56 protein-coding genes and 1 pseudogene (1 of these 57 only partly in view) are annotated in these 55056 nt (G+C 69.7%); 33 read left to right on the forward strand and 24 right to left on the reverse strand.

The window, feature by feature from the left end:
* Nucleotides 1-60 precede the first annotated feature (60 nt).
* Nucleotides 61-2079, reverse strand: a complete 2019-nt coding sequence (locus tag AB0D57_RS28745) for an alpha-1,4-glucan--maltose-1-phosphate maltosyltransferase (protein ID WP_362079080.1) — start codon at nt 2077-2079, stop codon at nt 61-63.
* Between the two features lie 76 nt (nt 2080-2155).
* Nucleotides 2156-2401, reverse strand: a complete 246-nt coding sequence (locus AB0D57_RS28750; RefSeq protein ID WP_362079083.1) for a DUF5133 domain-containing protein — start codon at nt 2399-2401, stop codon at nt 2156-2158.
* 305 nt (nt 2402-2706) lie between these two features.
* Here AB0D57_RS28750 and AB0D57_RS28755 point away from each other — a divergent pair, with 305 nt between their 5' ends.
* On the forward strand, nt 2707-3222 hold the full coding sequence (locus tag AB0D57_RS28755) for a pep a2 (protein ID WP_362079086.1): 516 nt from the start codon (nt 2707-2709) through the stop codon (nt 3220-3222).
* A gap of 126 nt (nt 3223-3348) precedes the next feature.
* Here the strand turns inward: AB0D57_RS28755 and AB0D57_RS28760 are convergent, their stop codons facing one another.
* Nucleotides 3349-4158, reverse strand: a complete 810-nt coding sequence (locus AB0D57_RS28760; RefSeq protein WP_362079089.1) for an SAM-dependent methyltransferase — start codon at nt 4156-4158, stop codon at nt 3349-3351.
* Between the two features lie 61 nt (nt 4159-4219).
* Nucleotides 4220-4690: a hypothetical protein gene (locus AB0D57_RS28765; RefSeq protein WP_362079092.1), complete on the reverse strand. Its 471-nt coding sequence runs from the start codon at nt 4688-4690 to the stop codon at nt 4220-4222.
* Between the two features lie 185 nt (nt 4691-4875).
* On the opposite strand from AB0D57_RS28765, the pseudogene AB0D57_RS28770 reads away from it, so the two are divergent.
* Nucleotides 4876-4953 (forward strand): annotated as a pseudogene (locus tag AB0D57_RS28770) (hypothetical protein); the annotation flags it as partial.
* On the opposite strand, the gene AB0D57_RS28775 reads toward AB0D57_RS28770, so the two are convergent.
* Both AB0D57_RS28775 and AB0D57_RS28780 read right to left on the reverse strand, forming a co-directional pair.
* Nucleotides 4916-5161, reverse strand: a complete 246-nt coding sequence (locus tag AB0D57_RS28775; protein WP_362079095.1) for a DUF397 domain-containing protein — start codon at nt 5159-5161, stop codon at nt 4916-4918. The pseudogene AB0D57_RS28770 and the gene AB0D57_RS28775 sit on opposite strands and share 38 nt — an antisense overlap.
* Before the next feature lie 3 nt (nt 5162-5164).
* The gene (locus AB0D57_RS28780; RefSeq protein ID WP_362079098.1) at nt 5165-6031 is read right to left on the reverse strand and encodes a helix-turn-helix transcriptional regulator; all 867 of its coding nucleotides are present in this window, start codon (nt 6029-6031) and stop codon (nt 5165-5167) included.
* A 257-nt stretch (nt 6032-6288) separates the two neighbouring features.
* Here AB0D57_RS28780 and AB0D57_RS28785 point away from each other — a divergent pair, with 257 nt between their 5' ends.
* Nucleotides 6289-7692 carry a hypothetical protein gene (locus tag AB0D57_RS28785; protein ID WP_362079101.1) on the forward strand — a complete coding sequence of 468 codons (1404 nt, stop codon included), beginning with the start codon at nt 6289-6291 and terminating at the stop codon, nt 7690-7692.
* An 83-nt stretch (nt 7693-7775) separates the two neighbouring features.
* Here the strand turns inward: AB0D57_RS28785 and AB0D57_RS28790 are convergent, their stop codons facing one another.
* A complete protein-coding gene (locus AB0D57_RS28790; protein ID WP_362079104.1) occupies nt 7776-8597 on the reverse strand; it encodes an SDR family oxidoreductase in 822 nt (273 codons plus the stop codon).
* Nucleotides 8598-8740: 143 nt separating this feature from the next.
* Here AB0D57_RS28790 and AB0D57_RS28795 point away from each other — a divergent pair, with 143 nt between their 5' ends.
* The 3 genes from AB0D57_RS28795 to AB0D57_RS28805 all read left to right on the forward strand — a co-directional run bounded on the left by AB0D57_RS28795 (nt 8741) and on the right by AB0D57_RS28805 (nt 10564).
* On the forward strand, nt 8741-9274 hold the full coding sequence (locus AB0D57_RS28795; RefSeq protein WP_362079107.1) for an ATP-binding protein: 534 nt from the start codon (nt 8741-8743) through the stop codon (nt 9272-9274).
* Nucleotides 9271-9864 (forward strand): DUF6624 domain-containing protein, encoded by a 594-nt coding sequence (locus AB0D57_RS28800; protein WP_362079110.1) that lies wholly within the window; start codon nt 9271-9273, stop codon nt 9862-9864. Before AB0D57_RS28795 ends, AB0D57_RS28800 begins: the two co-directional genes overlap by 4 nt.
* Before the next feature lie 181 nt (nt 9865-10045).
* The gene (locus tag AB0D57_RS28805) at nt 10046-10564 is read left to right on the forward strand and encodes a hypothetical protein (protein ID WP_362079113.1); all 519 of its coding nucleotides are present in this window, start codon (nt 10046-10048) and stop codon (nt 10562-10564) included.
* Between the two features lie 325 nt (nt 10565-10889).
* Here AB0D57_RS28805 and AB0D57_RS28810 read toward each other — a convergent pair whose 3' ends face one another.
* Nucleotides 10890-11570, reverse strand: coding sequence for a TetR/AcrR family transcriptional regulator (locus tag AB0D57_RS28810; protein WP_362079116.1), 681 nt, complete (start codon nt 11568-11570; stop codon nt 10890-10892).
* A gap of 217 nt (nt 11571-11787) precedes the next feature.
* Here AB0D57_RS28810 and AB0D57_RS28815 point away from each other — a divergent pair, with 217 nt between their 5' ends.
* From AB0D57_RS28815 to AB0D57_RS28840, 6 genes are read left to right on the forward strand one after another with little or no spacing between them, the layout of a single operon-like run.
* Entirely contained in the window at nt 11788-13065 is a 1278-nt protein-coding gene (locus AB0D57_RS28815) for an acyl-CoA dehydrogenase family protein (RefSeq protein ID WP_362079119.1), read from the forward strand.
* Nucleotides 13062-14078 carry a phosphotransferase family protein gene (locus AB0D57_RS28820; protein WP_362079122.1) on the forward strand — a complete coding sequence of 339 codons (1017 nt, stop codon included), beginning with the start codon at nt 13062-13064 and terminating at the stop codon, nt 14076-14078. Before AB0D57_RS28815 ends, AB0D57_RS28820 begins: the two co-directional genes overlap by 4 nt.
* Nucleotides 14075-15016 (forward strand): NADPH:quinone oxidoreductase family protein, encoded by a 942-nt coding sequence (locus tag AB0D57_RS28825; RefSeq protein WP_362079125.1) that lies wholly within the window; start codon nt 14075-14077, stop codon nt 15014-15016. Before AB0D57_RS28820 ends, AB0D57_RS28825 begins: the two co-directional genes overlap by 4 nt.
* Complete coding sequence (locus AB0D57_RS28830; RefSeq protein WP_362079128.1) at nt 15006-15857, forward strand: acyl-CoA dehydrogenase family protein; 852 nt, start codon at nt 15006-15008, stop codon at nt 15855-15857. Before AB0D57_RS28825 ends, AB0D57_RS28830 begins: the two co-directional genes overlap by 11 nt.
* The gene (locus AB0D57_RS28835; protein ID WP_362079131.1) at nt 15854-17002 is read left to right on the forward strand and encodes an acyl-CoA dehydrogenase family protein; all 1149 of its coding nucleotides are present in this window, start codon (nt 15854-15856) and stop codon (nt 17000-17002) included. Before AB0D57_RS28830 ends, AB0D57_RS28835 begins: the two co-directional genes overlap by 4 nt.
* A gap of 28 nt (nt 17003-17030) precedes the next feature.
* Complete coding sequence (locus AB0D57_RS28840) at nt 17031-17822, forward strand: enoyl-CoA hydratase (protein WP_362079134.1); 792 nt, start codon at nt 17031-17033, stop codon at nt 17820-17822.
* Nucleotides 17823-17878: 56 nt separating this feature from the next.
* Here the strand turns inward: AB0D57_RS28840 and AB0D57_RS28845 are convergent, their stop codons facing one another.
* Genes AB0D57_RS28845 through AB0D57_RS28870 form a run of 6 tightly spaced genes read right to left on the reverse strand, consistent with a single transcriptional unit; the run spans nt 17879 to nt 22728 of the window.
* On the reverse strand, nt 17879-19087 hold the full coding sequence (locus AB0D57_RS28845) for an amidohydrolase family protein (RefSeq protein WP_362079137.1): 1209 nt from the start codon (nt 19085-19087) through the stop codon (nt 17879-17881).
* A 2-nt stretch (nt 19088-19089) separates the two neighbouring features.
* Nucleotides 19090-19410 (reverse strand): hypothetical protein, encoded by a 321-nt coding sequence (locus tag AB0D57_RS28850; RefSeq protein ID WP_362079140.1) that lies wholly within the window; start codon nt 19408-19410, stop codon nt 19090-19092.
* Nucleotides 19397-20659 (reverse strand): aromatic ring-hydroxylating dioxygenase subunit alpha, encoded by a 1263-nt coding sequence (locus AB0D57_RS28855; protein WP_362079143.1) that lies wholly within the window; start codon nt 20657-20659, stop codon nt 19397-19399. Before AB0D57_RS28855 ends, AB0D57_RS28850 begins: the two co-directional genes overlap by 14 nt.
* A gap of 34 nt (nt 20660-20693) precedes the next feature.
* Entirely contained in the window at nt 20694-21224 is a 531-nt protein-coding gene (locus AB0D57_RS28860) for a carboxymuconolactone decarboxylase family protein (RefSeq protein WP_362079146.1), read from the reverse strand.
* The gene (locus AB0D57_RS28865) at nt 21221-21925 is read right to left on the reverse strand and encodes an SDR family NAD(P)-dependent oxidoreductase (protein WP_362079149.1); all 705 of its coding nucleotides are present in this window, start codon (nt 21923-21925) and stop codon (nt 21221-21223) included. The genes AB0D57_RS28860 and AB0D57_RS28865 overlap by 4 nt, the downstream gene beginning before the upstream one ends.
* Nucleotides 21922-22728 carry a TauD/TfdA family dioxygenase gene (locus AB0D57_RS28870; protein WP_362079152.1) on the reverse strand — a complete coding sequence of 269 codons (807 nt, stop codon included), beginning with the start codon at nt 22726-22728 and terminating at the stop codon, nt 21922-21924. Before AB0D57_RS28870 ends, AB0D57_RS28865 begins: the two co-directional genes overlap by 4 nt.
* A 228-nt stretch (nt 22729-22956) precedes the next feature.
* Here AB0D57_RS28870 and AB0D57_RS28875 point away from each other — a divergent pair, with 228 nt between their 5' ends.
* The 11 genes from AB0D57_RS28875 (at nt 22957) to AB0D57_RS28925 (ending at nt 33971) form a co-directional block, all read left to right on the forward strand.
* Nucleotides 22957-23691, forward strand: coding sequence for an SDR family oxidoreductase (locus AB0D57_RS28875; protein ID WP_362079155.1), 735 nt, complete (start codon nt 22957-22959; stop codon nt 23689-23691).
* Nucleotides 23688-25124: an aldehyde dehydrogenase family protein gene (locus AB0D57_RS28880; protein WP_362079158.1), complete on the forward strand. Its 1437-nt coding sequence runs from the start codon at nt 23688-23690 to the stop codon at nt 25122-25124. The genes AB0D57_RS28875 and AB0D57_RS28880 overlap by 4 nt, the downstream gene beginning before the upstream one ends.
* Nucleotides 25121-26326 (forward strand): CoA transferase, encoded by a 1206-nt coding sequence (locus tag AB0D57_RS28885; RefSeq protein WP_362079161.1) that lies wholly within the window; start codon nt 25121-25123, stop codon nt 26324-26326. The genes AB0D57_RS28880 and AB0D57_RS28885 overlap by 4 nt, the downstream gene beginning before the upstream one ends.
* A gap of 36 nt (nt 26327-26362) precedes the next feature.
* A complete protein-coding gene (locus tag AB0D57_RS28890; protein ID WP_362079164.1) occupies nt 26363-27724 on the forward strand; it encodes an ABC transporter substrate-binding protein in 1362 nt (453 codons plus the stop codon).
* A 41-nt stretch (nt 27725-27765) separates the two neighbouring features.
* Nucleotides 27766-27957, forward strand: a complete 192-nt coding sequence (locus tag AB0D57_RS28895; protein ID WP_362079167.1) for a ferredoxin — start codon at nt 27766-27768, stop codon at nt 27955-27957.
* A 15-nt stretch (nt 27958-27972) separates the two neighbouring features.
* Nucleotides 27973-29343, forward strand: coding sequence for a cytochrome P450 (locus AB0D57_RS28900; RefSeq protein ID WP_362079170.1), 1371 nt, complete (start codon nt 27973-27975; stop codon nt 29341-29343).
* A 32-nt stretch (nt 29344-29375) separates the two neighbouring features.
* Entirely contained in the window at nt 29376-31037 is a 1662-nt protein-coding gene (locus tag AB0D57_RS28905) for an OB-fold domain-containing protein (protein ID WP_362079173.1), read from the forward strand.
* Nucleotides 31034-31933 (forward strand): alpha/beta hydrolase, encoded by a 900-nt coding sequence (locus tag AB0D57_RS28910; protein ID WP_362079176.1) that lies wholly within the window; start codon nt 31034-31036, stop codon nt 31931-31933. Before AB0D57_RS28905 ends, AB0D57_RS28910 begins: the two co-directional genes overlap by 4 nt.
* Nucleotides 31930-32472 carry a DoxX family protein gene (locus AB0D57_RS28915; RefSeq protein WP_362079179.1) on the forward strand — a complete coding sequence of 181 codons (543 nt, stop codon included), beginning with the start codon at nt 31930-31932 and terminating at the stop codon, nt 32470-32472. The genes AB0D57_RS28910 and AB0D57_RS28915 overlap by 4 nt, the downstream gene beginning before the upstream one ends.
* Nucleotides 32472-33290: an NAD(P)-dependent oxidoreductase gene (locus AB0D57_RS28920; RefSeq protein WP_362079182.1), complete on the forward strand. Its 819-nt coding sequence runs from the start codon at nt 32472-32474 to the stop codon at nt 33288-33290. Before AB0D57_RS28915 ends, AB0D57_RS28920 begins: the two co-directional genes overlap by 1 nt.
* 114 nt (nt 33291-33404) lie before the next feature.
* Nucleotides 33405-33971, forward strand: a complete 567-nt coding sequence (locus AB0D57_RS28925; protein WP_362079185.1) for a TetR/AcrR family transcriptional regulator — start codon at nt 33405-33407, stop codon at nt 33969-33971.
* On the opposite strand, the gene AB0D57_RS28930 is transcribed toward AB0D57_RS28925, so the two are convergent.
* From AB0D57_RS28930 to AB0D57_RS28940, 3 genes are all read right to left on the reverse strand, one after another.
* Entirely contained in the window at nt 33925-34653 is a 729-nt protein-coding gene (locus AB0D57_RS28930) for an alpha/beta hydrolase fold domain-containing protein (RefSeq protein ID WP_362079188.1), read from the reverse strand. The genes AB0D57_RS28925 and AB0D57_RS28930 overlap by 47 nt on opposite strands.
* Complete coding sequence (locus AB0D57_RS28935) at nt 34643-35368, reverse strand: enoyl-CoA hydratase/isomerase family protein (protein WP_362079191.1); 726 nt, start codon at nt 35366-35368, stop codon at nt 34643-34645. Before AB0D57_RS28935 ends, AB0D57_RS28930 begins: the two co-directional genes overlap by 11 nt.
* A gap of 101 nt (nt 35369-35469) precedes the next feature.
* Nucleotides 35470-36468, reverse strand: a complete 999-nt coding sequence (locus AB0D57_RS28940; protein WP_362079194.1) for a ferredoxin--NADP reductase — start codon at nt 36466-36468, stop codon at nt 35470-35472.
* 85 nt (nt 36469-36553) lie between these two features.
* Between AB0D57_RS28940 and AB0D57_RS28945 the strand changes: the two genes are divergently transcribed.
* The 7 genes from AB0D57_RS28945 to AB0D57_RS28975 all read left to right on the forward strand — a co-directional run bounded on the left by AB0D57_RS28945 (nt 36554) and on the right by AB0D57_RS28975 (nt 44845).
* Nucleotides 36554-38092, forward strand: coding sequence for an AMP-binding protein (locus AB0D57_RS28945; protein WP_362079197.1), 1539 nt, complete (start codon nt 36554-36556; stop codon nt 38090-38092).
* Between the two features lie 35 nt (nt 38093-38127).
* Nucleotides 38128-39306, forward strand: coding sequence for an amidohydrolase family protein (locus AB0D57_RS28950; protein ID WP_362079200.1), 1179 nt, complete (start codon nt 38128-38130; stop codon nt 39304-39306).
* A 40-nt stretch (nt 39307-39346) separates the two neighbouring features.
* A complete protein-coding gene (locus AB0D57_RS28955) occupies nt 39347-40750 on the forward strand; it encodes a FadD3 family acyl-CoA ligase (RefSeq protein ID WP_362079202.1) in 1404 nt (467 codons plus the stop codon).
* A complete protein-coding gene (locus AB0D57_RS28960; RefSeq protein WP_362079205.1) occupies nt 40747-42351 on the forward strand; it encodes a methylmalonyl-CoA mutase family protein in 1605 nt (534 codons plus the stop codon). Before AB0D57_RS28955 ends, AB0D57_RS28960 begins: the two co-directional genes overlap by 4 nt.
* A complete protein-coding gene (locus tag AB0D57_RS28965) occupies nt 42351-42755 on the forward strand; it encodes a cobalamin B12-binding domain-containing protein (RefSeq protein ID WP_362079208.1) in 405 nt (134 codons plus the stop codon). The genes AB0D57_RS28960 and AB0D57_RS28965 overlap by 1 nt, the downstream gene beginning before the upstream one ends.
* Nucleotides 42756-42833: 78 nt before the next feature.
* Nucleotides 42834-43790, forward strand: a complete 957-nt coding sequence (locus AB0D57_RS28970; protein ID WP_362079212.1) for a TIGR03564 family F420-dependent LLM class oxidoreductase — start codon at nt 42834-42836, stop codon at nt 43788-43790.
* Nucleotides 43787-44845, forward strand: a complete 1059-nt coding sequence (locus AB0D57_RS28975) for a CoA transferase (RefSeq protein ID WP_362079215.1) — start codon at nt 43787-43789, stop codon at nt 44843-44845. The genes AB0D57_RS28970 and AB0D57_RS28975 overlap by 4 nt, the downstream gene beginning before the upstream one ends.
* Before the next feature lie 97 nt (nt 44846-44942).
* Here AB0D57_RS28975 and AB0D57_RS28980 read toward each other — a convergent pair whose 3' ends face one another.
* Nucleotides 44943-45665, reverse strand: coding sequence for an SDR family NAD(P)-dependent oxidoreductase (locus AB0D57_RS28980; protein WP_362079218.1), 723 nt, complete (start codon nt 45663-45665; stop codon nt 44943-44945).
* A gap of 38 nt (nt 45666-45703) precedes the next feature.
* The gene (locus AB0D57_RS28985) at nt 45704-46465 is read right to left on the reverse strand and encodes an SDR family NAD(P)-dependent oxidoreductase (RefSeq protein ID WP_362079221.1); all 762 of its coding nucleotides are present in this window, start codon (nt 46463-46465) and stop codon (nt 45704-45706) included.
* Between the two features lie 54 nt (nt 46466-46519).
* Between AB0D57_RS28985 and AB0D57_RS28990 the strand changes: the two genes are divergently transcribed.
* Together AB0D57_RS28990 and AB0D57_RS28995 are read left to right on the forward strand one after the other, a co-directional pair.
* Nucleotides 46520-47947 (forward strand): AMP-binding protein, encoded by a 1428-nt coding sequence (locus AB0D57_RS28990; RefSeq protein ID WP_362079224.1) that lies wholly within the window; start codon nt 46520-46522, stop codon nt 47945-47947.
* A complete protein-coding gene (locus tag AB0D57_RS28995) occupies nt 47940-49091 on the forward strand; it encodes a thiolase family protein (RefSeq protein ID WP_362079227.1) in 1152 nt (383 codons plus the stop codon). Before AB0D57_RS28990 ends, AB0D57_RS28995 begins: the two co-directional genes overlap by 8 nt.
* Before the next feature lie 166 nt (nt 49092-49257).
* Here the strand turns inward: AB0D57_RS28995 and AB0D57_RS29000 are convergent, their stop codons facing one another.
* From AB0D57_RS29000 to AB0D57_RS29020, 5 genes are all read right to left on the reverse strand, one after another.
* Nucleotides 49258-50082, reverse strand: coding sequence for an acyl-CoA thioesterase domain-containing protein (locus tag AB0D57_RS29000; protein ID WP_362079230.1), 825 nt, complete (start codon nt 50080-50082; stop codon nt 49258-49260).
* A 33-nt stretch (nt 50083-50115) separates the two neighbouring features.
* The gene (locus AB0D57_RS29005; RefSeq protein ID WP_362079233.1) at nt 50116-50898 is read right to left on the reverse strand and encodes an acyl-CoA dehydrogenase family protein; all 783 of its coding nucleotides are present in this window, start codon (nt 50896-50898) and stop codon (nt 50116-50118) included.
* 4 nt (nt 50899-50902) lie between these two features.
* Nucleotides 50903-51991: an acyl-CoA dehydrogenase family protein gene (locus AB0D57_RS29010; protein ID WP_362079236.1), complete on the reverse strand. Its 1089-nt coding sequence runs from the start codon at nt 51989-51991 to the stop codon at nt 50903-50905.
* Nucleotides 51988-52407: a nuclear transport factor 2 family protein gene (locus AB0D57_RS29015; protein WP_362079239.1), complete on the reverse strand. Its 420-nt coding sequence runs from the start codon at nt 52405-52407 to the stop codon at nt 51988-51990. Before AB0D57_RS29015 ends, AB0D57_RS29010 begins: the two co-directional genes overlap by 4 nt.
* Before the next feature lie 104 nt (nt 52408-52511).
* Nucleotides 52512-52982, reverse strand: coding sequence for a pyridoxamine 5'-phosphate oxidase family protein (locus tag AB0D57_RS29020; RefSeq protein WP_362079242.1), 471 nt, complete (start codon nt 52980-52982; stop codon nt 52512-52514).
* 94 nt (nt 52983-53076) lie between these two features.
* Between AB0D57_RS29020 and AB0D57_RS29025 the strand changes: the two genes are divergently transcribed.
* Nucleotides 53077-55056, forward strand: partial view of an ABC transporter permease gene (locus tag AB0D57_RS29025; RefSeq protein WP_362079245.1) — the 5' portion only. It continues 135 nt past the right edge of the window; 1980 of the gene's 2115 nt are visible here — the first part of the coding sequence; its start codon is at nt 53077-53079; its stop codon lies beyond the right edge, outside the window.

Here is a 55056-nt window from a genome sequence, read left to right on the forward strand (position 1 = left end):
CGGGGTCGCGGTCCCTGGCCGGGGTGTCCTCGAACGTGTCCGGGACGGGCTCGTTGACGATCATGTGGTGGGTGACCCTCCGATCTGCGGTGAGGGGCCGACGGCGAGCACATGCGCACTGCCCGGTCCCAGTCGCACGAAGTTGGCCTTGCCCCAGTGGTAGGTCTCGCCGGTGAGCTCGTCGCGCACCGGCACGCACTCATGCCGGTCCAGGCCGAGTCGCGGCATGTCCAACGAGACCGTGGCCTCCTGGGTGTGGTGGGGATCGAGGTTGGCCACCACCACGACCGTGTCGTCACCCGTGCGTTTGCTGTAGGCGATCAGGGCGTCGTTGTCGATGGGGTGGAAGTGGAGGTTCCGCAGTGCGTGGAGGGCCTTGTGGTGCTGTCTGATCCGGTTCAGCCGGGTGATCAGCGGTGCGATCGTGCTGCCCTCGTGTGCGGCCGACTCCCAGTCACGCGGACGCAGTTGGTACTTCTCCGAGTGGAGGTATTCCTCGCTGCCCGCCCGGAGCGGAGTGTTCTCACAGAGCTCGTACCCCGCGTAGATTCCCCAGGCCGGTGAGAGGGTGGCGGCAAGGACGGCGCGCACCTCGAAGGCGGGCCGTCCACCCTGCTGGAGATAGTCGGACAGGATGTCCGGCGTGTTCACGAAGAAGTTGGGGCGCATGAAGGCCGCCGTCTCGCCCGACAGCTCGGTGAGGTACTCGGTCAGCTCCTCCTTGGTGTTGCGCCAGGTGAAGTACGTGTACGACTGCTGGAAGCCGATCGCGGCGAGCCTTTGCATGATCGCGGGCCGGGTGAACGCCTCGGCCAGGAAGATCACGTCCGGGTCGGCGCGGTTGATGTCCGCGATGACCTGCTCCCAGAAGGCGACCGGCTTGGTGTGCGGGTTGTCGACGCGGAAGATCCGGACGCCGTGGCTCATCCAGAAACGCAGCAGCCGCACGCACTCGGCGACCAGTCCGGGCATGTCCTCGTCGAAGGCGATCGGGTAGATGTCCTGGTATTTCTTCGGCGGGTTCTCGGCGTACGCGATCGTCCCGTCCGCCCGGTGATGGAACCAGTCGGGATGCTTCTGCACCCACGGATGGTCGGGGGAGCACTGGAGCGCGAAGTCGAGGGCTACTTCCAGGCGCAGATCCGCTGCCCGGCGTACGAACGCGTCGAAGTCGTCGATCGTGCCGAGATCCGGGTGGATCGCGTCGTGCCCGCCCTGCGGGGAGCCGATCGCCCAGGGCACACCGACGTCGTACGGGCCCGCGGAGAGCGTGTTGTCGCGGCCCTTGCGGTAGGTGGTGCCGATGGGGTGGATCGGTGGCAGATAGACGACGTCGAAGCCCATCGCGGCGATGGCGGGCAGGCGTTCGGCGGCGGTACGGAACGTGCCGTGGACCGGCGGGTCGAGCCGTCCGCTCTCCGAGCGCGGGAAGAACTCGTACCACGCGCCGTACAGCGCCCGTTCCCGTTCCACGAGCAGGGGCATCGGCAGCGAACGGGAGACCTGTTCACGCAGCGGGTGTTCCGCGAGAACGGCGTCCGCTTCCGGGGTCAGCGCGGCCGCGAGTCGGGCGGCCCGCGGCAGGGAGTCGTCGCGCAGGGCGTTCGCCGCGGCCCTCAGCGTCGCTTGGCCGGCCGGGTCCGGTACGCCGGCCGCGGCGCGCTCGTACAGCGAGGCGCCCTCCTCCAGCACCAGCCCTGCGTCGATGTCGGCCGGGACCTTGATTTCGGCGGAGTGGCGCCAGGCGGCCAAGGGGTTTTTCCACGCCTCGACCAGGTACGTCCAGTGGCCCTCGGCTCCCGGTGTGACCTCGGCGCCCCAGCGGTCGCTGCCCGGGGCCAGTTCGCGCATCGGGGTCCAGGGGCCGGGGAGGCCGCCCGGGCCGCACAGCACGACATTGGCGCCGACCGTGTCCTGACCCTCGCCGAAAACGGTGGCGGTGACCTGGAAGGTCTCACCACTGACCGCTTTCGCGGGGCGCCGGCCACATTCGACGACCGGCCGGACATCCACGATCGGGACGCGACCGATCGCACCGCAGTTGATCGGGTCACGGCCGTCGGCCGGGTGTGCGTGCATGGATTTCGCCTCCGACGTCCTCGAGCTCCCGACTACGGTTCAGAGCTGCGCTGGCATGTCCCGACAAACGTCCGACTCATGGGTGCCTGTCGGCCGAACGGTCCGTTCCTCGAACGGGTGAACCGCCGCCTCGCAGATAGCGCTCGGCGGCGTCCACGGCCTCCCGCGCGCACCGCTTCCCCATCAGCACGCACAGGGTGTAACCCGTGCTCTCGAAGTTGCCCCGCACCGCGTGATCGGCGGGGGCCACGAGCAGCAGGCGTTCCCAGGCCCGGTATTGCTCCAGATGCCTGGCGACCTCGGCTTTGTCAGGCAGCAGCATGGCGCTGGTCACCTTCCCACTCTCTCGGCTGCGCACGGCTCCCCCGGCCGGTGCCGGACGACTGTGCACGGAGGGAAACCGGCCCGTTACGACGCACGGCACCCTCACTCATGGTGCCCGCGTCGCAACCGAGCGTCTTGTTGGGTCTTCAACTACATCTGGGGCCGCTCTCGTGTTGCACGAATGGAGTAGCACTCTCACTCTGGGAATGACTCAGGAGCGATCTGATCTCACGCTTCGTGTTCGGGTCCCGGTTCGAAGAGGGCGAGCAAGCGGGGAGCTTCGCCGGTGAGGAGCCAACGACAATGAAAGCTGCAGTCCCCTGCTACTACCACCTCGACGTGGAGGTCAGCCCGGAACGGGTAGGACAGGTCAGGCGCATCCTGGCCGCCCATCTCCGTTACTGGAACCTGGAGACCCTGGTCGAGTCCGTCTGTCACTGTGCCGAAGCGCTGCTTCATACGATCGACGAGCACGCGGCGGACAAGAACACGACCGTCGAGATGTGGTGGAACGGCTCGCATCTCATCACCGCCGTGTCCGACAACGACCAGGACCTTCGCCCGCACAACGCACCGCAGGGCTGTCTGGCCCAGATCGCCGCGCTCAGCGACGGCTGGGGCTGCTGCGCCACGGGCGCCGGTGGCAAGATCATCTGGTTCTCGTGGCGGGCCCGCTCGGCCGAGCGGGCTCCGCTGGTCCCGACCGGGCCCATGCCCAGCCTGCGGGAGGCGCGCAGGGCGCCTCGCCGGGTGACTCTGCCGGCGGCGGTGCTCGCCGCTCCCCTCGGTGACCGCGAGGCCGCCGTCGCCGTACGTTGATCGCGTAGGCGCCCGGAACGGGCTTTCCCTTCCACCGGGCGCGGCAGTCGCGGCCTGCGACGGCACACCTCGACCTCGGTCACCCTGGCCGAGGTCGGTGGCGTCCTGCGAGTCAGCCGCGTGGCGTCACGGTTTGAGGGCCACGCCGCCGTGGACGTCCGTGGGTTCGGGCGAGGTGCCTGGCTCGGGGCGCCACAGGGGGCAGGACACGATGCCGGGGTCGATCAGTTCGAGGCCCTCGTAGTACGCGGTGAGCTGCTCGGGGCTGCGCAGCACGTACGGGATGGCGCCGGTGTCGTCGTAGCCCTGCTGGGCCTCCTTGAGTGCGGCGTCGGTGTCGGTGCTGTCGTAGTGCACGAAGTAGCTTCCGGAGGGCAGGGCGGCCTGGAGGCTGCGGACGATCGACTTGGCCTCCTCGTAGTCCTGGATGTGGCCGAGAATGCCCATGAGCATCAGGGCGACGGGCCGGTCGAAGTCCAGGATGCGGCTTGCCGCTTCGATGATCTTCTCGGGCTCGTGCAGGTCCGCGTCGATGTAGTTGGTGACGCCCTCGGGGGTGCTGGTGAGCAGAGCCTGGGCGTGGCGGAGCACCAGGGGATCGTTGTCGACGTAGACGATCCGTGACTCGGGTGCCACTCGCTGGGCGACCTGGTGGGTGTTGTCGTACGAGGGCAGGCCGGTGCCGATGTCCAGGAACTGGCGGATGCCGAGCTCGCCGGCCACGAAGGTCACGGTCCGGATCAGATAGTCGCGGGAGGCCCGTGCCATCGTCTCGATGTTCGGCGCGACCTCGCGGTAGGCGTCGCCCGCGACCCGGTCGACCTCGTAGTTGTCCTTGCCGCCCATCCAGTAGTTCCAGATGCGGGCGGAGTGCGGCACCGTAGTGTCGATCTTGGACAGCGCCTCTTGGTCGGGGGTGGGCCGGCCGTCTGCCATGGAATGTCTCCTGCCTGCGTCACGTGGTTGGTTCATAACCTACCGTCAACTTCTTTTCGAATTATGTGAGTTGATGGTGAGGGTGGGCAGGCCCGCGGATCGGGTGGCCGAGGTCTTTCGCGTCGAGGGTGACGACGGGGACGTGCTGGGCCAGCGTGCGCAGCGCCCGCTCGTACGCGCGGACGGCCTCGGTGTCGTCCGTCTCGCCCGTCACCTGGAGGAGTGCGCCGTCGCGTTCCGCCACCGCTTCCGCGAAGTCGAGCGCCTGGATCCATGTGACCCGGGAGCGTCCGCGGCGCAGCGGTCCGTAGACCAGCTCGTGCAGGAGACTGCCGTCGACGGCCAACCGCCCTGGTGCGGCGAGGAGTTCGCGGTACGGCTGAGTGGGGTCCAGATGGTGAAGAGGCCCGTGCGAACGCCGGATCGTGAATCCGTGGCGGACCAGTTCGGCGATCAGGCCGCTTCTGCTGATGCCGTCGGGTCCCTCGACGACCAGTGTCCGGCACTGGGTGAGGGCGTGGTGGAGGATCATACCCGCACCACGGGACCCCGCACCCCGGAACCCAGCGCCTCGGAACCCCGGCGGCCTGGCGGCGTCACCTCGGAACGCGGACCGGTGCGCATACCGCTCCCTCCACGACGACCGACTTCCCCAGTGTGGGGGGACAACCCGCACGGTGGGAGTGGGCGTGCGGGTTGTCCGGTTGTGCGGCCGTAGTGGCGGGGCCGCACGCCGTTGTTTCGCGCGGTGGTGGGGTCAGGCGATCAGGAAGTCGGCCTGGCCGGCCTTGGCTCCTTCGAGGAACGAGATCATCTCGTCCCGGGTGTAGACCAGCGCGGGTCCGTCCGGGTCCGTGGACTGGCGGAAGGCCACGTGGCCGTCGGGCAGCAGCTTGGCCTCGACGCAACTCCCGCCGTTGGTACCGCTCCAGGGCTTCTCCCAGCCCTCGGTACCCAGGTCGACGGCCGACATACCGCTGTAGATGGGGCCCTTGGATCCCATGGATCACAACTCCTTACGCAGTTCACCCAGGATGGACCTGGTCCGAGCGACCGGCTCCGCCTGCACGGACATCCGGTCCAGCACTTCGAGATAGGTGACGACGTCGGCGGGCCGGTCGACATAGACCGCGCCGGCGAGGCTTTCGGTGTAGATGACGTCGGGCAGTTCGGAGAAGCCGAAGCGGAAGTGGTGGAACGGGCCGAAGGCGCCGGGGTGTGCCCCCACTCCGAAGCGCATGATCTGGATCGTGACCTTCGGCATGTCCAGGACCTCGTGCAGCCGGTCGATCTGGGCCCGCATCACTTCGGCTCCGCCCACCGGCCGACGCAGCACGGTCTCGTCCAGGATGGCCCAGATGGCGGGCGCGTCCGGCTTGGCGAGCAGGTCCTGGCGCTTGATCCGCAGGGCGACGCGGCGGGCGATGTCCTCCTTCGACTCGTTGGGGAAGCCGACGCGCATCAGCGCGGTGACGTAGTCGTCGGTCTGCAACAGGCCGGGGACGTAGTGGGGTTCGTAGAGACGGATGACGCTGGCTTCGCTCTCCAGGCTGACGTAGGCGCTGAACCACTCGGGCAGTACGTCGCGGTACTTGTACCACCACCCGGGCTGGTTGGCCTCCCTGGCCAGGGCGAGGAAGCCGTCGATCTCCGCCGCCGGGACCCCGTAGGTGTGCAGCAACTCCCTTACGTAGGGGATACGAAGGCCGACCTCGGCCTTTTCGATCCGGCGGACCGTCAGAGGGGTGACCTCGATCGCCCGTGCCGCCTCCTCGAACGACACCCCGGCCTGTTCCCGCAGCTGTCGCAACCGCTTGCCGAGAACGATCCGCAGGACCGTGGGCGCGCTGCCGCCAGAGCGGTTGTCGCTCACGTCCTACCTCCCGGAACGGCCGTCACAGCGTGCAGTGTGCCACGTGGTGGGTGACAGAGACAGGGCGATGCGGATCGTTCTGAAATTATCAGAACGCTGGTTGCGTGTTGAGCCTGTCGGCGAGGATAGTGATCGAGTGACCTGTCGCACAGTCAGTGGCGACGAAGCTCAACTGTGCTCGGACATCAAGGAATTGATGTCGCGGCAGGTGCGGGCACAGCCGTACGCGACCGTGATGCGAAATCTGGGTGGCCACCGTGACCGACGGACAATCAAGGAGCACGGGCAGGGTTCCCGCCGGGGCCAACGCGGCGCTGGCGGCCGCCCTCAAGGACGCCGGCTGCTCATACGCCTCCCTCGCGCTGCGGGTCAATGAGCTGGGCCGCCGTCAGGGCGCGGACTCCAACTACGACAAGGCGTCGGTCACCCGCTGGCTCCAGGGCCAGCAACCACGGGGAACCACACCGGAGTTGATCGCCGCCGTACTGTCCGAGCGGCTCGGCCGCGCCGTGTCACCCGCGGATCTCGGCTTCCACTCCGATCAGCAGCGCCCGGTCGCGGGCAGGGCGCTCGTCTATGGCGAAGATGTGGCAGAAACCCTTCACACCCTGGCCGAGCTGGGGTCCACCGATATTTCCCGCCGCAGCCTCCTCGGCTCGGTCCCGTTCGTCGCCGCCGCGCTGACGAATCCGCAACGCGAGTGGCTGCTCTGGTTGTTGGAGCACCAGGACGGCTTTCGTCCGACACCGGTGGTGAGCGGCGGACCGGTCGAGCAGGTGCACGCGATGATCGCCATGTTCGACCAGATGGACAACCACTACGGCGGCGGTGGGGTGCGCACCAGCATCGTGCACTATCTCGCCACCGAGGTCGTGCCCATGCTGCAACGCCGCGGCACGCAGCCGCAGTTGCAACGCCAGCTCTACGCCGCCGCGGCACGCCTGGCCGCGATGGCCGGCTGGAGCTCGTACGACGCAGGGGAGTACGGACTGGCGCAGCGCTACATGACGCAGGGGCTGCGCCTGTGCGCGGAGGGCCGCGATCGGGTACTGGGCGGACAGATCCTGGCCGGGCTTTCCCATCTGGCCACCAATCTCGGCCGTCCCGACGAGGGAGTGGCCCTCGCCCGGGCCGGTGTCGCCACCGCGAAGGGGGCGGGCAGCCCGCTCGGGCTGATGCGCCTGCACGCCATGTCGGCGCGGGGCCATGCCGCTCAGGGGCGCGCGGGGGAGGCCTCCGAGGCGCTGAGCCGGGCGGAACAGCAGCTGGACGTGAGCCGCGGGGCCGCCCAGGAATCCGTCTGGGTCCGCTACCTCGACCATCACTATCTGCAGGCCGAAGCCGCCCTGTGCTTCCGTGACCTCGGGCTCGCCGCGCAGGCGGAGCGCACCGCGAGCGAGTCCTTGAGCGCCAACGCCGACCGGCGCAGGCGCCAGGCCATCAGCCGCTCCGTGCTGGCGACCGCTCATCTCCAGCAGGACCGTCTGGACGAGGCGGTCGGCACCGCCACCGAGGCGCTCGACACCCTCAGCACCGTGCACAGCGAACGGTCGATCCAGGCCTTGCGCGACTTCCGCAGGCGGCTGGAGCCCCGTCGCCACGAGCCCATGGTGCAGGAGTTCGAGCGCAGGTCCCGGGCTGTGCTGGGAGCGGTGGCATGACCGGGACGGGGGCGCCGGGGGTCTTGGCAGCCGGTGGTTCGGTGGCTGACGGTTCGGCAGCTGTCGGTTTGCCGGTCGTCGGTTCAGTACCCGTCCGGCGAGGGCGCGTTCTGGGCGCGGTCGACGGGCAGATGGGCACCGGAGATACCGCTCGACCAGTCCGACAGCAGGAACGCCACCACGCGGGCGACCTCCTGCGGTGCGACCGGCTCCCCGCTCGGCAGTTCCGTCGCCACGAATCCGGCGAACGCCTCGGGTTCCTCCCTGCGCATCCGGTCCCAGCGCCTGCCCGGGATGAGCATCGACCCGGGGGAGACGGCGTTCACCCGGATCCCGTCCGGCCCGAGCTCGCGGGCGAGCGAGGCGGCCAGGTGGATTTGGGCGGACTTCGCGACCCCGTACTGGACGGGCGCACCCGGCTTCCAGCCGGAGATCGACGAGATCACCACAACGGATCCGCCGCCCGCCGCCCGCAGATGCGGCACCGCGGCCCGGACCAGCCGGGTCGCATGGCCGACGTTCACTTCCCAGGTCGCCGCCCAGTCGCCGGCGTCCGCCTCCTCGAAGCGACCACCACGAGAGCCGCCCGCGCAGGCCACCACCCCATCGAGGCCGCCGAAACGTTTCGCCGAGGCGGCGACGAAGCTTTCCAGGCACTCCGGCTCGGTGACGTCGAGTGCCTGGGTGAACAGCGGGGAGCCCAGCGACTCCGCCAGCCCCTCCAGGTCCCGTACGGTGCGCGCGCAGGTCGCCACCCGGGCCCCTTCGGCGGCGAGCAGCCGCACGATCTGTTCGCCGAGTCCGCGTGTTCCCCCCGTGACCAGCACACGCTTGCCGCGCACACCGGACCACCCGGTGAAGGGCCCCGGGGGCACCGCCGTCCGGCTCCCGCTCACGTTCCTCACGTGATCGAACATACATCGCACGCCACTACGTGCCTGCAACCGGACAACCCCGATGCCCCCTGGTCCACCCACCTCCGGAACCTGTTGGCTGCATGGGCAGCCATCGAGCACGTCCCCCACCCGCTGCACACGAAGGAGGACCGATGACGGCATCCAGGGCGCATCGCCACGGGCCGTCGTTCCCACCGTCGCACGGCGACAACGCGGCAGACGGCCAGGTGCCCAGGGGCCCGGCCCGGCCCGGTCACGCCGCCGTGCCGCACAGGAACCCCATCCGCCTGGTGCGCACCACGGTCCCCGCCCATCCGTCACGTGCGGCGGGCGTGCGGACCATGGTCGCCGAGTACCTCGCCCGGCTACGGCTGCCCACCGAGCACCTCGACAACGCAGTCCTCGCGACGGACGAACTGTTCACCAACGCGGTCAAACACGGCAGCCCCGGCCCGGGTGACACGATCACCGCCACCCTGGAGACCACGGAGGACGAGCTGCGCGTGACGGTCGCCGACCGCTCGCCCGCCCTGCCGCGACCGCGTACAGCGGACGGAACCGAGGAGTCGGGACGTGGACTGGCCATCGTGGCCACACTGACCGACGACTGGGGCATCGCCCCGCCCGACCCCGGGACCACGGGCAAGAAGGTGTGGTTCACGCTGGCCCTTCAGGGCATGCCATGACGGGTTCCTCGGGACACCTGGCGCTCGGCGCCGAGGCACCGGCGGGGCCGGTGGGGCCGGTGGGGCCTGACGGCACACCGGCGCAGGTCCTCCCGGCACTCGCGGCCGCGCTCGCCCAGGAGCTGTCGCGCAGGGCGGACGAAGAGCGGCAGCTGATGGTGCGGGCGCAGACGAACACCACTCCGCAGTGCCGGCGCGGTATCGCCGAGTGCCGCCGGGCCAACGCCGAAGCCCTCAAGAAGATCGTCCACCGGCACGGCTGGCCGACCGCCGACCTGGTCGGCGCGCCCGCCTCGACGGCGGCCCTCATGATTCTGCTGCACGCCCCGGACCTCGACTTCCAGCTCAGCTGCCGCGACCTGATCGCCCAGGCCACGGCGGACGGGCGCTGCCCCGCCCCGCACCACGCCTACATCGCCGACCACTGTGCCGTCGAACTGGGCCAGCCGCAGTTCTACGGCACCCGGGTGAACCCCGTGACCTTCCGCCCGTATCCGATCCGGCGGCCCGAGACCATCGACGAGCGGCGCCGTGACGTCGGCCTGGGCCCGCTCGACGAACAGATGCGGACGCTGCGCCGCGGCGCCTGAGAACGTGATGTGCAGCACGCAGGGAAATGTCCCCGGATCGGCGGGGAAACGGGTTCTGGCTGGGCACGGCTTGATCGCCGATCAAGAAGGGGAAAATCCCTGGCCACGGCATGTTCCACTCATTTGACACCCAGTTGAGGGCCCAGATAGGAAACACCTCTCTGAGGTGGAGAGGTGGACCGTGCACGAGCCGAACGTGGTCGGAGACTGGCAGGAGTACGACGAGCATGCCGGCCTGCGCGTCCGCGTCCACGGGGTGGAGCGGGCGGAGCCGCCGCGGGGACGCGACGACGCCGCCGACGGGCTGACCTACTTCCGGTGCCGCGTGACCGTCGAGAATCGCTCCGGCACGTACTTCGGCATTCACCTCGAAGACGGTCAGATGGACATCCGTGTGGGTCCCGACGGCGAGAGCGCCTTCCTGGACTGGCGCAACTCACAGTTCATCGAGGGCTACGACGTCTACCCGCTGCGCCGGGCCACCGCGGTCCTGTATGCCGCGGGCCAGGAAGCCTCACTGCCCCGGGTGGACATCCAGATCCAGCTGAAGGTCGACGAAGAGTGGACCGACCGGTACCTCTGGGCTGGTGGCGTCGACCTCGACGAGGGCCCTGTCGACGCGGGTACCCGCTCCGATTCGGCCCGGGACAGTCTCGCCTGTCAGGTGAGCAACTTCCTGAGGAAGGAAGCGGGGTCGTGACCCGCCGCCGGTGACGGCCGTGCGATGTCCGCCCAGCACGGCCTGGAACAGGGGGGCCGCGCTGTCGGGATCGAGGGCCTCGCGCAACTTTCCCCGTGCCGCGTTTTCCCGCAGGCGCTGCGCGACGTGGGTGCGGGCGCCGTCGACCGCGGCCACGCCCTCCTCCCATTCCTCGGTGTCGCGCGGGGCGAGCGCTTCGGCGAGCAGGCCGTCCTTGCCTGGCAACTCAGCGAACAAATAACCGGTTACCTGCCGGCGATGGTGGTGGATGCAATGCCCCGAGCGCCCGCCCTCCGGACGGACGACGGGAAGGTGACGACAGGACCTAGGCGGAGCTGGACCGGCCCGCGGTGGCCGGAACGCCCGAGATGCCGCCGAGGCAGAACTCCCAGATCTCCTCCGAGGTGACTGGGTGGGCGTGACTTTCGGCGGGCACGCCGTGGGCCTGGGCCGCGAACATGATGGTCTGCATGACGAGGGCGGCCTGCCGACGGGGTTTCCCGGTGGCGATGAGACCGGCCTCGGCGGCCTGCGCGATGAGTTCCGTGAACACGGTGAGGACGGGGATGTGCGCCATCGCCACCTGGTCGGGGTGTTTGACCAGCAGTTGCAGGGCGAAGTCGCTGAACAGCGGGCGCTGGACACCGGGGCTCGGATGCGACTGCTCGTAGAGCGTCTCGACCGCGGCTCGCAGACGCTGCAGCGGATCACTCTCGGCGGCGGCCGCCTCCCGGAGCGCGACGGCGCTTGTGGCGAGCGCGTCCTCGAACAGCGCCAACAGCAGTTCGTGCTTGCCGTCGAAGTGCTGGTAGAAGCTGCGCAGGGATTGTTTCGAGCGGTCGACGACCTCCTGGACGGTGAAGTCCGTCGTTCCCTTCTCGGCGATGAGCTCCTGTGCCGAGTCCAGGAAGCGCTGCACGCGTTGCTCGGCGCGGAGCTTCGCGGCACGGGTGGATCGCTCTACGGCGCGCTGGCGCCACGCTGGTTCTTCGGGGACTGCCGTCACTTGCAGAACGATACTCCACTTCAGCGGTAATAAGTGGCCGCGCCCTACCGAATCACGCACCGCAGGTTACGAGACTCTTACTTGCGTTCATTGAGAATGTTATTCTCCGCATGCGTCTGGGATGGCACCTGCGTGATCGAGTCCGGGAGTGTCCCCGATCCCGAGATGGGCGAACGGGTCCTCGCGGTGGAACACCACGAAACGAGGATCGTCTGACATGGCATGGGACTTTTCGACCGAGCCGGAGTTCGAGAAGAAACTGGAGTGGATCAGGTGGTTCCGCGCCGAGCGCGTGGACCCGCTCGACCTCCTTCACCCCGACCGGGCCTTCCACCCCCTCGACGAGGAGACCGGCCCGGTCGTGAGGGCGCTCAAGCAGCAGGTGCGCGACCAGGGGTTGTGGGCACCCCATCTCGGTCCGGAGCTGGGCGGGCGCGGCTTCGGACAGCTCAAGCTGGCGCTCATCAACGAGATTCTCGGAGAGTCGAGTTGGGCTCCCGTCATCTTCGGCACCGCCGCGCCGGACACCGGCAACGCGGAGATCATCGCCCGCTACGGCACCGAGGAGCAGAAGGAGCGTTATCTCCAGCCGCTGCTGGAAGGCGAGTGCTTCTCCTGCTTCTCCATGACCGAGCCGCAGGCCGGCGCCGACCCGAAGTTGTTCACCACCCGCGCGGAGCGGGAGGGCGACGACTGGGTCATCACGGGCCGCAAGTTCTTCTCCTCCAACGCGCGCACCTCCCGGTTCGTCATCGTGATGGCGGTGACCGACCCGGACGTCAGCCCGTACAAGGGCATGTCGATGTTCCTGATCCCCAGTGACACCCCGGGCATCCGGATGGAGCGGAACCTCGGGCTGATGGGCGAGGCACCCGAAGCCGGTATGCACGCGCTGATCGAGTACGACGGGGTCCGCGTCCCGGGTGACGCGCTGCTCGGCGGCGAGGGCCAGGCGTTCGCGATCGCGCAGACCCGGTTGGGCGGGGGCAGGGTCCACCACGCCATGCGGGTCGTCGGGCAGTGCCAGAAGGCGCTGGACATGATGGCCGAGCGCGCTCTCTCGCGGGAGACGCAGGGCAGCAGGCTCGCGGACAAGCAGCTCGTCCAGGCAGACCTGGCCGACTCCTACGCGCAGCTCCAGCAGTTCCGTCTCTTCGTGCTGTACACGGCCTGGCAGATCGACCAGTACCAGGACTACAAGCGGGTCCGGAAGGACATCGCCGCCATCAAGTTCCTGACGCCGAAGGTGCTGCACGACATCGTCTACCGCTCCATGCACCTGCACGGCGCCCTGGGCGTGTCGAACGAGATGCCGTTCGGTGACATGTGGAGCGGCGCGGCCGTCATGTCGGTCGTCGACGGACCCACGGAGGTGCACAAGATCACGGTGGCCAAGGACCTCCTGCGCGGCTACGAGGCCGCACCCGGGCTGTGGCCCACACAGCATCTGCCCGCCCGCCGTGAGTGGGCCCGCAAACAGCTGGAGAACATGTGAACATCGAGTCGCTCGCCCGCTGGCTGGACGCTCAGGACATCGCCCCGGGTGAACCCGTCGACGTGTCCCTCATCTCCGGGGGCACCTCCAACGACATCTTCGACATCCGGCGCGGCGAGCGGCGGATGGTGCTGCGCAAGCCCCCGGAGAAGGTCCCGCCGGGCCGTAACGAGACCATGCTGCGGGAATTCCGGGTGCTGAACGCCCTGAACGGGACGGACGTGCCCCACCCCGAGGCCATCGCCGTCTGCGACGACACCGACGTGATCGGCTCCTGTTTCTACCTCATGGGACACGTGGACGGCTGGTCGCCGATGAACACCGACGGCTGGCCCGAGCCGTTCCTGAGCGACCTGTCCCTGCGGCCGGGGCTCGCCTACGCGCTGGTGGAGGGCATCGCCCGGCTCGGCAACGTGGACTGGCGGGCCCAGGGACTCGAAGGGTTCGGCCGGCCGGACGGTTTCCACGACCGGCAGGTGGACCGCTGGCAGGCGCACTTGGCGAAGTTCAGGTTCCGTGAGATACCGGGCCTGGACCGGGCGGCCGCATGGCTGCGCGGCCATCGCCCGAGGCAGTGGGAGCCGGGGATCATCCACGGCGACTACCAGTTCGCGAACGTGATGTTCAAGCACGGCGCCCCGGCAGAGCTCGCCGCCCTGGTCGACTTCGAGATGGCCACCGTCGGCGACCCGCTGCTCGACCTCGCCTGGGTGGTCATGGGCTGGCCGGACGCAAACGAGGACCGGGCGAACCAGAGCAAGTACGTCGACTACACCGGCATGCCGGACCGGTCCGACATCATCGAGCACTACGCCAAGGTCAGCGGCCGGGACGTCAGTGAGATCGACTACTACGTGATCCTCGCCCGGTTCAAGATGGCGATCGTGCTGGAGGGCGGGTACGCCCGCCATGTGAAGGGCGAGGGCGGCAACCCGAAGATGGCGTACTACGGGGACGCGGTCCTGGCGATGGCGGCCCAGGCGGCCGAACTGGCCGCGACGACCCGGCTATGAGAGCGGCCCGGTGCAACGCCGTCGGCGGACCTGTCGTCGTCGAGGAGATCCCCGAGCCGGTCGGTGAGGTACCCGTCGACGTGCACTTCGCGGCGGTGAACTTCGCCGACGTGCTCGTGATCCGGGGCACGTATCAGGTCAGGGCGGAGCCTCCCTTCACTCCGGGCAGCGAGTTCGCGGGGGTGGTAGCCGAGTCGGCGCACGGCTTCGCGACGGGCGAGCGGGTCTTCGGATCCGTCTTCGTCGGCGCGTTCGCGGAGCGGGTCGCCGTACCGGCCACCAGCCTGCATCGCATACCTGACGCGATCCCGACCCAGCGGGCGGCGGCCTTCGGGGTCTCGCACGCCACCGCGTACAACGCGCTGCGTCTGATCGCCGACCTCCGGGAGGGGGAGCGGGTGGCGGTGCTCGGTGCGGCCGGCGGGGTCGGCCTCGCGGCCGTCGAACTGGCCGCGCTGCTGGGCGCGGAGGTGGTCGCCGTCGCCTCCACCGAGGAGAAGCGCGCGGCCTGTGTCAAAGCGGGCGCCCACGACGTGCTCCCGTACGAGGATCTCAAACGCGGGCTGCGGGATTCGGGCGGAGCGGACATCGTGATCGACCCCGTGGGCGGGCCGCACTCCGAACAGGCCCTGCGGGCCATGCGGTGGGGCGGCAGGTTCGTGAACGTGGGCTTCGCCAGTGGTGAGGTGCCGCGGCTTCCGCTCAATCTGGCGATGCTCAAGGGCGTCACGATCCACGGCTTCGACTTCGGCGGCTGGGCGCGGCACGACCGGGACAGGTTGGTCGTCACTCGCGCCGAGCTCAACGGGATGTTCGCCGACGGACTGATTCACCCCCGTGTCCACGCCGTCCATCCGCTCGATGACGTGGCCATGGCCCTGACCCTGGATCGCCGTGCCATCGGCAAGGTCCTTCTGGAGGTGGCCCGTGGAGTGTGAGTTCGACGAGGACCAGCGCCTGCTGCAACGCCTGGTCCGCGAGACGGTGGCCAAGTCGCGGTCGCTGCCCGAGGAACAGCTCTGGACGACGTACCTCGATCTGGGGTGGCTCGAGGCCCCTCCGGTGGAACTGGCGATCGTACTGGAGGAACTGGGGTACGCCGCCGATCCGACGCCCTTCCTCGCCACGGCCACCTGGTTCGCGCCTCTGGCCGGTCGGCTGCCGCGGGGCTCGGGAACCGGGGTGTTCGACGGAATCGGCCGGTACGTCCTCGACGCTGACCGCGCGGACGAGATCGCGCTGCTCACCCGCGACGGGGTGAGCGTGGTCAACGGCTCGGACGTGTGCGGGGAACGCGTCTCCACCTTCGACCCGACCCTCCACACGGCCCATGTGGACGTGCCGGACCTGGTTCCCGGGATCCCTGACCTGGCCCTGATGGGCCTGGCGATCTCCACGGTCGGCAGCTGCCGTCGCATCCTGGACCTGGCCGTCGCGCATGTGAAGGAACGCGTCCAGTTCGACGTGCCCATCGGCTCCTTCCAGGCCGTCAAGCACAAGGCGGCGGACATGTACGTCGCCATCGAACGGGCCCGAGCCCTCGCCTACTTCTCCGCGATGACCATCGCCGAGGACGACCCGCGGCGCGGCCGAGCCGCCGCGATGGCCAAGGCCGCCGCCGGGGAGTGCCAGCGGATCGTCTTCCGGGGCGGCTTCCAGCTCTTCGGAGCCATGGGCTTCACCTGGGAGAACGAACTGCAGATCCACCTCAAGCGGGCCAAGGCCGGCGATCTGCTGCTGGGGACCGCGGCCGTACACAGAAAGGCGTTGCTGGCATGAAGCTGAACTCCGGCTCCGAAGTCGAGGAGTTCCGCGCCGAGTTCGCCGCCTTCCTCGACGCCCATCTGCCCAGCCCGGCCCAGGCCCTCACCGCCTCACAGTCGAGTGCCGATGTACCGGCGTGGGCGCGGCGCTGGCAGCGGACGCTGTTCGACGCGGGCTGGCTGCTGCCCGGCAACCCGCCCGAGTACGGCGGCCGCGACGCCACCCTGCCGCAGCAGCTCGCCCACCTCGAAGAGCTGTCGCGGCGGCGGATCTACCACAGCTTCAACCCCCAAGGCCTCGGCATCATCGCGGCCTCCATCCTGACCTTCGGGACCGAGGAGCAGAAGCGGCGGTGGGCCGTTCCCCTCCTGCGGGCGGAGCTCACGGCGGCGCTCGGCATGAGCGAACCGGGCGCCGGATCCGACCTGGCCGGACTGCGGACCCGGGCGGTGCTCGAGGGCGACCACTTCGTGGTCAACGGGCAGAAGGTGTGGACCTCCGGCGCGCACGACGCCGACGTCCTGCTGACGTTCGTACGCACCGATCCGAACGCGCCCAAGCACAAGGGCATCAGCGTGCTGCTCATCCCCACCGACACCGAGGGTGTGGTGAGAAGGCCGTTCGCGTCCCTCGCCGCCCCCGACGACCTCGACTTCAACGAGGTGTTCTTCACCGACGTCCGGGTGCCGCACGAAAACCTCATCGGCCCCCTGAACAAGGGCTGGTCCGTGGCGCACGGCTCGCTGGGCCACGAACGGACCCTGCTGTGGCTGAGCTTCGCCGAGCGTCTTGACGATCTGATCAGGGACGCGCCCAGCGACCAGGAGTGGTACGCGACGCTGCTCATGGACGCCCAGGCGCTCAGGCTGCTCGGCTACCGCCAGCTCAGCGGTGAACGGGACCCGGCCGAGCTGTCCGTCCTCAAACTCCTCGGCTCCGAGGCCGTCCAGGACGCGAGTCTGCACGCACTGGAGGAACGCGGGCCCGAGGGCCTGGCTCATCCCGGGCTGACCGGCCCGCCCCATCACATGAGCATCGACAACTTCATCTCCAGCTGGTTCGAGCGCTATGCGCGCAGCTTCGGAGGCACGATCGCCGGCGGTACCTCCGAGATCCAGCGCAACATCATCGCCGAGCGCATCCTCGGCCTGCCGAGATGACCCCGCGAGACAACCGAGGAGAACGCGGATGGACCAGATTCTGTACGAGGTCGAGGACCGGGTGGCGGTCATCACGCTCAACCGGCCCGAGGTCGCCAACGCCCAGACCATGGGGCTCCTCGACGACCTGGACGCGGCCTGGACCCGGGCCGCGGCCGACGACGACGTACGCGTCATAGTGCTGCGGGGCAACGGGCGGCACTTCTCGGCCGGGCACGACCTGAAGGACCGCTGGCCGGCCCCGAAGGAGATCACCCTGGAGTGGATCTACACGGCCGAGGCGCGCCGGTATCTGGAGTACACCCTGCGCTGGCGCAATGTGCCCAAGCCGTCGATCGCCGCGGTGCAGGGCAAGTGCATCGCGGGCGGGCTCATGCTGTGCTGGCCCTGCGATCTGATCGTGGCGGCGCAGAACGCGGAGTTCTCCGACCCGGTGGTGCACATGGGGATCGGGGGAGTGGAATACCACGGCCACACCTGGGAGCTCGGTCCGCGCAAGGCGAAGGAGATCCTGTTCACCGGGCGGGCCGTCACCGCCGCGGAGGCGGAGCAGGTCGGCATGGTCAACCGTGTCGTGCCGCTCGACGAACTGGACTCCGCCGCCATGGAGTTGGCCGGGCAGATCGCCCGTATGCACCCCTTCGCGCTGCGCCAGGCCAAGCGGGCCGTGAACCAGACCCTGGACGTGCAGGGCTTCTACGCGGCCGTCCAGTCGGTGTTCGACATCCACCAGACCGGGCACGGGAACGCGCTGAGCGTGGGCGGGTATCCGATCCTCACCCGGCTGGAGGAGATGAAGGAGCGCATCAAGGCGCAGTGAACGCGGCTCACTTGAGGGGCGGGGATTGCGCCCCCGCCCCTCAAGTGAGCCCCTCCTCAACCGCGCTCGTGACGGAAGACCTTCCCTCCCTTCATCACGAAACGGACGTCGGCCATCACCGACATGTCCTCAAGTGGGTTGCCGCGCACGGCGATCAGGTCGGCGAGCAGCCCCTCGGCGATCCGCCCGCGGTCCTCCGCGTCGATCAGCTCGGCCGCGGTGACGGTCGCCGCCCGGAGCACCTCCAGTGGCGTCATCCCGCGCTCGACCAGCGCGAGGAGTTCCTGGGCGCCGCGGCCGTGCGGGATCGCCGGCGCGTCGGTGCCGACCGCGATCCGGACGCCCGCCTTGACGGCCCTGGCGACCACCGTCCGGGCCTGAGGGAAGATCTCGCCCGCTTTGGCCCGCAGTTCGGGCGGAGCCTTCGACAGGTCCATTCCGTCGATCAAGGCGGTGGTCGCGACAAGGAAGGTGCCGCGCGAGGCCATCAGCTCGATGGTCTCGTCGTCGAGGAGGAAGCCGTGCTCGATGCAGTCGATGCCGGCCTCCACGGCGGCCCGGACGGCTGCGGCGCCATGGGTGTGCGCCGCGACCTTCAGTCCGCGCCGGTGGGCCTCGTCCACGATGGCCCGCAACTCCTCGTCGGAGTAGTGCTGCGCGCCCGCGGTGCCCGTGTGCGACATCACCCCGCCCGACGCACAGACCTTGATCAGCTGTGCGCCGTACTTGATCTGGTAGCGGACGGCCTTGCGCACCTCGTCGACGCCGTTGGCGATGCCCTCCTCCAGGGAGAGGGGCATGATGCCGGGGGCGTACGCGGCGAACATCGTGGGGTCCAGATGCCCTCCGGTCGGAGTGATCGCGTGTCCGGCCGGGACGATGCGCGGGCCGTCGATCCAGCCGGCGTCGATGGCCTTGGCCAGCGCGACGTCCAGCAGATAGCCGCCGGTCTTCACGAACAGGCCGAGGTTTCTGACGGTGGTGAACCCCGCACGCAGCGTCCGGCGTGCGTTGGCCACTCCGCGGAGCATGCGCAGCGGCGGATCGTCCTGGACGGGGGAGAGATGGGCGGTCTCTCCCCGGCCCCCCATGAGGAGGTTGACCTCCATGTCCATCAGGCCCGGCAGCAGGGTGACGTCGCCCAGATCCAGGACGTCGCCTTCGGCGCCGTAGGTGATGCGGTCGCCGTCGACGCCGACCAGACCCGGTTCCTCGATCTCCCCCGTCTCGACGTGCAGGACACGGGCGGCCTTGAGGGTGAGCATCCTCAGACCTGGGGTTCGGCGATGACGTCGAGGTAGGCCGCGCCCGAGTCGGGGACGCGGGGCTGCTTCCACACCTCGACGGGGAACGACACCATGACGAGGGAGAACATGAGCAGCATCAGGTTGCGTTCCGGCTCGGGCAGGTCGTCGAGCGGGAACGTGTCGAGGTGCGCCGTGGCGCGGTCCAGGAGCGGGAACGCGGTGTCGTAGAAGGCCTGCATGTCCTCCATGGAGCTGGCGAGGCGCTTGGCGTATCGCTCTCGTTCGCTGCCCAGGACCCACGCGCTGTAGGGCTCCAGTTCGGCGAACTCAGTCGGCAGCATCGGCGTGCTCCTTGACGTAGTCCCGGACCACCTTGTGCAGATGGCGCAGGAGGATCTCCTGGTCGTTGAGCGGGAAGTCGGTGACGTAGCGGCCCTTGAGCATCGTCTGTGTCGCCTCCAGGGTGTTGGCGTCCTGGAGGGCGTACTCCTTGAAGGTCACGGCGGTGAGTTCCTGGGCGAGTCGCTCGCGGGCCGTCTTCGCGGGGACGAAGTAGAGGCCGGCCTCGAAGAGGTGGCGGTCGACAGCGGTGGGCCAGTAGTGGTACGTGAGGTACCAGCCGGGTGCCCAGATGAGCAGCATGAAGTTGGGGAACAGGACGAAGGAGTCGGTGCCCCAGGCCTTGTGGTGGGCGGGGTTGAGGCCCGGCGGGAGAGTGTCGAGGCCTTCGATGTCGGGGCGGTCCCAGGGGCCGAACAGGCCGCTGCGCAGCTCCCGTTCGATGGGTTTGACCATCGAGGGGTCCTTGGGGGGTGCCATGCCTCCCCAGGAGGAGATCATCGAGTGGGGGCTGTGGAGCTCGTAGTGCAGGGCCTCGAAGCCGTAGCCGAGGAGCTTCTCGGCTTCTTTCTTGGTGGCCTGCTTCTGGTGCAGGACGGGTGCGTGGTAGAACTCGGCGAAAGCGTCGATGAACAGCTTCCAGTTGCTGCCGACCTCGGCCTTGTAGGAGAAGACCTCGGTCATCTCGTGGAAGGGATAGCCCTGCAGGCCCTTGGCCATGTCGCCGAGGTACTCGGACAGGGTCTGCTGCGGGTCGAGGTTGACGAAGACGAACCCCTCCCAGACGTCGCAGGCGACTTCCTTGAGGCCGTAGTCGTCCTTGTCGAGGCCGAAGAACTCGCCCTCCTGCTGGACGAAGGTGAGCTTGCCGGTGAGGTCGTAGCGCCAGGCGTGGTACTTGCAGGTGAACTGGCGGCAGGTGCCCTTGACCTCCTCGCCGGGGAAGTCGTTCCACACGAGCTTGTTGCCGCGGTGGCGGCAGACGTTGTGGAAGGCGCGGACCTGCTGGTCCCGGCCGCGGACGATGATCAGTGACGTGTCGGCGGCGGCCAGTTCCCTGGTGAAGAAGCTGCCGGTCTTCGGTACCTGTTCGATCCGGCCGACGTTCAGCCAGGTCCGCTTGAAGATGGCCGCCCGCTCGGCCTCGTAGTACGCGGGATCGATCGAGTCCTCGTAGTTCACGGGACTTGTGCCCAGTTCGGGGTATTGCTCGGTCCAGCTCCCAGCCTCGGGCTTCGCGAAATGCGGCATGGATGTCCCCCTTTCGAGAATGAGAATAGCATTCTCATTCGGGGCTAGTGAAGTTCTCCGCAGGGAGGCCGGGATCGAGCTCGACCTCGAAGGTGTTCAGGGCCATGGCCACGACGCCGTACGTGCCGACCGTGAAGACGAGATCCATGAGCTGGCGGTCGTCCAGCTCGGCGGCGAGCGCCGCGTAGGTGTCGTCGGACAGGCCGGAGTCCGCCTCGAGTTCGTCCACGGCCCTGGTGATCGGGGTCGGGATCCCGGCGCGGATCGCGTCGATCTCCTCGTCGGTGACGCCGGCCTTCCGCGCGATCCGCACGTGCTGCGCCCACTCGTACTGGCAGCGTCGGCGCCAGGCCACCCGCAGGATGGCCAGCTCGCGTGTGCGTGGTGGCAGCGTCGAACCGCCGCCCAGGAGATACCTGTTGAAGCCGAGGAACGCCGTGGCCAGCTCCTGATGCCGGGCGAACAGACCCAGCACGTTGGGCGGCGGCACAGTGCGCCAGCGTGCGACCGCCGCCATCGCCTCGGTGTCCCACTCGGCGTAGGGAAGGGGAGAGATACGGTTCACGTGTTGCGGCCCCCGTTCACGCCCAGGATCTGGCCCGTGATGTATCCGGCCTCCTCCGACACCAGGAACGCGCAGGCCGCGGCGATGTCCTCCGGGCGGCCGACCCGGCGTACCGGAGTGCGCTGGATGTGCTTCTCGATCGTCCCGCCGATCTGGTCGCGCTCCTCGGCCCTGCGCAGCATCGGGGTGTCGATGAATCCGGGTGGCACCGCGTTGACGGTGACGCCGTGCGGGCCCAGCTCCAGCGCCAGCGCCTTCGTCAGTCCGTTGACCGCCGACTTGGCCGCCACGTAGTGCGTCATGAAGGGCTGTCCCGACTGCGCGCTGGAGGAGGAGATGTTGACGATCCGTCCCCAGCCCGCGTCCAGCATGTCGGGGAGGGTGGCCTGCACACAGTGGAAGACGCCGTTGAGATTGACGTCGATCACCCGCTGCCAGGCCGCGAAGGTGAGATCGGTGAAGCGCCGGAACCCGTCCGTCCCGGCCGCGTTGACCAGGATCGTGACCGGCCCCAGCCGGTCCCTGACGGCGGCCAGGGCCGCGTCCACCTGGGCCCGGTCGCAGACGTCGGTGGCCGGGGCGAGGCCGGTGTCCGGTGGGTTGAGGTCGAGCGCGGCGACCTGGTAGCCGTCCTTGCTCAGCCGTTCCGCGATGGCCAGACCGATACCGGAACCGCCGCCGGTGACGACCGCCGTCCTCATGACAGCTCCTCGTCGCCGACGATGGTGGTGCGGTGCAGGGTGCGCTCCGAGTCGGCGCCGTACGGCAGCGCCCGGTGCAGCAGGCCCGTGTTGTCCCACACCACCAGATCACCCACCTGCCAGTCATGGGTGTAGCGGAAACGCTCCTGAGTGGTCCACTCCAGCAACTGGTCGAGGAGTTTGCGGCTCTCGGTGGGCTCCATGCCGACGATGTGGTCGGCCGTCGCGCCGATCGCCAGGGAACGGCGGCCGTCCCGACGCTGCCAGACCAGTGGCGTCTCATGGGTGGGAACACGGCGCCAACTCGCGATCAGTTCCTCGCTCGGCTCGGCATGCAGCAGTCGCTGGGCGGCCTCGAAGCTGTGCAGCACGCGAAGGTTCGCATACTGCTTGCGGTCCGGCTCCGGCAGGTTCTCGTACGCCGCGTAGGTGCTGGCGAACTCGGTCCCGCCGCCGGTCATGGCGACGTGCCGCGCGGTCAGGGTGGTGGTCCGGGTCGGTACGTCGTCGGTGGTGCCGTCGATGTGCCAGTGGAACGTCCCCTTGAGGTACTCGGCCATGGGGTTCTTGGCCGGGTCGAGCGAGACGGTGAAGATCTCCCTCCCGCGCACCGCGAAGACCTCGCCCAGCCTGCGGCTGAAGGCCAGTTGGCCTTCGTCGTCGAGGTGCAGTCCGCGAATGACCAGGACGCCGCGCCACTGGAGCGCCTCCAAGCACCGGCTGATCACTTGATCGTCGAGCAGATGGCCGACGCCGGTGACCTCTACGCCCAGACTCGGGCTGAGGGCCTTCGTTGCGATCATGAAAATCTCCCTTCCGGATGCGAGAATAGTATTCTCGCCGGTTGGGCTTCCGGAAGGCCGGGGGCGGCGGGCCTTCGGTCCCTCCGTGTCGGTGTCCTGTCCCTGACTATTGGTCAGGTTTGCGCCAGAGATGGTCCGCTGAGATCCGCCATGACGTTCTCGTTTCCGGAATATTGATTTGCGTAGGTTGAGAATGTAGTTTCCACGACATCCGAGCGAGGAGGCAGGATGCGGTTCCACGACAAGGTCGCGATCGTTACCGGCGCGGGGCAGGGGATCGGCGAGGGCTATGCCCGGGCGCTGGTCGCCGAGGGTGCGCGCGTGGTGATCGCCGAACTCAACGAGGAGCAGGGCGAGCGGGTCGCCAAGGAGCTCGGAGAGCCGGCTCTCTTCGTCAAGGTGGATGTGGCCGACCCCGCGTCGACGGAGGCGATGGCCGCCGCCGCGCTGGCGGAGTTCGGACGCATCGACTACCTGGTCAACAACGCGGCCATCTTCCACAGCATGAGGCGCGACGGCCTCACCACGGTCCCCCTCGACTACCTCAACCGCTTCCTCCAGGTGAACCTGCTGGGCGCGCTGCACTGCACCCGGGCGGTCGTCCCGCACATGACCGAGGGCGGTGTGATCGTCAACCAGTCGTCCACGGCCGCGTGGATGGGCGGCGGGTACTACGGACTGGCCAAGGCCGGCATCAACAGCCTGACCGCCTCGCTCGCCGCCGAGCTCGGCGACAAGAACATCCGGGTCAACGGGATCGCGCCGGGGCCCACCGACACCGACGCCAGCCGCAGCGTCATGCCGAAGGAGTACCAGGAGGCGATGACGCGGAGCCTGGCCATCAAGCGGATGGGCACCCCCGAAGACCTGGCTCCCGCGGTCCTCTTCCTGCTCTCCGACGAAGCGCGCTGGCTGACCGGACAGGTCATCAGCGTGGACGGCGGACAGTTGGTGCGGCTGTGAAGCGCCTGCTCATCGACGGACAGCTCGTCGAAGCCGAAAAGACCTTCCCCTCGCTCAATCCCGCGACCGGTGAGGTGCTCGACCAGGCCCCGGACGCCACGGCCGCCCAGGCCGAGGCCGCCGTCACGGCCGCCCGCCGCGCCTTCGACACCACGAACTGGTCCACCGACGTGCCACAGCGGCTGCGCTGTCTCGAGCAGCTGGACCGGGTGCTCAACGAGCACAAGGAGGAGTTGCGTGAGCTGACGATCGCCGAGGTCGGCGCGCCCCGCATGCTCACCCACGGCCCTCAGCTCGACGAGCCGGTCAAGCTGGTGCGCTACTACGCAGATCTGCTGCGCGAGTACCCCCTGACCGAGGACCTCGGTGACATCGAGATCAGGGGCCGGCGTCATCACCGCTGGGTGGAGAAGGAGGCCGGCGGGGTCGTCGCCGCGATCATCCCGTACAACTACCCCAACCAACTCGCCCTGGCCAAGCTGGCCCCCGCGCTCGCCGCCGGCTGCACGGTCGTCCTCAAGGGCGCCCCCGACACCCCGCTGACCACCCTCGCCCTCGGCGAACTGATCGCCGAGCACACGGACTTCCCGCCCGGTGTGGTCAACGTCCTGACCTCTTCCGGTGCCGACGTCGGTGAACTGCTGACCAAGCACCCCGACATCGACATGATCACCTTCACCGGCTCCACCGCCACCGGCCGCCGGATCATGGAGGCCGCGAGCGCCACCGTGAAAAAGGTCTTCCTGGAACTCGGCGGCAAGTCCGCCATGATCATCCTCGACGACGCCGACTTCCAGTCCGCCTCCATGTTCGCGGCCTTCACCATCTGCTCGCACGCCGGGCAGGGCTGCGCCCTCACCTCCCGGCTGCTCGTGCCCAGGGAGCACCACGACACGATCGTCGAGATGGTCGCGGCCGGCCTCGAACGGGTGTCGTACGGAGATCCCGCCGACCCCAAGACCTTCATGGGCCCCCTCATCAGCGCACGGCAGCGCGACAAGGTCGACGGCATGGTCCAGCGGGCCGTCGCCGCGGGCGCGAAACTCGTCACCGGCGGCAAGAAGGTCGACCCCGGCTTCTTCTACACCCCGACCCTGCTCAGCGGCGTCGACCCGAGCAGTGAGATCGCGCAGGACGAGGTCTTCGGCCCCGTGCTCGCCGTCATCCCGTACGACGACGAGGACGACGCCGTACGCATCGCCAACGACTCGGTCTTCGGCCTCTCCGGAGCGGTGCAGAGCCGCGACCAGGAGCGGGCGATCGCCGTGGCGCGCAGGATCCGCACCGGAACGTTCAGCATCAACGGCGGCAACTACTTCTCCCAGGACGTGCCCTTCGGCGGATACAAGCAGTCGGGCGTCGGCCGGGAGAGCGGCGTCCCCGGCCTCGAGGAGTTCCTGGAGCGCAAGGCCTTCGCGACGGTGACCCCATGAGGCCGCTCGAAGGCATCCGCGTCCTCGAGGTCGCGATGTACGGCTTCGTCCCCTCGGCGGGCGCCGTGCTCGCCGACTGGGGCGCGGACGTCATCAAGGTCGAGCACGCCGTCACCGGCGATCCGCAGCGCGGCCTGCGGCAGACCGGCACCCTGCGCGTCGAGGGCGACCCGAACCCCAACATCGAGCACGCCAACCGGGGCAAGCGCAGCCTCGGCCTCGACATGGCGCGTCCCGAGGGCAAGGAAGTGCTGCTCGACCTGGTACGCCGGGCGGACGTGTTCCTGACCAGCTTCCTGCCCGGTGCCCGCCGGCGCCTCGGCATCGACGTGGACGACATCCGCGCGGTGAAACCCCGGATCATCTACGCCCGGGGGAGCGCACTCGGTCCACGCGGACCCGAGGCGGAGCGGGGCGGATACGACATGACCGCCTTCTGGGCCCGCGGATCCTCCGCGGCCAGTGCCACCCCGCCCGGCGTGGAGGGAATGGTCAGCCCGCCCGCACCCGCGTACGGCGACACCATCTCCGGCACCAACCTCGCCGGGGGCATCGCGGCGGCGCTGCTCCGGCGCGAGCGCACCGGTGAACCGTCCGTCGTGGACGTCTCCCTGCTCGGCAGCGGCGTCTGGGCCATGGGGCACGCGGTCGCGCTGTCCCTGCGGCTCGGCCAACCCTTCGTGGCGCCGGCGCTGGGCGCCCACGGCTCGCCGACCAACCCCCTGTCGGGTGTGTATCCCACCGCCGACGGGCGCTATCTGGCCTTCGTGATGCTGCAACCCGCCAAGTTCTGGGCCGATGTGTGCCACCACATCGGCCACCCGGAGCTGGCCGACGACCCCCGCTTCGGCACGGCCGAGCTGATCGCCGCCCACACCGAGGAAGCCGTCAAGATCCTGCGGGCGGTGCTGGCCACCCGCACCCTCGCGGAGTGGACCGAACGCTTCGCCACCCTGTCCGGGCCATGGGCCCCGATACAGGACTCCCTACAGGTGGGCGACGACGCGCAGATCAGGGCGAACGAGTACCTGCTCCCGGCCGGCGAGCTCGAACTCGCCGCCAGCCCCGTGCAGTTCGACGTCACCGCACCACCGCTCGGGCCCGCGCCCGAGTTCGCCGCCCAGACCGAGGAAATCCTCAGGGAACTGGGCCTGGACTGGACCCGCATCATCGAGTTGAAAGAAGCGGGCGCGGTCACCTGATCACTGCACTTCGGGAACGACTCTCGAGGAGGACCGATGAGGCGCTTGCTCATCGCCGCGCTCGTCCTGGCCCTGGCCGGGTGTTCCGCCCGTTCCACCACCACGCCGAGCGACGGCAAGCCTTCCCCGTCGGCGTCCGACTCCGCCGCCCAGGCCGACTTCGGCACGCTCAAGAACGTCTGCCACTCCGGCAGCCCCAAGGCCTCCACCTCCCAGGGAGTCACCGACTCCGAGATCAAGGTCGGCGTCTTCAGCGACGTCGGCTTCACCAAGAACGCCGAATTCGTCAATGCGGCCAAGGTGTTCACCTCCTGGTGCAACGACGCGGGCGGTATCAACGGCCGCAAGCTCGTCCCCGTCACCCATGACTCCAAGTACATGGAGGTCCGCCAGCGGATGATCGAGGCCTGCCGGTCGGACTTCGCGCTCGTCGGCGGCGGCGCCGCGCTCGACGGCATGGGCGTCAAGGACAGGCTGAACTGCCTTCTCCCCGAGTTCCCCGCCCAGACCAGCCAGGCCATCGGATCGGACCTTCAGGTGACCGTCCAGGGTGCCGCAACCGGTTACTCGCCCTACGGGGGCTACTACTCCTGGCTGGTCAAGGAGGCGTACCCGGCGTCGGCGAGCAGCATCGGCGTCATCGCCGGAGACTCCCCGGTCGTCAAGGTCATCACCGAGCAGGACAAGGAGACGCTGACCGCGGCGGGCGGCAAGATCACCTACTCGGACCTGTATCCGGCCCAGGGTGTGTCCGACTGGACGCCGTACGCCCAGGCCATCAAGAACAAGAAGGTCAAGGGACTGGTCTTCCTCGGCGACTTCGCCAGTCTGGCCAAGCTGGAACAAGTACTCACCAACATCGGGTACGCACCTGACTGGATCGACGCCAACAGCAACGCCTATGGCCCCGCCTTCCTCCAGCTGGCCGGTCCCGCGCTCGCGAAGCAGGCCAACTTCGCCGACCTCGGCGGCTTCGCTCCGCTGGAGGACGCCTCCGACAACCCGGCGACCAAGATGGTCGAGGACCTCTTCAAGAAGTACGCCCCCGACGCCCATGTCACGCTGCCGGCACTGAAGGCCTTCTCCAGCTGGCTGCTGTTCGCTTCGGCCGCCGGCGACTGCGCCGAGCTCACCCGCAAGTGCGCGTACGACAACGCGCGCAAGCAGACCGCGTGGACCGGCGGTGGCCTGCAGGCCCCGATCGACCTGTCGTCCTCCACCGTGCCGCCCAAGTGCTTCAACCCGGTCAAGGCGACCGCCAAGGGCTGGACCGTCGCCGACTTCAAGCCCGACGCCGGCGCCTATCGCTGCAATGTGACCCCCTACAAGTTCAAGGGCGCCTACCCCAAGCCCATGACCTTGCCCGACGTCGGCAAAACGCCGGCGGATCTCAAATAGCGGATCTCAAGTAGCTGTCCCCGCGGCAGGAAGGAAGCGACGTGAAGGTACGGGTGGACCCCGAGCGCTGCCAGGGGCACACGCTCTGCGCCATGCGGGCTCCGGACATCTTCGAACTCAGCGAGGTCGACGGTCACTCGTCGGTGATCAAGGAAGAGGTCTCGGACGATCAGCAGGACGAGGCCGTCGAGGCGGTCCGGTCCTGCCCCGAGCGAGCGATCTTCATCTCCTGAGGGGAGCAGAATCCGATGACCACGGACGACTCCGTCAACGACGACGACCGCAAGAAGAACCCGGTGCACTTCGACCGGCACACTCCCGAGTACCGTCACCAATTCCAGGCGATCACCCAGGAGTTGCAGTCCAAGTGCCCCGTCGCCTGGTCGGACACCTACGGCGGCCACTGGGTCGCCAGTGGCAACCGTGAGGTCTTCGACCTGGCCAGGGCCGCCGAGTTCCTGTCCAACGACCACGATGTGAAGGGCGAGCGGCGCGGATACCAGGGCATCACCATCCCTCCGCCGCCGCGGGCGAAGGCCGCCAGGGGCGGCTTCCTGGAGATGGATCCGCCCGAGCAGCGCTACTACCGCCAGACACTCAACCCGTATCTGTCCCCGGCCGCCATCAGCCGCTGGATTCCGCTGATCGACGAAGTGGTGCGGGCCTGCCTCGACGAGAGGATCGAGGAAGGGCGGATCGACTTCGTCGACGACCTCGCCAATATAGTCCCGGCCGTGCTCACGCTGGCCATGATGGGCATCCCGGTCAAGAAGTGGACCCTCTACAACGAGGCGGCGCACGCCTCGGTCTACACACCCCCGAACTCGCCCGGCCAGGCGCGCGTCCTCGAACTGCAACGAGCGATGGGGATGGACCTGGCCATGACCATCGCGGAGATCCGGCAGAATCCGCGACCGGGCCTGGTGGACGCCCTCGTCCGCGCGGAGATCAACGGCCAGAATCCGTCTGACGACGAACTCCTGGGCGTACTGGCCCTGTTGATCGGTGGCGGCTTCGACACCACGACGGCGCTCACCGCGCACGCGCTGGAGTGGCTCTCGGAGAACCCGGCCGAGCGGGACCGTCTCAGCCGGGAGCGCGGCAAGCTGCTGGACTCCGCGACCGAGGAGTTCCTGCGCTACTACACGCCGGCGCCGGGCGACGGGCGCACGTTCTCCGCCGACTGCGAGATCGCCGGTACACAGTTCAAGGAGGGCGAGCGGCTCTGGCTGTCCTGGGCGATGGCGAACCGCGACCCTTCGGTCTTCCCGGACCCCCACTCCGTCGACCTGGAGCGCAAGGGCAACCGGCACAGCAGCTTCGGCCTCGGCATCCACCGCTGCATCGGCTCGAACGTGGCGCGCACGGTGTTCAAGCGGATGGTCACTCACGTACTCGACCGGATGCCGGACTTCCACTGCGACCCCGAGGGCGCGGTGCACTACGAAACGATCGGCGTCATCCAGGGCATGCAGCACCTCCCGGCGACCTTCACACCGGGCCGCAGGCTCGGTGCCGGCCTTGAGGAGACCCTGGAGATCCTCCAGAAAGTGTGCGACGAACAGCGGCTCGCCGAGCCGGTCACGGTACGCAAGGACCGGGCGAGGATCGAACGCTGATCTTCGGGGCCCGTAAGGAGTGAGGAGAGGATGTGACCGGACCCATGGGACGTCCGCTGCCGGTGATCACGGAGGAGAACGAGTTCTTCTGGACCTCCGGCGCGGACGGCCGGTTGCGCCTGACGGAGTGCGCGTCCTGCGCGGCCCTGTTGCACCCACCGCAGCCGGTCTGCAGGTACTGCCGGGGGCACGAGACCGGGGTGCGGGCGGTCTCGGGGTACGCGACCCTGATCGGGTTCACCGTCAACCACCGGTTCAGCATGCCCGGCCTGCCCGCGCCCTACGTCGTGGCGCAGGTCGCCATCGAGGAGGACACCCGGGTCCGGCTCACCACCAACCTCGTCGAATGCGACCCTGGCGAGCTCGAACTCGGCATGCGGATGGAGGTCGTCTTCGAACCCGTCGAGGACGTCTGGCTCCCCTTCTTCCGCCCCGCGCCCGAGCAGGGCCCCCCGGCTCCGCTGCCCTCGGACGAGCTGGAACCCGACCGACTGCGGCGCCACGTACGCCCGATGGCCACCCCCGAGAAGTTCGAGGACAAGGTCGCGATCAGCGGTATCGGCATGTCGGAGATCGGGCGCCGCCTGATGGTCCCGCCGCTGTCGCTGACCGCACGGGCCTGCGCGAGCGCCGTCGCGGACGCCGGCCTCACCGTCGACGACATCGACGGCCTGGCGACCTACCCGGGCGCCGGGGCGTACGGCGGATTCGCCGAAGGGGGGATCACCGCACTGGAGGACGCCCTCGGGATCAGGCCCACCTGGTTCAACAGCGGTGCCGAGACCTTCGGTCCGGGCGGCTCGCTCATCGCGGCGATGCTGGCGGTCGCGGGCGGACTGGCCCGGCATGTGCTGTGCTTCCGTACGGTGTGGGAGGCCACGTACGGCGAACTGGTGCGCCGCGGCCGGATCGCTCAGCCCGCGGGCAGCACGGTCACGGGCTGGCAGAAGCCCTTCGGTGCGGTTTCGGCGGCGCACACCCTGGCCCAGAACGCGCAGCGCCACTTCCACCACTACGGCACCATGCGCGAGACGCTCGGCTGGATCGCGCTCAACCAGCGGGCGAACGCCGGGCTCGACCCCACAGCGATCTACCGCGAGCCGATGACGATGGACGACTACCTGTCGGCCAGGACGGTCACCACGCCGTTCGGGCTGTACGACTGCGACGTGCCCTGCGACGGAGCGGTCGCCGTGATCGTGTCGGCCGTGGACGCCGCACGGGACCTGGCCAAGCCGCCCATCCTGGTGGAAGCCGTCGGCACCCAGATCATGGAGCGGCTGGAATGGGACCAGAGCACCCTGACCCATGAACCGCAGGTGCTCGGACAGTCCGCGCACCTGTGGACACGTACGTCGCTGCGCCCCGTTGACGTGGATGTGGCCGAGCTCTACGACGGATTCACCTTCAACTGTCTCTCCTGGATCGAGGCGCTCGGCTTCTGCGGCATCGGTGAGGCCAGGGACTTCCTCGACGGGGGCAAGAACATCGCCAGGGACGGACCACTGCCACTGAACACCCACGGCGGCCAGCTGTCGCACGGCCGCACCCACGGCATGGGTCTCGTCCACGAGGCCGTGGTGCAGCTGCGCGGCGAGGGCGGCGCCCGACAGGTGCCGGGCGCCCGGGTCGCCGTCGCGAGCAGCGGCGGACTCACCCCGAGCGGTGTGCTGCTTCTCCGGGCGGACACGTGAGTGGCGTCTCCCGCGTCGTCGACGTCGACGGCATCCCCGTATCGGCGCTGCTTCAAGAGGCGCGACAGCCACGGGCCGTCGTCGTGGCCCTGCATGGTGGAGCCGCGAACTCGACCTACTTCGACTATCCGGGCAGACCGCCCCTGTCGCTGCTGCGGACCGGTGCGGCGCTCGGGTTCACCGTCGTCGCGCCCGACCGGCCCGGATACGGCAGTTCCGCCCCGTACGCCGAGGAGTTGGCGCCCGTCGAGCGGCGGGTCGATCTCGCCTACGCGACGGTGGACCGGCTGCTCGCCGCCCGCCCGCGAGGGGAGGGCGTCTTCCTGCTCGCGCACTCCATCGGCTGCGAACTGGCGCTGCGCATGGCCGGTGACCCGCGGGGGAGCGAACTGCTCGGCGTGGAGATCGCCGGCACCGGGCGGCACCACCACGACGACGCGGTGGACATCATGGGGGCGTGGCGGCGGGAGGACGACTGGCCGAGGCGGTCGGGCCGCGGGGTGCGCGACCTGATCTGGCAGCCGGACCACCTCTATGCGTCCGACGTCGTCGGTGGGGCTCGTATCGTGTCCCCCTCGCCCGCTTACGAAGGCGTCGTCGCGAGGAACTGGACGGTCGACTTCCCAGGGCTCGCCGCGCAGGTGCGCGTGCCCGTGCACTACACGCTCGGCGAGTACGAGCGGGTGTGGCGGCCCGGTCCCTCGGCACTGGCCGACGTCGCGTCCATGTTCACCGCCTCGCCCCGGGTCGTCGTCGACGAACAGGCGGACGGCGGCCACAACTTGAGCATCGGGCTGACGGCCATGGCGTACCACCTCAAGATCCTGTCGTTCGTCGAGGAGTGCGTGCTGGCTCGCGCGAGCGCGGTACAACAACGGCCTGGGAGGGCGAGTTGAGCGACGCCGAGGTGGGAGCGCTGCTGCTGGTACGGGTGGTTCTGGGCATCGTCATGATCGCGCACGGGCTCAACCACTGGCGGGGCGGTGGCCGGATCGAGGGCACCGCCCGCTGGTTCTCCGGCCTCGGTCTGCGGCACGGAACGCTGCAGGCGTGGATGAGCGTCGTCACCGAAGTGGGCGCGGGCCTCCTGCTGATCGCCGGACTGCTCACACCGCTGGCCTGCGCGGCGGTCATCTCGGTGATGCTGGTCGCGGGAATCCTCGCGCACCGGCCGAACGGCTTCTTCGTCTTCAAAGAGGGGTACGAGTACGTCCTCGTGCTGGCGGTGGTCGCGCTGGCCCTGGCCGTACTGGGCCCCGGGCGGCTGTCCGTGGACCACGCGGGCGACATCGACGTGACCGGCTGGGCCGGCGGTGGCATCGCCCTCGGGGTGGCCGTGGCGGCGACGGCAGGCCTGCTCGCGGTGTTCTGGCGCCCGGAACCGGCAACCGAGGCACCATCCGTGCCGGAGCCGGCCGAGCAGGAGGCCCGCTGATGCGCGTCGGATTCATCGGCCTCGGCAGCCAGGGTGCCCCCATGGCACGCCGGATCGTCGACGCGGGCTTTGCGACGACCCTGTGGGCCCGCCGGCCCGCCTCGCTCACCCCGTTCGACGACACTCCCGCGAAGCGGGCCGCCTCACCCGCCGAACTGGCCACCGCCAGCGACCTCGTCTGCGTGTGCGTCGGCGACGACGCGGACGTCGAGGAGGTCGTCGCCGGGGACCACGGCGTGCTGGCGGGGCTGCGGCAGGGCGGTGTGATCGCCGTGCACAGCACCGTCCACCCCGAAACCTGCCACCGCCTCGCCGCACGGGCCCGGGCATGCGGCGTCGCGCTGATCGACGCGCCCGTGAGCGGCGGCGGCCGGGCGGCGGCCCAGGGCCGCCTGCTGGTGATGGTCGGCGGCGAGTCCGGCACGGTCAGATTCTGCCGCCGGGTGTTCGAGACGTACGGCGATCCCGTCGTCCACATGGGCCCGCTGGGCTCCGGGCAACTCACCAAGCTCCTCAACAACGTTCTGTTCACGGCCAACCTCGCGACCGCCGCGGCCGCGCTCGCGCTCGGCAAGGAATTCGACGTCGACCCCGTCGGCCTCGCCGAGGTGATGGCCCACGGCAGTGGATCGAGCTTCGCGCTGGGCCGGATCGCGGCCGCAGGCGGGACGCTGGACCGCATCGCGTCGCAGGCCGGACCGTTGCTGCGCAAGGACGTCCGGCTGGTGGCCGATCTGGCCGACGCGGCCAAGGCCTCGACGGGCATCGTGCTGGAGGCCGCGGACGCCACCCTCGCCCTCATCGAGCACCGGCGCTGAGCGCCGAACGGCAGGTGTTCGAGGTCTCCCCTGTCGGCGACGGCAAACGTAGTGTTACGTCGGTACGGTCCGTCGCGGGACGGGGACGGGATGACGTCGCGGGAGGGGGACGGGATGACACACGCTCGGCGCGAGGAAATCCTTGAGGCGGCCCTGCGGGTGTTCGCGGACCGTGGCTATCGGGGGACCTCGATCGACGCGGTCGCCGAGTGCGTGGGGCTGACCCGGCAGGGCGTGCTCCACTACTTTCCGAGCAAGAAGAAGCTCTTCCTGGCGCTCCTGCGATTCCGTGAGGACCTCAACCGCGAGCATCTGGTCGGCCGCGACGACCAGGACGACTGGCCGGGTCTGTTCGCCGAGGTCGTCGCCTATGACCACACGTATCCCTGCCTGGCCCAGGTCCACAGCGTGATGCTGGCCGACGGGATGACCGGCGTCGATCCGGCGCAGCACTACCTGCACGACCACTACGAGTCCCTGCAGGAACAGATGGTCAAGCGGCTCACCGAGCGATACGGGGACCGCCTGCCCAGCGGTCTGGCCCCGCGGGCCGCGGCCCGGGCCATGCTGGCGATGCTCGACGGCATGCAGCAGCAGTGGCTGCTGGACGGAGAGCAGGACGACTACCCCGAGATCATGCGGGACGTGCTCTCCGTCCTGCTGGGGTCCACGCCCGTATGAAGTCGGCCATCACGGCCACGGTTTCGGGGTAGAGGCTCACGGCGTCGGGCCGGATGCGCAGGTCCACCGTCACGCCGGAGTGGGCCGCGCGGGCGGCGAATCCCAGAGAGTCGTCCAGCAGGGGATCCGTACCCGCCGCCAGGAGCTGGACCGGGGGCAGTCCGTGCAGGTTGGCGTGGAGTGGACTGAGCAGTGGGTCGGTCGGCGCGGTGCCGGCGGCGAAGTGCGCGACCCGGCGCCGCAGTTCGCGGACGTCGAAGGTGGGGTCGGCCGCCGAGTTGAGCAGCAGGCTCGGGGCGTCCAGGGTCATGTCGAGCAGCGCCGAGTTCAGCACCCCGCACCGGGGCGGCGGGGCGCCGAGGTCGCGCAGCCGCACCAGCAGGGCGGCGGCGAGCCCGGCACCCAGCCGCTCGCCCGCCACCGTCACCGGCCCTCTGGCCTCGCAGTGGTCGTAAGCGGCGTGGACGTCGTCGAGCGCGGCCGGGAAGGTGGACCCGTAGCGGGAGCAGACCACGACGGTGTCCGTCCACGCGGCGAGGCGTTCGGCCAGGTCGAGAGCCGCCTGCGGACGGCACGAGAGGTGCCGGTCGCCGTGCAGATAGAGGATGACCCCTTCGGCGTTGCCGGGCGGACGCACGATCGGACCGACGGGGCTCGTTTCCACCCGGACGTCACTTGTCACGGGACATCACCTTCTCCACCGCTTGCCAGTGTTCGTCGGCCACCCACAGGCGGGCGAAGGCACGCGCCGCCTCCGCTCCCGGTACGGCGCCACTCATGACGTACTTGATCTCCCGCGCCGGGACGGTGGCGAGGGACCTGGCCAGGGCGCGCCAGCCCTGGTCGAAGTCGGCCCGCGGCAGCACCCGGTCCACCAGCCCGAGCCGCTCGGCCTCCGCCGCGCCGAGCACGGTTCCGGAGGCCGCGAGCAGCAGAGCCCGCCCCCTGCCGACCAGTGCGGCGAGACGCTCGGCGCCACCCCACGCGGGCATGATCGCCAGGTTCACCTGGGTGAAGCCGATCTTGATGTCGTCCGCGGCGATGCGCAGGTCGGCGGCCATGGCGACCTCGGCCCCGCCGCCCAGGGCATGGCCGTTCAGAGCGGCGATCACCGGGCCGGGGAAGTTCGCGAGCCGGTCGCAGATTCCCCGCATGCGCAGGGCCATGGCCGTCGCCTCGTCCTCGGTGCGGATCGCGGCCAGTTCCTTCAGGTCGCCGCCCGACACGAACGCGCGCTCGCCCGCGCCCTTGATGACCAGGGCTCGGGCGTCCGCGTCCGTGGCTGCGTCGATGGACTTGTCCAGCTCGTCCATGGTCGTCGGCGCGATGGCGTTGCGGGCGTGCGGGCGGTCGATGGTGATGACCGCCAGGCCTCGGTCCACTTCAAGATCTACCATGCCTGCTTCTCTGGTGGGGAGATTGCGCTTCTCGTAAAGCGCATATTCTATTCTCGCCGAGTGCGGCAGTCCAGACCGATGGCCGTCGGTTCTCGTGCCCGTCAGTTCTCGTAGACGACGGTGATGTGGGCGCTCACGGGTTCGCCCTGGCAGGTGAGGACCCAGCCCTCGGTGACCTCGTCGTCGTCGAGCGCGTTGTTCACGCGCATCTTGGCCTCCCCCTCGGTGACGTGCGCGATGCAGGTGCCGCAGTTGCCCGACTCGCAGGAGAAGGGCGGGAAGAGGCCGGCCCGACGCGCGCTCTCCAGGAGGGTCTCGCAGGGGTGTTGCGGGACCGTGCGCCGTTTGCCGGCGAGGACGATGCTGACCGTGCCGTCCTTCTCCGCGTTCGTGGTGCGACCTCCTGGGGCGCTTGCTTCGGTCGTGGGCGTGAAACGCTCGGCGAAGATCTGGGCGCCGTCGACGCCGTGGGCGAGCAGGGCACGCTCGACCAGGTCCATGAAGGGCGCGGGTCCACAGAGATAGAAATCCGCGTCCAGGTCGCCGCCGGTGAACTCGCGTACCTGCGCCTCGGCGACGAATCCCCCCTGGTCGTCCAGGTGGTGGCGGATCTCGAACCGGTCCGGGTGCCGCTCGGAGAGCTCGGCCAGCGCGGACCCGAAGATGATCGAGCCGGCGTCCCGGTCGGCCGACAGGACGCGCACCCGCCGACTCGTCGTCGCCAGCGCGGACTTGGTGAGCGACAGGATCGGTGTGACGCCGCTGCCGCCGCAGAACGCGACCAGTGGTGTGCCGCTCTCGCGCAGACAGAAGACCCCGGCGGGAGTCGTGGTTTCGATGACGTCGCCGGGTTCGAGATGGTCGTGCATCCAGTTCGACACCAGGCCGCCGGGGACGCGCTTCACCGTCGTCATCAACTCGGCGTCGGTGTCCGGGGAACTCGACATCGAGTAGCTGCGCAGGGTGCCGCAGGCCCTGACCGTCACGAACTGCCCGGCTCGGTAGGGGAACGGGGCGTCGAGCACGTATGTGCGCGTGTCGGCTGTCTCCTGGACGATCCGCTTGATCCGGACCGGGTGGAAGCCGTGGTCTCGTACCATGTATGGAATTTAGCTTCTCACTCTGCGAGAGTGCAATTCTCGGACTCGCGGTTTCGCGCTCTCGTGTCGAGGAGGGGTTCTCATCATGCGATCGATGCCCGCCGAGCTGATCAAGCGGTACGAGGCCGAGGGCTGGTGGACTCGGGAGACGATCGGGGATCTGCTGGCGTCCGGTCTGGTCGCCGCTCCCGACGTCGAGTTCCGCGTGCATTCGGACGTGCGGCCCTGGGAGGGGACCTTCGGGGACGTCGAGCGGGTCGCCCGGAGGCTCGCCGCCGGACTGCGGGCCCGAGGTGTCGGCCCCGGTGACGTCGTCGCGTTCCAGCTGCCCAACTGGATGGAGGCCGCGGCGGTGTTCTGGGCGTCGGCCTTCCTCGGTGCGGTCGTGGTGCCGATCGTCCACTTCTACGGCCGCAAGGAAGTCGGATACATCCTCGACGCGGTCGCGCCGCGCGTCTTCGTCACGGCCGCGCGCTTCGGCCGGATGGAACACCAGGCGGACCTGTGTGCCGAGGTGCCCGTGGTCGGCGTGGTGGGGCGGGACTTCGACGACCTGCTCGCCGACGACCCGCTGACCGGCGTCCTCGCGACGGACCCCGCGGGGCCCGCCCTGATCGCGTTCACCTCCGGCACCACGCGCGATCCCAAAGGTGTCGTGCACTCGCACCAGACGCTCGGCTTCGAGACACGCCAACTTGCCGGGCTCTACCCGCCCGACCGTGGCCGCCAACTCACCTCGGCTCCCGTCGGGCACTTCATCGGGATGGTGAACGCCTTCCTCATCCCCGTCCGCGACGGCTCCCCGGTGCACCTCGCCGACACCTGGGACCCCGGCCGGGCGCTGGAGTTGATGGGGCGTGACGGACTCACCGTAGGGGGCGGAGCGGCGTACTACATGACGAGCCTCCTCGACCATCCCGACTTCACACCCCGGCATCTGGCGCACATGAAGTACGCGGGCCTGGGCGGGGCGGCGGTCCCGGCCGCGGTCACCACCCGCCTGGCGGAGCTCGGCATCACGGTCTTCCGCTCGTACGGCAGCACGGAGCACCCCTCGATCACGGGCTCCCGGCACACCGCGCCCGAGCGCAAGCGGCTCCACACCGACGGGGACGTCCTGCCCGGAGCGGAGATCCGGCTGGCCGAGGACGGCGAAATCCTCAGCCGTGGGCCCGATCTGTGCCTCGGTTACACCGATCCGGCACTGACCGAGCGCGCCTTCGACGAGGAGGGCTGGTACCGCACCGGTGACATCGGCGTGATCGACGAGGACGGCTATCTCACCATCACCGACCGCAAGGCCGACATCATCATCCGCGGCGGCGAGAACATCGGCGCGCTGGAGGTCGAGGAGGCGCTGCTCGCCCTGTCGGCCGTCGCTGAGGCCGCTGTCGTGGCCGCTCCCGACGCGCGACTGGGTGAGCACGCGGCGGCGTTCGTCCGGCTGAAGCCCGGTCATCTCGCGCCCACGCTCGACGAGATGCGCGCCCACCTCGACCTGGTGGGGCTGGCCCGGCAGAAGTGGCCGGAGGAGCTGAGTGTCCTCGAAGAGTTCCCGCGGACGGCGAGCGGCAAGGTCCAGAAGCTCGTTCTCCGTCGGGACATTGCAGTACATGAAAGTTGAGAATAGGATTCTCGTAATCAGCGAAGGAGGATCTCATGCCGTCGCGCGTGTTGCCGTATCCACTGTTCGACGCGGACAACCACCTGTACGAGACCGAGGACGCACTCACCCGGTACCTGCCGGAGCGGTACGCGGGTGCCGTGCAGTACGTGCAGGTGAAGGGCCGTACGAAGATCGCGATTCGCGGGCAGATAAGCGATTACATCCCCAACCCCACGTTCGAGGTGGTCGCCCGGCCGGGGGCGTGGGAGGACTACTTCCGGGAGGGCAATCCCGAGGGCAAGTCGCACCGGGAGCTGTTCGGTGAACCGATGCGGTCGATTCCCGCGTTCCGTGAACCCGGGCCGCGGCTGGAACTCATGGACGACCTGGGGATCAACCAGACCCTGATGTTCCCGACTCTCGCCAGCCTGGTCGAGGAGCGGATGCGGGACGACCCGGAGCTGATCCATGCCGTCGTCCACTCGCTCAACCGGTGGCTGCACGAAACCTGGCAGTTCAACTACAAGGACCGGATCTTCACCACACCGGTCATCAGCCTGCCGATCCTGGACAAGGCCATCGCCGAACTGGAGTGGTGCCTGGAACGCGGAGCGCGGGCGATCCTGGTCCGGCCCGCCCCGGTCCCCGGGTACGGCGGCTCCCGCTCCTTCGCGCTGCCGGAGTTCGACCCGTTCTGGAAGCGGGTGGAAGAGGCGGGCGTGCTGGTGGCGATGCACTCCTCCGACAGTGGCTACTCCCGGTACGCCAGTGACTGGGAGGGCAAGAACCAGGAGATGACGCCGTTCCAGGCGCAGGTCTTCCGGATGATGAACGAGTGGCGGCCGGTCACCGACGCGGTGGCCTCCTGGGTCTGCCACGGCGCGCTGTTCCGGTTCCCGGAGCTCAAGGTCTCGGTCATCGAGAACGGCTCCTCCTGGCTGGTGCCCCTGCTCGACCAGTTGGCCGGCGTCTACAAGAAGCAGCCGCGGGGATTCCTCGGCGACCCGGTCGAAGAGGTCAGGAACAGGATCCACATCAGCCCGTTCTGGGAGGAGGACATGGCCGAGCTGTCCAAGATCGTGGGCGTCGAGCGGGTGCTGTTCGGCTCCGACTACCCGCACCCCGAGGGCCTGGCCGACCCGGTCACCTACATCGACGCGCTCAAGGGAATGAAGGACGCCGACCAGGCCAAGATCATGGGCGGCAATCTGGCCCGGTTGATCGGCGTATGAAGTGGGAGACAACGCCCTGACATGGGGGACCATCCCGCGGATGGTGCTCAGCGCGGCCGACCGCTTCGGTGACGCGGAAGCGGTCGTGGACGGTCGGCTCCGGCTCACCTTCACGGAGTTGACCGACCGCGTGCGGGTGGCCGCGGGAGCCTTCGCGTCGGCCGGGGTCGTCAAGGGCGACCGGGTGGCGATCTGGGCGCCCAACTCCGCCGAGTGGATCGTCGCGGCCTTCGGCCTGCTGACCGCCGGCGGAGTGCTGGTCCCGGTCAACACCCGGTTCAAGCCGGACGAGGCGGGCGACATCATCCGCAGGAGCGGAGCCAAGGCCGTCCTGGTCGAGAAGGGCTTCCTCGGCCTGGACTTCGACGCTCCGCCCGGCGTGCCGGTGATCGACCTCAAGTCGGACTTCCTCGCGAGCGGTTCACCGTACGAGGTGGAGGTGAGCGGTGACGACGTGTGCGACATCGCGTTCACCTCCGGAACGACCGGGCGGCCCAAGGGCGTGCTGATGACCCACGCCCAGACGCTGCGGCTGTACGCGGAGTGGTGCGACCTCGCGGGCCTGAGGGAGGGCGACCGCTATCTGATCGTCAACCCGTTCTTCCACATCTTCGGGTACAAGGCGGGCTGTATCGCGTCCCTGATCCGAGGCGCGACCATCCTCCCCGTGCCCGTCTTCGACGTGGACCGCGTCCTCGAACTGGTGGAGCGCGAGAGGGTGACGGTCCTGCCGGGCCCGCCCACGCTCTACCACTCGCTGCTGTCCGCACAGGGCGGGCGCGATCTGTCCACGCTGCGGGTGGCCGTCACCGGGGCCGCCGACATCCCGGTGGAACTCGTCCGCAGGATCGTGAGCGAACTCCCCTTCCAGTCGATCATGACGGGGTACGGCCTGACCGAGGCGGGGACGGCCACGGCGTCGCGGCCCGGCGACTCGTTCGAGGACATCGCCACGACCGTCGGCACCCCGTGCGACGGCGTCGAGATCCGCATCGCGGACGACGACGAGGTGCTGGTGCGCGGGTACAGCGTCATGCGCGGCTACCTCGACGACCCCGCCGCCACCGCCGAGGCGATCGACTGCGACGGCTGGCTGCACACCGGGGACCTCGGAACGCTCGACGACCGGGGGCATCTGCGGATCGTCGGCCGCAAGAAGGACATGTTCATCGTGGGCGGCTTCAACGCCTACCCGGCCGAGATCGAGGGCTTCCTGATGGAGCATCCGGCCGTCGCGCAGGCCGCCGTCATCGGCGTACCGGACGAGCGGCTCGGGCAGGTGGGCAAGGCCTTCGTCGTACGGCGAAGTCCCCTGTCGGAGGACGAGCTCATCGCCTGGAGCCGGCAGCGGATGGCCGGTTTCAAGGTGCCCCGGTACGTGGAGTTCCTCGACGAACTGCCGTTGAACGCCACCGGCAAGGTGATGAAGGACCAACTGCGATGACGCATCCAGAGAAGCCGCCGGAGAAGGACGACTTCTCCCGGACCGCCTCCGGCATCCCCCTCAAGCCGGTCTACGGACCGTCGGACCGGCGTGCCGAGCCGCCCGAACCGGGCCGCTTCCCCTTCACCCGCGGCAACTACGCCTCCGGCTACCGGGGGCGGCTGTGGACGCTGCGCCAGTACTCCGGCTTCGGTACCGCCGAGGAGTCCAACCGCCGCTACCGCTATCTGCTCGAACAGGGCGGCACCGGACTGTCCGTGGCGCTCGACCTGCCCACCCAGTGCGGCTACGACTCCGACGATCCCGAGGTGAGCGAGGAGGTCGGCCGGGTCGGCGTCGCCCTCGACACCCTCGCCGATGCCGAAGTGCTTTTCGAGGACATCCCTCTCGACCGGATCAGCACGAGCTTCACCATCAACGGGACGGCGGCGATCCTGCTGGCGTTCTACGTGGCCGCGGCCGAGCGCTCCGGAGTACCCCGGGCGAAGCTCACCGGGACGATCCAGAACGACATCCTCAAGGAGTACGCGTCCAGGGGCACCTGGATCTGGCCGCCCGAGCCGTCCCTGCGGCTGATCGCCGACACCATCGAGTTCTGCGCGGCCGAGGTGCCGCGGTTCAACGCGATCTCGGTGGCCGGCGCGCACTTCCGCGACGCCGGCGCCAACGCCGTCCAGGAGATGGCCTTCACGCTCGCCGACGGGGTCACGTACTGCGACACGGTGCTGGCCCGCGGACGGATGACGATCGACCGGTTCGCCCCGCAGATCTCCTTCTTCTTCTACACGCACGGCGATTTCTTCGAGGAGATCGCCAAGTATCGTGCCGGACGCCGCCGTTGGGCGACGATCGTCCGCGAGCGATACGGAGCGAGCACCGACAAGGCGTCGATGTTCCGCTTCGGCTGTGTAGCGGGCGGCGCCTCGCTCTACGCGCCGCAGGCGCAGAACAACACGGTCCGGGTGGCGTACGAGGCGATGGCCTCGGTGCTGGGGGGCGTGCAGTCGATGTTCACCGCCGCCTGGGACGAGCCGTTCGCGCTGCCCAGCGAGGAGTCGGCGACACTCGCCCTGCGCACCCAGCAGATCCTCGCCCATGAGACGGGCGTCGCCCGGGTCGCGGATCCGCTCGGCGGCTCGTACTTCGTGGAAGCCCTGACGGATGCCACCGAGGAACGCATCGCCCGGATCATGGCGGACCTGGAACATCACGGGGGGATGGTCCGGGCGATCGAGGACGGCTACCTCCAGGGTCTCATCGCCGACGAGGCCTACCGCCTCCACCAGGAGGTCGAGGCGGGCACCCGGCCGGTGGTCGGGGTCAACCGCTTCGCCACGCCCGAGCCGCCGCCCCGCCTGGAGACGTACGAGCTGGACGGGGAGGGCCGCGACCGGCAGCTGAAGCGGCTCGCCGACGTGAAGGCCACCCGCGACGCCGCGGCCGTCCAGGGCCGCCTCGCCGCGCTCGCCCACGCCGCCGAGGGCACCGACAACCTCATGCCCCTGCTCATCGACTGCGCCAAGGCCTACTGCACGGTCGGCGAGATGGTCGCCGCCCTGAAGGCGGTCTGGGGCGAGTTCCAGCAACCGGTGGTGTTCTGATGTCGACCCGTGTGCTCATCGCCAAACCCGGCCTGGACGGCCACGACCGCGGCGCCAAGATCGTCGCGCGGACACTGCGCGACGCAGGCTTCGAGGTGGTCTTCACCGGCATCCGCCAGCGCGTCGACACCATCGTGGCGACCGCGCTCCAGGAGGACGTCGCCGTGGTCGGTCTCAGCATCCTCTCCGGGGCGCATCTGGCCCTGACCGCCCGGGTCGTCGAAGGGCTGCGGGCCGCCGGGGCCGACGACATCGCCGTCGTCGTGGGCGGCACCATCCCCCTGTCGGACGTGCCCCGCATGAAGACGGCGGGCGCGGCGGCCGTCTTCCCGACCGGGACGCCCCTCGACGCCATCGTGGCGGAGGTGCGCGCTCTGACGGCGGTCGTCCCCGCCTCGCCCTGACGACCCGACCTGCCCCTGCCGGATGACGCGGGAGGCCGACAGCCCGAAACCTCGGAACATCGCAAACTGGGAGGCACTGTGCGGGTCGGTGTGATGATCGGTCCGGAGCGCGGGGACTCGACGCGCAAGGTCGCGCGGATGATCGACGATGTGACATGGGCGGAGCAGGCGGGCCTCGACACCGCATGGGTGCCGCAGATCCCCACGGACTTCGACGCGTTGACGGCCGTGGCCCTCATGGGTGCGCGGACCGAACGGATCGAGATCGCAACCGCGGTCGTACCGCTCCAGGCACAGCACCCGATCGCGCTCGCGCGCCAGGCGCTGTCCGCGCAGGCCGCCGCGAGCGGGCGGCTCGCGCTGGGCCTCGGGCCCTCGCACCACTGGATCATCCAGGACATGCTCGGGCTGCCCTACGAGCGGCCCGCCGCCTTCACCCGCGACTACCTGGACGTCCTGGACGCGGCGCTGCACGGACCGGGGCCCGTCGACGTCGAGAACGGCACCTTCACGGTCCACAACCCACTCGACCTCGGACCGGTGGCCCCGCTGCCCGTCCTGCTCGCCGCGCTCGGCCCGGTCATGCTGGCGCTCGCGGGGGAGCGGGCCGACGGAACGGTCCTGTGGATGGCCGACGAACGCGCGGTCGCCGACCATGTCGTCCCCCGTATCACCAAGGCGGCGGAGGGCGCGGGACGTCCGGCGCCGAGGATCGTCGCGGGCATCCCGGTCTGCCTGTGCAGGCCCTCCGAGGTCGACACGGCGCGCGAGCGTGCCAACCGGATCCTCGGAGAGGCCGAGATCTCGCCCAACTACCAGCGGCTGCTGGACCACGGCGACGCCCGCGACATCGGTGATCTGTGCGCGGCGGGTGACGAGAGGGCCATCGCGGCGCGGTTCCGGCGCTTCGCCGACGCGGGGGTCACCGACCTGTCGGTACGGCTGCTGCCGATCGGTGAGGGCCGTGAGGAACTGATCGCCTCCAAGCGCCGGACCCGCGAGGTGCTCGCCCAGATCGCGGCGGACTTCCGATGACCTCCGGCGGTACGGTCCCCGGCCCGCTGTCCGGCATCCGGGTCCTGGAGGTCGGCCATATGCTGGCGGGCCCGTACGCCACGATGATGCTGGCCGACCTGGGCGCCGAGGTCATCAAGATCGAGCCGCCGGGCGGGGACATCTCCCGGCAGGTGAGCGACGCGTACTTCGCCAGCCTCAACCGGGGCAAGCGCAGTGTCCGCCTCGATCTGACCACGGCGGACGGTCAGGCCCGGCTGGGTGAACTCGTCGGCGACGCACACGCGTTGCTGGTCAACCTCAAACCGTCGGCGATCCACCGGCTCGGGCTCACCTACGAGACTTTGAAGAAGTGGAACGAACGGATCGTCTGCGTCGCGCTCACCGGCTTCGGCCTCGACGCCGGTGACGATCCGGCCTTCGACTATGTCGTCCAGGCGGCCACGGGCGTGGCCGCGCTCACCGGCGCCCCGGACGGGCCCCCGACGCTGCCGGGCTACTCCTCGGCCGACAACTCCTCCGGCCTGACCGCAGCCCTCGGCCTGCTCGCGCAGATCGTCTCCGGGCGCGGCGGCCAAGTGGAGGTCTCGCTACGGGATGTGATGCTCTCTCAGCTCAACTACCGGGCGTCGGCCTATCTCAACGAGGGCGTGGAGCCGCGTCGCCTGCCGCTCGGCGCGCACTCCTACTACGTACCGGCGCAGCTCTTCCCCACGGCCGACGGTCACCTGGCCCTCTTCATCACCCACGACAGCTTCTGGAAGTCCTTCGCCACGGAGGCGGGCATCGAGGGCTTCCCGACGATGGCCGAACGCGCGGCGCGTCGCGAAGAGGTGCTCGACGTCGTGACCAAGTCCCTGGCCACCGACACCGCGACGGCCTGGGAGTCCCGCCTGCGCCCCCTGGGCGTACCGGCGGCGGCCGTACGGACGTTGCCGCAGGCGCTGGCGGCGACGCCGGACGCGATCGTGTCGGCCGGGGACTTCCGGCTGGTACGAAGTCCCGTGCGGGTGGCCGGGTACGAGCCCGAGTACGGGCCTCCGCCCCGCCTGGGCGAGCACGGTTCGTGGCGGTAGCGCCGTCCCGGGCGGGCTGAGTGAGCACGGCTCGTGGTGGTTGCGTGATGAGGTCCCGGGAGTTCGGCTCCCGGGGCCTCATCCGTTCGGGCTTCGGTCAGACCCGCATCGACTCCGACCTCTGGACGGTGCCGGTGACCCCGCCCGCGTCCTGGCCGGCCAGGAGCACGGCGGCCTGCTCCATCGCCTGAGGGGGTTCGATCATTTCCGGTGGGATCTCGCGTCCGCCGCCCCCGGCCTGCCAACCCTCGGTGACGACGACACGGGACGGGGCAAGGCAGTTGACCGCGATGTTGTCGGGCTTGAGCGTGGACGCGAGCCCCAGATACAGGCGTTCGACGCCCGTCTTGGAGACCCAGTAGGCGTTGGCGCCCTTGTCGGTCATGCCGACGCCGCTGGTCGTCACCGCAACCATGGAGCCGCCGCCGCGTGCCCTGATGTGCGGGATCACGGCCTTGGTGACCAGGAAGACCCCGGTGAGGTTGACGTCCAGGCACAGCTGCCAACGCTTCAGCGGTGTGGACTCGACCGGTCCGAGCCACATGACCCCCGCGTTGGCGATCAGGATGTCGATCCCGCCGAACTCCGTGACCGTCGCGGCCACGGCGGCCTCGACCGACGCCTCGGAGGTCACGTCACAGGGGACTGCGAACGCGCGGCCACCGGCTTGCGTGATCTGTTCGGCGACGGCATGGATCGTGCCGGGCATCCGGCCCTCCTGCTCGGAGCGCGCGGCGACCGCGACCGCGGCTCCGGCCTCCGCGAGCCCCCGCGCGATGTTCCGGCCGATGCCCCGGCTCGCCCCGGCGACGAACGCCACTTTTCCCTTGAGTTCGCCGCTCCCGGTCGGTCGGCCGGTCACTTCGGCGGGAAGCGGAGAGCGCCGTCGAGGCGGATGACCTCGCCGTTGAGATAGTCGTTCGCGCAGATGTGCTCCACGAGAGCGGCGTACTCCGAGGAACGGCCCATGCGCTTGGGGTGCGGGACCTTGGGCCCCCAGTAGGCCTCCAACTGGTCGCCCGCCGCACCGTAGGCCGGGGTCAGGAAGGTGCCCGGGGCGATCGTGACGACCCGGATGCCGAGCGGCGAGAGGTCGCGGGCGGCGACGAGGGTCATACCGACCACCCCGCCCTTGGCGGCGGCGTACGGGATCTGGCCGATCTGCCCCTCGTACGCCGCGATCGACGCGGTGTTGACGATGACGCCCCGGTCGCCGTCGACCGCCTCCTGCCGTGCGATGGCCGCGGCCGCCAGGCGCAACACGTTGAAGACGGCCGTGAGGTAGAAGTCGATGGTCTTCCGGAAGCCCGCGAGGTCCAGGGGTTCGCCGTCCTTGCCGACGAGCCGGCCGCCGCTGGCCGGACCGCCGTGCGCGTCCACCGAGATCCTGAGCGGTCCCGCCGCCTCGGCCTCGGCCATCGCGGCCTTGACGTCGTTCTCGTCGGTGGCGTCGGTGCGTACGTACCGGACGCCCAACTCCGCCTCCAGCGCCTTGCCCTTCTCGTCGGCGAGGTCGGCCACGACCACCTTCGCTCCCGCCGCATGCAGGCGACGGACGGTGGCCTCGCCCAGGCCCCCCGCCCCACCGACCACGACCGCGGAACTCCCACTGATCTGCATCAAGGTTATCCTCTCTTGCAAGCAGGGCTCTGTGTATACGAGAATAGCATTCTCATGAATATCACCATGATCCTTGAGATGGCGGCTTCGGCCGGCGATCGGGCGGTGATAACGGCGGGCGGCCGGTCGCTGACCGCCGCCGAACTGCTGCACCGCGCACAGGCAGCCGCCCACCGCTTCCGGCGCCATCAGGCCGTCGTGTACCTGGGCGCCAACCAACTCGCCTATCCTGTGGCCCTGTTCGGAGCCGCTCTGGCGGGCGTTCCCTTCGTCCCGGTCAACTACCGGCTCGGCGAGCAGCAGTTGAACGCCCTGCTGGCCCGCCATTCCGACGCCGCGGTCCTGCGCCCCGGCGACCTCGACGCCCTCCTCGACGAGCAGCCGGACGTGGAGCTCCTGGACCCGCCGCAGGACCAGGACTCCGTCGCCGTGCTGCTCTACACCAGCGGCACGACGGCCGAGCCCAAGGCGGCTGTGCTCCGCCACCGTCATCTGCTCGCCTATGTGCTGAACACCCAGGAGTTCGCGTCGGCCGAGGAGGGCGACGCGTCGCTGGTCGCGGTGCCGCCGTACCACGTCGCGGGGCTGATGAACCTGCTGACGAACCTCTACTCTGGGCGCCGGATCGTGTATCTGGAGGCGTTCGACCCGGGGAAGTGGCTGGAGACCGTACGGCAGGAGCGGATCAGCCACGCGCTCGTCGTTCCCACGATGCTCGCCCGGATCGTCGCCGAGGTCCCCGGCGACGATGCAGGGGTACCACTGCTGCGCAGCCTCGCGTACGGCGGCGCGCGGACCCCGGGGCCCGTGGTGGAACGGGCGTTGCGCATCTTCCCGCAGACCGGCTTCGTCAACGCCTACGGTCTGACCGAGACCGCCTCCTCCCTCGCGGTCCTCGGCCCGGACGACCACCGGCAGGCGTCCGTGTCCAACGACCCGGCGGTACGCGACCGTCTCGGCTCGGTGGGCCGCGCGCTGCCAAGGATCGAGATCCAGATCCGCACGGACGACGACGAGCCCGTCCGGCCGGGGGAGAGCGGACTCGTCTTCGTCCGGGGTGAGCAGATCTCCGGCGAGTACGGCGGCCGCAGCGCCCTGGACGCGGAGGGCTGGTTCGCCACCCGGGACCGGGGACGGCTCGACGCCGAGGGCTATCTCTTCATCGAGGGGCGCGCCGACGACACCATCATCCGGGGCGGTGAGAACATCGCCCCGGCCGAGATCGAGGACGTACTCCTCGCCCATCCCGGCGTCGTCGAGGCGGCCGTCGTCGGGCTGCCCGACCCCGAGTGGGGGCAGCGGATCGTCGCCATCGTCGTCGGCGCGGGCGACCCGGCCGAGATCCGGCAGTGGGTCAAGGACCGGCTCCGCTCGTCCAAGACGCCGGACGCCGTCGTGTTCCGTGCCGAACTGCCCAAGACCGAGACCGGAAAACTGCTGCGCCGCACCCTCCTGGCCGAGTTGGAGACCACCCATGCCTGAAGCAGTCCTCGTGTCCGCCCTGCGCACCCCCATCGGCACCGCCGTCAAGGGGACCCTGCGCGACACGAACGCGTTCGACCTGGCCCACCACATCGTGACCGCCGCGGCCGACGGTCTCGACCCGGCCCTGATCGACGACGTGATCCTCGGTGAGGGGCTCTACGGCGGCGGCGTCCTGGCCCGGCACGCCGCGGTCACCGCGGGGCTCACCTCGGTGGCGGGGCTGGCGAACAACCGGCACTGCGCCGCGGGCATGGCCGCCGTCCAGAGTGCCGCCGCGAGTGTGAGGGCGGGCATGGACGAACTGGTCATCGCGGGCGGTGTCAACTCGGCCTCCACCTCACCGAAGGCGCTCTTTCGCGTCAACGGGGAGTGGGATCCTTGGATGTCGCCCACGCACCCCGACCGACCGGACGCCCCCAACAAGGACATGTCGATCACCGTGGGTTGGAACACGGCCGTCGCGGCGGGCCTGACCCGCGCCGAACTGGACGCCTGGGCGCTGCGCTCGCACCGCAACGCCGTGGCGGCCATCGACGAGGGCCGTTTCAAGGAGGAGATCGTCCCGATCGAGACTCCCCACGGTCTCTTCTCCGTCGACGAGCACCCGCGCCGGGACACGAGTGCGGAGAAGCTGGCCAAGCTGAAGCCGCTGCACCCCGAGATCGAGGGGTTCAGCATCACGGCGGGCAACGCCGGTGGCGCCAACGACGCCGCGGCCGCCCTGGTCGTCGCCAGTGACGCGACGGCGGCCAGGCAGGGACTGACGGTCCTGGGCACCGTACGGTCCTGGGCGTCCGTCGGCGTCGACCCCGCCGAGATGGGCCTGGCACCGGTGAAGGCGATCCCCAAGGCCCTCGCGCGGGCCGGCCTCACGACAGCCGACGTCGACCTGTTCGAGATCAACGAGGCGTTCGCCTCGGTGCCCGTCGCCGCCGTGCGGCTGCTCGAACTGGACCCGGACACGGTGAACTTCAGCGGCAGCGGCTGCTCCCTCGGCCACCCCGTCGCCGCCACCGGGGCACGCATGCTGGTCACACTCGTCCACGAACTGCGCCGTCGCGGCGGCGGCATCGCAGTGGCCGCCCTGTGCGCGGGCGGCGGCATGGGCTCGGCCACGGTCATCGAGGTCCCGGCTTCGTGACCGACGTCCGGCCGTCCCTGGCCGGTCGGGGCGGCTCGCCGGGCTCATCGCACCGCGCGGGCCGGGGCAACGGTGGGCGAAGGGGCCGTGCGCAGGGACGCCGACCGGCCGCCGCACGCCTCCAGGATGGTCAGGAGCCCCTCGGCGCCCGAGGCGCGCTCGACTGCTACGTGGCGCTCGATTTCCGAAAGCGCACCAGCGCCTCCTGGGCGTACGAGGCGACGAGGGTGCCGTCCTCGGCCAGGATGTCGCCCCTGCCGAAGCAGCGGCCGTGCGCCAGCAGCGGGCTGTGCTGGCGCAGCAGCAGCCAGCCGTCGGAGGGGAAGGGCCGGTGGAACCACACGGTGTGCGAGGTGACGGCGGACGTGAACGCCGAGCCCGCGTCCAGCTGGGAGATTCCTTCCAGACGGCGCAGACCCGTGCCGATGAGGCTGAGATCGGTCGCGTACGCGGTCAGCGCGGGGGTCAGTTCCGGGGCGACCGACGCGATGCGCATCCACAGGTCGTACTCGGGTGGCTCCGCCTTCGGGGTGTCCAGGTCGGTGATCGAGCGGGTCTCCCAGGGAATCAGTTCGAGTTCGGCGCGGTGCTCCGGGCCGGGGACGGACGGGACGTCGAACGCCGTCTGGTGGTCGGGGCCGTCCTCGACCGTGTGCAGGGACACCGAGGCCGTGGCCAGGACGCCGGGCGTCTGCCGGGCGATGATCGTCGACGTCGCGAAGGTGCCGCCTTCGTGATGACGCGTCACCTCGTAGCGGACGGGTTCCTCCGACCGGCCCGCACGCGGGAACTGCACATGCAGGGACCTGACGGCCTTCTCCGGGTGACTGAGGGCGGCCGCCCGGACGAACTGGGCCAGCAGCTGCCCACCGAACAGCCGGTGGTAGGTGAGCTGTTGGTTGCTTCCTTCGAAGGCCGTGGTGGGTTCAGTGACCGATGGATCGGCGCGCAGCTCCAGGCAGGCGAGGAGGTCGTTCCAGAGATCGGTCACAGAGTCTCCCGGTGCGGGTGAGAGGGGTGGGCGTCACAGCTGAACGAGTCGCGGAGCCGAGCGGCCCGACCGTACGAGCGCCCCGGCCTCCCGGGTCAACTCCCTTGCGCTGCCCAGCAGTCCGTCCAGGACCAGAGCGCGTCGGACGTGCCGGTGCAGGTCGTGTTCGGCGGTGAAACCGATCCCGCCGAGGACCTGCTGGCAGTGCCGGGCGGCCGTCAGCGCCGCCTGTCCGGCCGCCGCCTTGGCCAGCAGGCAGCCGAGGTCGTCCGCGGCTGCCACGAGGGTCGCCTCGGCGCCGTCGAGCGCGACGAGGGTGTCGGCGAGCCGGTGCCGTACGGCCTGGAACGTGGCCAGCGGGCGGCCGAACTGGTTCCGGTCGAGCACGTGCGAGCGGGCGAGCGTGAGCATCGCCCGGCCGGTGCCCAGCAGCCACCAGCCGAGCGCACGGCGCCCCGCGGCCAGGGGGACCGGGTCCCCGGCCGCGACGGTGCGCAGCGGCAGTTCGCCGTCCAGTGCTGTGCTCGCCGCGTCGGTGCGCTCCCACACGATCCAGGACCCGCCCGCGTACGGCAGCGGCAGCGTGCCCCCGACGGGGCGCCCCGCCGCGGCGAGCAGTACATCGTTGAGCAGTGGTGCGTGGGCGCCGGTCTCGCCCAGGAGACGGAAAGCGAGGGGGACCGCGATGTCCGGCACCTCCGTGAGCAGGTCGGTCCAGCCGAGGTCGGCCAGGGACGCGTCGAGGGCGCTGCCCGATGCCGCCGTCATCGTCTTGCGCAGTGTCTCGGTGAGCAGGTCGCGCTCGGCGGCGTCCATGGTGTCAGTCCCTTCCCAGGTCCAGCAGCCGGCGGGCGATGATGTTCCGCTGGATCTCGGCGGTTCCGCCGTAGATGGTCGCCGCCCGCGAGTACAGGTACTCCTCCCGCCACGGCGACTCGGTCAGCTCCAGCACGCCGGGCAGCAAGTCCCGTGCCGTGTCGAAGAGTTGCTGCTCGGCCGTGGCCAGCAGCACCTTGTCGACCGAGGTCTCCGGGCCGAGCCGGGCCCCCTCGGCCAGCCGCCGCTGAGTCGCGTGGGAGCGGCAGCGCACGGTGTGCAGCGCCAGATAGGCGGCGCCGAGGGCGGCGTCGTCCGGTTCCTCCGTCTCGGCCAGCAGCCGGTCGAGGCGTGTGTAGAGATGGGCGATGCGGTGCCAGAAGCAGGTGGAACGCTCGTACGGGAGCAGGTCCATCGCGAGCCGCCAGCCGTCGCCGGGGCGGCCGAGCATCCGGTCGCCGGGGACGACCACGTCGTCCAGGAACACCTCGGCGAACTCGTCCACGCCGTGCATGGTGCGCAGCGGGCGGACCGTGATGCCGGGGGTGTCCATGTCGACGAAGAAGGCGGTGATCCCGTCATGGCCGGGCGCGGTGCGGGTGAGCAGGACGCAGCGGGCCGCGTACTGCGCGAGGCTCGTCCAGACCTTCTGGCCGCTGACCACCCAGTCGTCGCCCCGGCAGACGGCCCGGGTGGTCAGCGACGCGAGGTCGCTGCCGGAGCCGGGCTCGGAGAACCCCTGGCACCACTGTTCGCGGCCGCCGAGCAGCAGCGGGACCATCTCCGCGGCCAGCGCCGGGCGGGCGTACGAGATCACCGTCGGGGCCAGGACCTCGACCATGGAGTAGATGCCGGGCTCCGCGAGGCCACGCGTGGCGACCTCCTCGCCGAGCACCGCCCGGTGTACGGCCGGACCGCCGAGCCCCCTCACCTCGGCGGGCCAGCCGTACCGCATCCAGTCCGCCGCGTAGAGGGCGTGCCGGACCCGGGCCAGTTGGGCGACCTGGCCGTCGAGGGAGTGGTCGGGGCCGGGGGTGAGATCGTTCTCGTCGAGCCAGGTGCGCAGGCCCGACCGGAACGCTGTGACGTTCACGCGCCGGGGCGTTCGTACGCGTGCGGGCGGCCCGAGTCGTGCGCTCCGCTGCGGCGGATGAACGTCATCGCCCGGGTCCGCAGCCGCCACCCCTCGGCGGTCCGCACGTAGGTGTCGTTGTAGTAGCCGATGCGCAGGTCGTGGGTGGCGTGGTCGATGAAGCAGAGCGGCTGGGTGCCGGTCGCGGTGTTCCCGTCCTCGGCCGGGTCGATCACCGCCGTGCCGACCAGGAACAGACCCTTGGGTGCGGCGGCGACCAGCGCCGGGAACTCGTCGAGGGGGTAGGTGTCCCTGAACGCGCTGTAGGTGCCGTCGGGGGTGAAGACCGCGAGAACCCCGTCGATGTCGCCCCGGGTCATGTGCACCGCGTAGCGGCCCAGCAATTGCTGAATCTCCATCAGGTCATCAGTGGACAAGGACTCTTCCGCCCTTCCTCCCGAACCGCACGAGTCTGGTTCACCACCAACGAGAATTACATTCTCGCTCACGGGTGGCAGGTTTCCATGTGTGTGTCATGGCGTCAACGGTCGCGGCGGAGCTTCGCGAAGTCCCAGCTGACCACCTTCTCCGCGACGAGCCGGAGCCAGCCGTGCTTCCCGTCGTACCGGAACGCGCCGCCGCCCATGTACTTGTCCGCGAAGAGCTGTTCGGGGCCGAGGAGCTCGTCCAGGGGCTCGCCCTTGCGCGGTACCTCGCCGATGGCCTCGACGCTTCCTTGCAGTTCGACGCCGCGCAGCGCCATGAAGTCCGTGCCGCCCTCGTCGACGATCACGCTGAGCCGCGGATCGCGGTCGAGGTCGCTCCAGCGCCTGCTGCGCACCAGCGAGTTGAGCCACAGCGCGGACCCGTCCCACACGAACCACAAGGCGCTGACGTGGGGATGGCCGCTCCGTCCGACGGTCGCGACCCGGCACAGCGGTTGGGTGCGCAGAAAGGTGTCCCGTTCGACGGCGTTCATGGCGATCGCGTTTCCCCGGCGTTGTCCGCTCATCGTCTCTCCCACCTTTGTGTGAATGGTTGATTCTCCCTTATGGAGAAGCTAGTTTCCACCACTAGAGAGGGCGCCGAGGGAGGAGACCCCCGCCATGGAGCAGTTCCTCACCTTCGGGATCGTCGGCCTGAGCACGGCCGCGATCTATGCCGTCATCGGCAGCGGTCTCGTGCTCACCTACACGACGACCGGGGTGTTCAACTTCGCGCACGGTGCGGCGGGCATGCTGTCGGCCTTCACCTACTGGCAGTTCACCGGCGGCTGGGGCTGGCCGGCCCCGGTGGCCCTGGCGGTGGTCCTGCTCGTCCTCGCACCCGCCTTCGGCCTGTTCGTCGAGAAGGTCATCCTGCGGCCGGTCCAGGCGCTGGGCGAGGCCGAACGGCTGGTCATGACGGTGGCGCTGCTGAGCGGCCTCATCGCCACCGCCCGGTGGATCTGGGACCCCAACGTCCCCAGGCCGCTGCCGACGTTCTTCGCGGACCGGACCCCCTTGCACATCGGGTCCGCGGTGGTCACCTGGCACCAAGCCCTCACGATGACCGTCGCCGTCCTGGTCGCGGTGGTCCTGCGGATCCTGCTGTACCGGACCCGGCCCGGCGCCGAGATGCGGGCGACCGTCGACGACCGGTCCCTGGTCGGGCTCACCGGCGCCCATCCCGTACGGGCCAACAAGATCGCCTGGATCCTCGGCACCCAACTGGCCGCGCTCGGCGGCATCCTCATCGCGCCGACCGTCACCCTCGACGCCGCCCAGCTCTCCCTGCTGATCGTGAGCGCCTACACCGCGGCCATCTTCGGCCGGCTGCGGAGCGTGCCGCTGACCTTCGTCGGCGCGATCGTGGTCGGCTGCATGGAGAGCTACCTGACCGGATATCTGCCGCAGAACGACTACCTGCCCGGCCTGAGGCTGGCCGCTCCCGCACTGCTGCTGTTCGTCGCCCTGCTGGTGTTCCCGCACCGGCGGCTGCGCGGCCGGGACCGCAAGCTGCGCTCGGTTCCCGTGCCCACGGCACGCGGTACGGCCGCATTCGCCGCGTCGGTCGTCGCGTTCGGCGTGGTCCTGGCATCGGTGCTCGGCGAGGGCGACCTCATCACGTACGGAGCCATCTTCTCGCTCGGCGTGGTGGCCCTGTCGTACGTACCGCTGGCCGGATACGCCGGTCAGATCTCCCTCTGCCAGCTGAGCATGGCCGGGATCGGTGCGGTCGTGTGGGGGCACCTCGGCGCGCACGGGGAGCTATGGGCCCTCGGCGCGGCGATCGCGGTCTCGGCGATCGCCGGCGCGCTCGTCGCACTCCCCGCACTGCGCCTCTCCGGGGTGTATCTCGCCCTCGGGACCGCCGCCTTCGCGGTCGTCCTCGACCGGTGGATCTTCACCCTGCCGTCGTTCCACCTGTTCGGGCTGCGGATCGCGCTGTTCGACCAGGGCTCGGTGGACGTGGCCGGACCCCGGCTCTTCGGCCTCCGACTGGACGACGGGGCGAGGCTGATGGTGTTCGCGGCCGTCTGCCTGGCCCTGGCCTCGCTGGTCGTGGCGGCGGTGCGGCGCGGCAGGTTCGGGCGACGGCTGATCGCGCTGCGCGACAGCGAGACCGCCTACGCGACGCTCGGCGGCAGCCTGCTGACGGCCAAGGTGGCTGTGTTCGCGCTGTCCTCGGGGATCGCGGGGCTCGGCGGAGCGCTGTACGGAATGCAGCAACGGTCCATCACGGCCGACCAGTTCAACCTGGTGGCGGGGCTGCCGATCTTCCTGGTCGCGGTGGTCGGCGGCCTCGGCACGGTCGGCAACGGTCTGTTCGCCGGTACGGCGTTCATCGGTCCGACGAACGCGTTGATCGCCGTGGCGCCCTGGTCGCAGAACCTGGTGGCCCTGCTGCCCGGCCTGGCCGGGATCGGACTCGGCCACAACCCCGACGGCATCGTGGCCCGGTTCCGCCGCCAGTGGGAGCCGCTCGGCCGGGACCGGATCGCGCTGCCCGCACTGCTCTGCGTACTGACGCTGCTGTGGATCCTGCGGCTCAGCGACCTCATCGACAACTGGACGTTCCTGGCCTGTTCACTGGCCGCCGCGATC

Origin of the sequence: Streptomyces sp. NPDC048275 (assembly GCF_040652275.1) — a bacterium.
GTDB lineage: Bacteria > Actinomycetota > Actinomycetes > Streptomycetales > Streptomycetaceae > Streptomyces.

What these genes read in the sequence shown, in the direction of transcription:
- AB0D57_RS28745 (WP_362079080.1), bottom strand. Translation starts at nt 2,079, where the DNA reads ATGCACGCACACCCGGCCGACGGCCGTGACCCGATCAACTGCGGTGCG.
- AB0D57_RS28750 (WP_362079083.1), bottom strand. Translation starts at nt 2,401, where the DNA reads ATGCTGCTGCCTGACAAAGCCGAGGTCGCCAGGCATCTGGAGCAATAC.
- AB0D57_RS28755 (WP_362079086.1), top strand. Translation starts at nt 2,707, where the DNA reads ATGAAAGCTGCAGTCCCCTGCTACTACCACCTCGACGTGGAGGTCAGC.
- AB0D57_RS28760 (WP_362079089.1), bottom strand. Translation starts at nt 4,158, where the DNA reads ATGGCAGACGGCCGGCCCACCCCCGACCAAGAGGCGCTGTCCAAGATC.
- AB0D57_RS28765 (WP_362079092.1), bottom strand. Translation starts at nt 4,690, where the DNA reads ATGATCCTCCACCACGCCCTCACCCAGTGCCGGACACTGGTCGTCGAG.
- AB0D57_RS28775 (WP_362079095.1), bottom strand. Translation starts at nt 5,161, where the DNA reads ATGGGATCCAAGGGCCCCATCTACAGCGGTATGTCGGCCGTCGACCTG.
- AB0D57_RS28795 (WP_362079107.1), top strand. Translation starts at nt 8,741, where the DNA reads ATGACGGCATCCAGGGCGCATCGCCACGGGCCGTCGTTCCCACCGTCG.
- AB0D57_RS28800 (WP_362079110.1), top strand. Translation starts at nt 9,271, where the DNA reads ATGACGGGTTCCTCGGGACACCTGGCGCTCGGCGCCGAGGCACCGGCG.
- AB0D57_RS28815 (WP_362079119.1), top strand. Translation starts at nt 11,788, where the DNA reads ATGGCATGGGACTTTTCGACCGAGCCGGAGTTCGAGAAGAAACTGGAG.
- AB0D57_RS28825 (WP_362079125.1), top strand. Translation starts at nt 14,075, where the DNA reads ATGAGAGCGGCCCGGTGCAACGCCGTCGGCGGACCTGTCGTCGTCGAG.
- AB0D57_RS28835 (WP_362079131.1), top strand. Translation starts at nt 15,854, where the DNA reads ATGAAGCTGAACTCCGGCTCCGAAGTCGAGGAGTTCCGCGCCGAGTTC.
- AB0D57_RS28840 (WP_362079134.1), top strand. Translation starts at nt 17,031, where the DNA reads ATGGACCAGATTCTGTACGAGGTCGAGGACCGGGTGGCGGTCATCACG.
- AB0D57_RS28845 (WP_362079137.1), bottom strand. Translation starts at nt 19,087, where the DNA reads ATGCTCACCCTCAAGGCCGCCCGTGTCCTGCACGTCGAGACGGGGGAG.
- AB0D57_RS28850 (WP_362079140.1), bottom strand. Translation starts at nt 19,410, where the DNA reads ATGCTGCCGACTGAGTTCGCCGAACTGGAGCCCTACAGCGCGTGGGTC.
- AB0D57_RS28855 (WP_362079143.1), bottom strand. Translation starts at nt 20,659, where the DNA reads ATGCCGCATTTCGCGAAGCCCGAGGCTGGGAGCTGGACCGAGCAATAC.
- AB0D57_RS28865 (WP_362079149.1), bottom strand. Translation starts at nt 21,925, where the DNA reads ATGAGGACGGCGGTCGTCACCGGCGGCGGTTCCGGTATCGGTCTGGCC.
- AB0D57_RS28870 (WP_362079152.1), bottom strand. Translation starts at nt 22,728, where the DNA reads ATGATCGCAACGAAGGCCCTCAGCCCGAGTCTGGGCGTAGAGGTCACC.
- AB0D57_RS28875 (WP_362079155.1), top strand. Translation starts at nt 22,957, where the DNA reads ATGCGGTTCCACGACAAGGTCGCGATCGTTACCGGCGCGGGGCAGGGG.
- AB0D57_RS28885 (WP_362079161.1), top strand. Translation starts at nt 25,121, where the DNA reads ATGAGGCCGCTCGAAGGCATCCGCGTCCTCGAGGTCGCGATGTACGGC.
- AB0D57_RS28890 (WP_362079164.1), top strand. Translation starts at nt 26,363, where the DNA reads ATGAGGCGCTTGCTCATCGCCGCGCTCGTCCTGGCCCTGGCCGGGTGT.
- AB0D57_RS28900 (WP_362079170.1), top strand. Translation starts at nt 27,973, where the DNA reads ATGACCACGGACGACTCCGTCAACGACGACGACCGCAAGAAGAACCCG.
- AB0D57_RS28920 (WP_362079182.1), top strand. Translation starts at nt 32,472, where the DNA reads ATGCGCGTCGGATTCATCGGCCTCGGCAGCCAGGGTGCCCCCATGGCA.
- AB0D57_RS28925 (WP_362079185.1), top strand. Translation starts at nt 33,405, where the DNA reads ATGACACACGCTCGGCGCGAGGAAATCCTTGAGGCGGCCCTGCGGGTG.
- AB0D57_RS28935 (WP_362079191.1), bottom strand. Translation starts at nt 35,368, where the DNA reads ATGGTAGATCTTGAAGTGGACCGAGGCCTGGCGGTCATCACCATCGAC.
- AB0D57_RS28940 (WP_362079194.1), bottom strand. Translation starts at nt 36,468, where the DNA reads ATGGTACGAGACCACGGCTTCCACCCGGTCCGGATCAAGCGGATCGTC.
- AB0D57_RS28945 (WP_362079197.1), top strand. Translation starts at nt 36,554, where the DNA reads ATGCGATCGATGCCCGCCGAGCTGATCAAGCGGTACGAGGCCGAGGGC.
- AB0D57_RS28950 (WP_362079200.1), top strand. Translation starts at nt 38,128, where the DNA reads ATGCCGTCGCGCGTGTTGCCGTATCCACTGTTCGACGCGGACAACCAC.
- AB0D57_RS28955 (WP_362079202.1), top strand. Translation starts at nt 39,347, where the DNA reads ATGGTGCTCAGCGCGGCCGACCGCTTCGGTGACGCGGAAGCGGTCGTG.
- AB0D57_RS28960 (WP_362079205.1), top strand. Translation starts at nt 40,747, where the DNA reads ATGACGCATCCAGAGAAGCCGCCGGAGAAGGACGACTTCTCCCGGACC.
- AB0D57_RS28965 (WP_362079208.1), top strand. Translation starts at nt 42,351, where the DNA reads ATGTCGACCCGTGTGCTCATCGCCAAACCCGGCCTGGACGGCCACGAC.
- AB0D57_RS28975 (WP_362079215.1), top strand. Translation starts at nt 43,787, where the DNA reads ATGACCTCCGGCGGTACGGTCCCCGGCCCGCTGTCCGGCATCCGGGTC.
- AB0D57_RS28985 (WP_362079221.1), bottom strand. Translation starts at nt 46,465, where the DNA reads ATGCAGATCAGTGGGAGTTCCGCGGTCGTGGTCGGTGGGGCGGGGGGC.
- AB0D57_RS28990 (WP_362079224.1), top strand. Translation starts at nt 46,520, where the DNA reads ATGAATATCACCATGATCCTTGAGATGGCGGCTTCGGCCGGCGATCGG.
- AB0D57_RS28995 (WP_362079227.1), top strand. Translation starts at nt 47,940, where the DNA reads ATGCCTGAAGCAGTCCTCGTGTCCGCCCTGCGCACCCCCATCGGCACC.
- AB0D57_RS29005 (WP_362079233.1), bottom strand. Translation starts at nt 50,898, where the DNA reads ATGGACGCCGCCGAGCGCGACCTGCTCACCGAGACACTGCGCAAGACG.
- AB0D57_RS29020 (WP_362079242.1), bottom strand. Translation starts at nt 52,982, where the DNA reads ATGAGCGGACAACGCCGGGGAAACGCGATCGCCATGAACGCCGTCGAA.